We start from the raw sequence: 57671 nt of genomic DNA, 5'->3' as shown, positions 1-57671 counted from the left end.
TTGAAAGGGATTGACGTTGATTCGCTTGAAATTGAGCTATTCATTAACTGTGTGCGGGTCCAGAAAGGATCAGTCAAACAGATGATGTATTCACCTAGCACCATATTACAAGAGCTTGCTGGCTATACTACCTTGTGTGATGGGGACATTATTATGACGGGGACGCCTCAGGGCGTGGGGGAGGTTCACCCCGGCGATCTGTTTTTAGCGCGCCTAAAGTCGCATGACACCACCTTGATAGAAATAGAGTGGGTCGCGCAATAAAGCCCTTTACTTTAACCTTGGGGCAAGGATTAACCTCTTATTGATTGCTCAATAGGAGGTTTTTTATGGGATGTTGTAACCGGGCCCCCAAAGGAGGCACCAACAGCTTGGCTACGCTTATCAAAAGCACATTAGTGATTGGTTTAGTCTTGTTTATTATTGTCGCGTTGTTTGGTTAAAGCAGTTTCAGCGCTAAAAAGAGGACCATACTCACAATGGTAGTCAGTAGTACATTGTTAGTTTTCCAGGCCAATAGTGCTGCAATAATGGCAGCGACCAAGTAAGGGTTAGAGCTTAAAAGCGATAGCTCCTGTTCTGGCATAAATACGATCGGAGCCCAAATCGCGGTCAGCACAGCAGGGCTTGAATAAGTCAGCAGCCTGTGTGCTTGTGAGTTGAGCTTAAGTGGCAAACGTGGCTCTAGAAACAGATAACGACTTAGAAAAACCAACACAGTCATAGCAACAATAGAGAGCAAGATCATGCTTTTCCTCCACGCAGTGTCTCGGTGAGATAACCCGCTACCATACCTGCGACACTGGCGATCATTAGCCCTGATTCTATTTGTAGCGCATAGCACCAAACCGAAAGTATCAGTGAAACTAACACTGCCACCAAGACTGGCGAAGATTTGATGTTAGGGACAACGATGGCGATAAAGGTTGCAGCCACAGCAAACTCTAAGCCAAGTTCATTGATGGCGGGTATGTGTGTGCCTGCGATAATGCCAGCCAAAGTGGCGAGATTCCAGCATAGATAGAAACTCAAACCTGCTCCCAGTGCGTACCAGCGATCAAACTGTTTCTCGGATTGTTGGCCACAAATCGCGAACAGCTCATCGGTGAGCAAAAAGCCCAACCCCAAGCGCCATTTAAGCGGGAGTGGTTTGATTTTCTCTCGCATTGAGACGCTATAGAGTAGATGACGAGACGTAATAAAAAATATTGCCAACAGCATAGTGGCAAGTGTTGCGCCTGCTTTGAACATCCCAGTGGCCACCAGTTGGGCTGAACCTGCGAACAAAATAGCAGAGAGCGCTTGGCTTTCTAAAACCGTTAAACCGGACTCAATGGCAAAAGAACCCGCTAGCAGTCCCCAAGGAATTACGGCAATACTTAATGGCACCATGGCGATAGCACCTTGGCAAAATAGTTTACTGCGGTTTAAGCGTGAATCGGTATTGATAGTCATTGTATCCATAGACGTTTGTGATTATTGATCGTGAGTAACGCTACCTAGCTATGCGATGAGTGCTAGCCATTGTCGGTTATTGTTTTATCTTTGTCGGAGATTCGGGATAGCTTACCGCTTGTGTGATTTTTTGTACAAAATTGCGTTTTTTAACGATTTCTATATTTGCTATTAATTTGGTTAATTACACTGGATTTTCCGGTAGTGACTGTTGTGATTAAGATGGAAAGTGGCATTTTATTGATATAAAATATCGCACTTTATTGTCTAACTAAAATTATAAAATGATTGATATTGCTGTGCTGCCGATATATCTAACAGCTGTTGTTGCACTGTTATTGCTACCAGGCCCAGATATGCTGCTTATTGCCAGCTCTAGTATGAGCTACGGCAAAAAGGTGGGAATTTTCGCAAGTTTAGGTAACGCCACCTCGGGAATCATCTTGACGTTGTTGGCCGCTTTGGGCGTTTCTGCTTTGATTGCGATGAGCCCAATTGCGCTCAAAGTTCTTCATTTCCTCGGTGGCGCGTATCTACTTAAAATGGGTTGGGATTGTGTTCGCGCGAGTGCGGCAGATGCCCCCGATTTAGGCGAAGGAAGTAAAGTCGCAACCACTTTTTACCAGCGCGCCTTAGTCAGTAATTTGCTAAATCCAAAAGCCTTAGTGTTTTTTGTGATGTTCTTACCCCAGTTTGTGTCGAGCAATATTAATGCAACCTCGGGCGAGCAAATGCTCGTGTTAGGATTACTACTGAATGTGTTGGGTTTGCTGTTCAACCTTCTGCTGGTTGCTTTGGTTGGTACTATAGGTAAGCCTTTGCTAGAGAACGCGAATTTCCGTGCTTATCAACACAAATTTATGGGCTTGGTATTTGTTGTGTTAGCGATATGGATGTTAAGCTCATTGGCTAGCTAAGCATGAAGGTCAGCATCAGCTGGCCTTTTTTATATCAGAATTGACTCACGTGACCATATACTCGCGTGGCAATTTACTCATGTGACAAGGTAGTCGTTATGAATGTTCAGTTTGTCTTAAACCCTCCGAAGAATATTAAAGATGTCATTTACACTGGCCTTAAGTCTTTCAATATGAAGCATTTCCCTGACCAAGACGTCCATAGTCTAGCTTGCTATGTCGAAGATGAGCGTGGAGAATTTGTCGGTGGGTTAACGGGTGAGATATTTTCCAATACTTTATTTGTCGAGTTTTTGTGGATAGATGAATCACAGCGCAAATCCGGTGTGGGTTCGCTGTTGATGGCGCGCCTTGAAACGGAAGCGAAAGCATATGGAGTGACCGACTTGTATCTCGATACTTACACTTTTCAGGCCCCTGGCTTTTATGCCAAGTTGGGATTTAAAGAAGTGGGTCGTTACACTGGGTTCCCGACAGCTGGTATTGATAAGATATTTCTACAAAAGAACATTGCCTAAAGTAAAGGCTCAAACTGGTGGGTTTGAGCCATTATGGTCTTCGTTAACCAACGTATTATAACAGGCTGTGTTGATGCTCTGAGATGAGCATTCCCATTGATTCAGATGCCTTTTCTAATACTTGCTCAAAGCTATCAGACTGTGCAAATGCTTCAATAACTTCATAGTAACATTTGATTTTTGGCTCGGTTCCCGAAGGGCGAACAATGACCCGAGCGCCACCTGCTAGGTGGTAGATCAGAACGTCACTCGACGGCAAATCTATGCTTTCAGTATCGCCATTGGCAAAGCGTTTGGTTAAAGACTTCAGATCTTCGGTGATTTCGATTGGTTTCCCGGCGATCATCGTTGGTGGTGCTTGGCGAAGCTTGTCGCCAATCGGCGCTGCCTTTGGGTCAAGGGCGATACTGCGTTGCGCGTTGAGATACATCCCATGTTGACGATAAAGCGCCTCTAGCTGATCCCAAATGGTTTGCCCGTGGCTTTTTAACTCAGCCGTTAATTGCGCAAATGCCACCAACGCCGATAAGCCATCTTTATCCCACACCTTATTGCCAACGGTGTAGCCAAGGGCTTCTTCATAGGCAAACAGGAACGGTTGCTCATCGCTTTGCTTTTGCATCGCAACATTCGTCAGCCACTTAAAGCCCGTCAAGGTTTGGTAGTACTGAGCGCCATGCGCGGTCGCAATTTTACTCAACAGACTCGAAGAAACGATTGTGTTACCGACTAATTGTTGATTCGATTCGGCTTTCGACAGTAGGTAGTGGCCAAACAATGAACCGACCTGATCCCCCGTTAGCATTTGGTAGTCGCCATCTGACGTTCTAACTGCGACAGCAAATCGGTCTGCGTCTGGGTCGTTCGCGCAAGCTATATCGGCATTATGTTGCTTGGCGAGTGCAATCACTTTATCCATTGCCCCTTCTTCTTCAGGGTTGGGGAAGTTTACTGTTGGAAAGTTGCCGTCAGGCTCACGCTGTTCTTTTACACTGTAAACCTTGCTAAATCCCGCGTCGTTTAACAGTGTTTCAGCCATGACCGCGCCAACGCCGTGCATCGCAGTGTATGCGATAGAAACATCCTCGGGTTGATTGTGATTGTTCAACAATGGATTTTCGTTGATTGCTTGGCGATAGGTTTGGTAATAGTCCTCTTTTAACCAGACTAACAGCGCTTGTTTTTGTGCCACATCAAGTGACATTAATGGGATGGCTTTCGTTGCTGCATTATCGATTGCTTCGGCAATCCCTGCATCATGAGGAGGAATGATTTGCGCGCCGTTTTCCCAGTAAACTTTAAATCCATTATATTCAGGTGGATTGTGGCTGGCGGTTACAACGACCGCAGCGGCAGCGTTAAAATGCTTAACACCAAAGGCGACAATAGGTGTTGCTGCAACGGCGTGAGTGAGGTAAACCTTGATACCGAGTGCCGTAAGTACACTGGCGGTATCATGAGCATATTGTTTGGAGTCGTTACGGCCATCATAACCAATCACGACACCGCGACTTGCGGCATTGTTGACCTGTTCAATCAAGTAGTGGCCAAGACCGGTTGCGGTTTCTTGGATCACTAAGCGGTTCATTCGATTCGGGCCACAACCAACTTTGCCACGTAGTCCGGCGGTACCAAATTCAAGTCGCTGGCTAAAGCGCTCTTCTAACTCAGCCAATGCTTTTGCATCAATAAGGTGCTGAAGCTCTTCTCTTGTATGTGGGTCAGGATCTTTTGCTAACCAACAAGTTATGTTTTCCATCATCTTAATGTACCTGTTTATTTACTTAGGTTTATCCACCACTTAAGTCTATGTGATCTCATCAATTTCGCACGACTTTAATTGATATTGATTATCATTTAGTTGAGCGCAATCGCTAAAACCAATTGACCACCGCGGCTCTGTTATTTTGAGTAGGACTTTCTTGCACAATTTCGAAACGCCAACTAACATTCGTTAACATAAATATAACAAATTACACACTATTTGCGTTTTGACTCTATTTTCTCAAGTCGACGGGTCGCTTGATTCCTTTTTGTCTGCTGAGTAATCCTTCAGGTAGTTGTACCTTAATCACACGAGATGGCTTCGGTAGAGGAGAGATCGTTTGAAACCACTACACAGTTCAGTCAAGGTGCTGGCGATACTAGCGCTGCTTGTTGTTGCCAACGCCAGTGCTGAAGACAATGCTTACAACATGACACAGGGCGTTACAGAGATAAGCGGCCAAGTCTATGATTTGCACATGCTTATCTTCTACATCTGTTGTGCCATTGCACTGGTGGTGTTTGGTGTGATGTTCTACTCGATGTACCACCACCGCAAGTCCAAAGGGGCCGTTGCGGCCAACTTTCATGAAAGTACCAAAGTTGAAGTTATCTGGACGGTTATCCCAATCATCATTTTGATTCTGATGGCGATCCCTGCCACTCAAACCTTAGTTGCAATGGAAGATACCTCACGATCGGATCTGACGATCAAAATTACTGGTTCTCAGTGGAAGTGGCACTACAGTTATTTTGATGAGGATGTGGAATTTTTCAGCTTATTGGCGACCAGTCAGAAATCGATAGAAGGTATCGAAGAGAAAGGAGTTAATTATTTGCTTGAGGTTGATAATCCGCTGGTATTGCCGATAAACCGTAAAGTGCGCTTCCTACTCACCTCTGATGATGTTATTCACTCATGGTGGGTGCCTGATTTTGCCGTCAAGAAGGATACGATTCCTGGTTTTATTAACGAGGCGTGGACTCGTATTGATAAACCGGGCATATACCGCGGTCAGTGTGCTGAGCTATGTGGTCGCGCTCATGGCTTCATGCCGGTGGTAGTTCAGGCGATGGAAGAAGACCAATACGATGCGTGGTTAGTGGCAAAAAAAGCGGAACTCGCTCAAGCGAAACAAGAAGCCGCCGCGTCATTGACAGCGTCGCTCTCTATGGATGAGTTGATATCGATTGGTGAACAGGTTTATCAAGACCGATGTGCCGTTTGTCACCAAATCAGTGGCGCAGGAATCCCGGGGGCCTTTCCCGCGATTACTGGCAGCAAAGTGGCGACTGGAGCTGTCAATGAACATGTGGATATTATTGTTAATGGCCGCACTGGTACTGCGATGCAAGCGTTTGCTAGTCAATTAACCGATAAAGAAATCGCTGCGGTCGTTACCTACCAGCGTAACGGATTAGGAAATAATGTGGGGGATTCAGTTCAGGCCTCAGATGTAAACCAGTTTAAGGCGTCTAAGGAGGGGCTATGAAAACGTCCAAACCTGATTCTGTTGTAGAAGATAAATCTAAGCTCGCTCCCGTAACCGATGCGGAGATCTCGCGGGCAAACAGTTCGGCTGCGGTTGAAGCCGACGATCACCATCATTCACCACAAGGCATCACTCGTTGGCTTTATTCCACCAATCACAAAGACATCGGCACACTCTACTTGTGGTTCAGTTTTATTATGTTCCTAACGGGTGGGGCAATGGCGATGGTTATTCGCGCCGAACTCTTTCAACCAGGGCTACAACTTGTTGAACCGCATTTTTTCAATCAGATGACGACCATGCATGGTTTAATCATGGTCTTTGGTGCGGTCATGCCAGCGTTTACTGGCCTTGCGAACTGGATGATCCCGATGATGATTGGTGCGCCAGATATGGCGTTACCACGCATGAATAACCTCAGTTTTTGGATACTCCCTTTCGCTTTTGCCATTTTGCTCGCTTCACTATTTACCGAAGGTGGCGGCCCAGATTTTGGCTGGACTTTCTATGCACCATTGTCGACGACATACGGCCCCGATAGTACTGCGCTGTTTGTGTTCTCGGTACATATAATGGGCATCAGTTCGATCATGGGGGCAATCAACGTCATTGTCACTATCGTTAATATGCGTGCTCCGGGAATGACGTGGTTCAAAATGCCGCTGTTTGTCTGGACGTGGTTAATCACGGCATTTTTGCTTATTGCGGTAATGCCGGTTCTGGCAGGGGCCGTAACCATGGTACTGACAGATAAGTACTTTGGCACGTCATTCTTTGACGCCGCTGGGGGCGGTGACCCGGTAATGTTCCAGCACATTTTTTGGTTCTTCGGCCACCCTGAAGTCTACATTATGATCTTACCATCGTTTGGCATCATCTCAGCAATTGTACCGGCTTTCAGCGGCAAGAGACTGTTTGGCTACCACTCGATGGTTTACGCGACGTGTAGTATCGCCTTGTTGTCGTTTTTGGTTTGGGCGCACCATATGTTCACAACAGGGATGCCGGTGTTTGCCGAACTTTTTTTCATGTATTGCACCATGTTGATTGCGGTGCCGACGGGAGTCAAAGTGTTCAACTGGGTGGCAACCATGTGGCGTGGGGCTATGACGTTTGAAACGCCGATGTTGTTTGCGATTGCGTTTATCATCTTATTCACTATTGGCGGCTTTTCTGGCTTGATGCTGGCGATTGTGCCGGCTGATTTTCAATATCACGATACTTATTTTGTTGTGGCGCACTTCCACTATGTCTTGGTTTCGGGGGCGGTATTCTCGATTATGGCGGCGGCCTATTACTGGTTGCCTAAGTGGACTGGACACATGTATGACCACAAACTGAGCTTATGGCACTTCTGGTGCTCGGTCATTTCCGTCAATGTTCTATTCTTTCCGATGCATTTTCTCGGTTTGGCGGGGATGCCACGTCGTATTCCTGACTACGCGATTCAATTTGCAGACGTTAATCAAATTGTTTCACTTGGCGGCTTTGCCTTCGGTTTATCACAACTGATTTTCTTATGGTTAGTCATCAAGTGTATTCGCGGTGGTGATAAGGCGCCCGCTAAACCTTGGGAACGTGCTGAAGGGCTAGAGTGGACAGTACCAAGCCCGGCGCCTCACCACACTTTTGATACGCCACCCCAAATTGACTGAGGGTAACGATATGAGCGAAGCCACCAACGCTAACCGCAAGCTAACGTTAAAGCTGCTCGCTGCAGTGGTAGCGATGTTTGGTTTTGGTTTCGCTCTCGTACCACTCTACGACATCATGTGTGATGTACTGGGCATCAATGGTAAAACCAACAGCGAATCTGTGTTGCAACCACAAGGTATGGTGCCCGATACATCACGTAGCATTCGGGTTGAGTTTATGGCCCATAATCATAATAACGTACCTTGGTCTTTCGCACCCAAACAGATTGCGATGGACGTTCATCCTGGGCAAGTGATCCAAACCGCGTATTTAGCCCAAAATCTTTCGTCACGCGATATTGTCGGTCAGGCGGTACCATCGGTCTCACCTGGGCTTGGCGCCACATATTTTAATAAAATTGAGTGTTTTTGTTTTAACCAACAACCCTTGTCTGCGGCGGCGAAAACAGAAATGCCTTTGATCTTCTATATTGAACCCGATATTCCTCAGTCGATACATACTCTGACCTTGTCATACACCTTATACGATATCAGTGAGAGAGCGGCTGAAAATGAGTTAGCGAAAGCATCACAACCAATAAAAAGTGATGCTGTGCAAGGAGCAACGCCATGAGTTCAAAACATCAACCCTATTTTGTACCAGCACAAAGCAGTTGGCCTATCGTTGGCGCGGTTGCTCTATTTCTTATCGCGGTGGGCGCAGGCATTACGGTACAGAACATGGCCGAGGGCGGCGATGGCAGTGTGTTCGGTAAGTTGATTTTATTGTCGGGCTTTCTGTTTTTGCTGTACATGTTTGCTGGTTGGTTTAGCAACATCATCACTGAATCTATGAGTGGTCAATACTCTGCGCAGCTATCGCGTTCTTTTCGACAGGGAATGAGTTGGTTTATCTTCTCTGAGATTATGTTTTTTGGTGCCTTCTTTGGGGCTTTATTTTATGCGCGGATGATTTCTGTACCTTGGCTTGGCGGAGCGAGTAATAACGCCATGACTAACGAGGTGATCTGGCCAGCGTTTGAAGCCATGTGGCCGCTGATTATTACGCCCGATGGCGAAACAACCACGGCGATGCCTTGGCAAGGTATCCCGTTAATTAACACCATCATCCTACTGACTTCATCGATAACGCTGCACTTGGCGCATACTAGTCTTGAGAAGAATAAACGTATGGCACTGATTGTGTGGTTAGAGGTGACAATCGTATTAGCGTGTTTCTTTTTGTATTATCAAGGCGTTGAATATGTTCATGCTTATCAAGACCTTGGATTGACGCTGCAATCGGGTGTGTACGGCAATACCTTTTTCTTGCTGACGGGTTTTCACGGTATGCATGTATTGTTAGGCACCACGTTCTTAATCATCTTGTTAGCACGCGTTGCCAAAGACCATTTTGCGCCGAAGAATCATTTTGCTTTTCAAGCAGGGAGTTGGTATTGGCACTTTGTTGATGTGGTGTGGTTATGCTTATTCGTCTTTGTGTATGTACTTTGATTTAAACAAAGTCCTTTAGTAAGGGCGACCATGGGGTTCAATAAACCCGCTAAGTAAGGCCGCAATCAGCAATATGATCGCGAAGGCAGAGAGAAACACCCGGCGGCCAAGGTAAAAGCTCATTGGTTTGTCATCCGGCTCGGCGTTGTCTTCATCATCATCGCTACTTCTAACCATTTCAAACATGGCTCGGCCAAGGTTGATTAGGATGAAAAGCACTAGCAAGAGCAGTACAAGTTTGAAGACGAACACCATGATGGATTCCTTATTCGGGCAGATTTTAACATTACGTTTTGCTGTGGTTTGCCTATTAACTGTGGTTGCCTTTTCTATATTGATCAAATTAGGTTTATGGCAACTGGCACGCGCTGAAGAAAAAAATGAAATAGAGCAAAGAGTTAGTCAAAGGGAAGAACAAGGCCCAGTTTTGTTAACGTCGTTGTCATCGGATCAACGCACGATACCAACGGGGCTGAAAGTGAAACTGAGCGCAGCACCAGTAAAAGATCGTTATCTGCTGCTTGATAATCAACATTATGCTGGTCAGGTCGGGTATTTGGCTTTACAGCTTGTTGAGGCAAAAACAGGACAATGGGTATTAATTGAGCGAGGCTTTGTTGCCGCTCCGAACACAAGAACGCAACTGCCAACGGTGGAATGGTTAACAGAACCGATGGAAATTACTGGTCGGCTTTATCGCAAGTCGCTCAATCCGTTAAGCCAAGATCTGATGATGGAGCAGCGCCAGCCGAGTCGTATTCAAAACCTGAATTTTGCTCAGCTTGAAGCGCTGTGGCAGCTAACACTGGAGCCTTACGTGGTTCAACCCCTGGCTGAGGGCTGGCCCTATCCACAACCTTGGCAACCCGTTTCGATGAACGCGGAGAAACATTTTGGTTACGCCGTGCAATGGTTTTCGATGGCGACAGCTTTGGTCGTGCTGAGTATTTTGCTGTTGATACGAACATTAAAACAAGGAGCGAAAGATGATTAATCCAGTATATCGCGGACGAGTAATTTTTTTGGCTCTTGTGCTGCTATTTGCGTTACCTGCGGTGATTGCGAAAACGATTCTTAGTCAACATTGGTATCAATCGGGCGTGACCAACAAAGGTGTGCTTATTGAGCCTACTGCATCGTTTAGTTCCTTAGCGTTAAACAATCCTTATCAACACAAACAGTGGCAATTGGGTTATGTGATACCAAACCAATGTGATGAATTTTGCCAACAACAGATTTTCCTACTCGGTCAAAGTCATATCGCGCTTGGCAAATATCAGCAACGGGTTCAACCCGTATTATTGAAGTCATCACACAGTGCGGCACCTAATATCGAGCTAGGTGATTATCCAGTGGTCGAGATTGATGACGGCTTTACCCAGCTTGTCGGTCAATTTGAGTATGTCATTGTTGACCCGTTAGGTCAGTTGGTCATGCGTTATCCTAAGGTTGATTCGTCATCAGAGTTGGTGTCACAAAGCAAAGGGTTGTTGGCAGATTTACGCAAACTGCTCAAGCTATCGCGCGTCGGTTAACAGCAAGGAGTGCTGAGATGAAATTGATAACCCTAGTCAGGTTTAGTTTGATACTCACTTTTATCGTGGTGATGTTAGGGGCTTATACGCGTCTTGCTGACGCTGGTTTAGGATGTCCGGATTGGCCGGGGTGTTATGGTCATCTGACTGTGCCCAGCGAGCCCCATGAAATCGCCTTGGCGCAGTCGCTGTTTCCGTCGTTAACGGTAGAAGAGGATAAAGCTTGGCTTGAAATGATTCATCGTTATTTTGCTGGAAGTTTAGGTTTAGTCGTGTTTGCCATTAGCGTTATCGCCATCAAAACCCGCCAGTTGCCGTTATTACTTGCAGGCGCTATCAGTGTGGTGGTGGTTTTCCAAGCGCTACTTGGTATGTGGACCGTAACGATGAAACTGATGCCGATAGTGGTCATGGGACATTTGTTGGGAGGCTTTACTCTGTTTAGTTTGCTGGCTTTTTGTCACTGGCAGCTACGACAAAAAAATGCGCCTAAACAGCCTGTTAAAATGGTGTTGCATTTGCGAATGGTTGCCACTATCACGCTAGTTGTAGTTATTGCTCAGATAGCACTAGGAGGGTGGACGTCCTCTAATTATGCCGCCTTAATGTGTACCCGTTTACCTATTTGTGAAGGTGACTGGACTGCTTATCTTGATTTTGCTACTGCGTTTGATTTGATTCAGCCTCCGCGAGACAGCTATGAATTCGGCACATTGGATTATGCAGCTCGGATGACCATCCATGTTACGCATAGAATAGGCGCGCTGGTGGTGACGTTGATGGTGTTACTGCTCAGTTATCGGTTGTGGGTGACTCAGCAAGCAAGTTTACGCTCTGTTGCCTTAAGCATGTTAGCCATGTTAGTGATACAGATAAATTTAGGAATCGGCAATGTTTTGCTCAGCTTACCTCTGATTATCGCCGTCGCACACAATCTCGGCGCCGCCATGCTTTTACTGACAGTGCTCAAGGCTAATCAGCTTGTGTGGTCATTGGAAGAAGAAACGCAACCCCAATCATCTTTAATTGCCGAGGAGAACGCTCATGAGTAAGACTATCTCGATTAGCTCTGCCAGTGACAATCCCCTATGGAGAAGCTATCTAACATTGATGAAGCCTAAGGTGGTGGCATTGATGTTACTCACCGCCTTGGTTGGCATGTGTTTGGCCGTTCCGGGGACATTACCTGTCCAGCAGACGATATTAGGTTTGATTGGTATTGGCCTGATGGCTGGATCGGCGGCAGCGTTTAATCATCTTATTGATCAAAGGATCGATGCCATCATGGCGCGAACCTATCAACGTCCTCTGCCTCAGGGCAAGCTGTGCTCTAACCATGTGTTTGCTTTTGCAAGTGCCATTGGTGTCGTGGGTTTTGTCATTCTCTACTTTGGCGTCAATAGCTTGACTGCGTGGCTGACGTTGGCTAGCTTGCTTGGCTATGCAGTGGTCTACACCATGTACTTGAAACGTGCAACCCCGCAAAATATTGTTATTGCTGGCATCGCGGGCGCAATGCCGCCTCTTTTGGGCTGGACAGCGGTCAGTGGAGAGCTGCATGCCAATGCATGGCTACTGGTGATGATTATCTTTATTTGGACACCGCCTCACTTTTGGGCGTTGGCAATCCATCGTAAAGATGACTATGCCAAAGCCGATATTCCGATGCTGCCAGTTACCCATGGCGTTGACTACACTAAAACTTCAATATTACTCTATACCGTTTTACTCTCTTTAGTTTGCTTATTACCTGCGTTGGTTGGAATGGCAGGTACGCTGTATTGGGTCGGGTCGATAGTGCTTAGTCTCGGGTTTATTGCCCATGCTTGGAAACTGAAATTTAATCCACATCCCAAGTCGGCAATAGAGACCTTTAAGTTCTCTATATACCACTTGATGTTGCTGTTTCTACTGTTACTTGTCGATCATTATTGGTAATAGCAAAGCTGGAATGATTAGCGTCGAAGGTGACACATAGTGCGTTTCTCAAGTTTTTTAAAAAACAGTGAGAGTGAGAGACAAAGTGCCAGATAACAAAGCCCAACAATCAACCAAATTTCAAAGATAAGACCAGAAGAGTTGGCGATTTCAGTGCCGACAAATGTCATCTCTTGAATAGAGATCAGTGACACTATCGAGGTGTCCTTTACTAATGAAATCGCTTGGCCTGCTAATGCTGGTGTTATAGCCGCAAGAACTTGGGGGGCAATCACGTAGCGGTATTTTATCCATACCGATAGGCCGAGTGAGTCTGCCGCTTCCCATTGTCCTTTAGGGATATTGCTTAACCCAGAGCGAACTACTTCGGCGACATAAGCTGACGATAATAGCCCGACACAGACAATACCCGATAGCAGGTTTTCCCATAAATTCGCTGGGCCAAAGAGTACCGCTTGAAGCGAGTTAATCTCGCCACTGTGTTCGCGTAGCAGGGTACCAAGCCCGAGTAGTGGAATTAATTGGTTGGCGATGAAAAAATAAAAAATAAACACAAACACCAATGGAGGAATGTTACGCATTATTTGGACAAAAGCGTTGGCAGGGGCGCGAAATATTGCGATAGAAGAGTGCCGTGCAACACCGAGTAAGGTACCTAAACTCAACGCCAGTAACATTCCCCAAAGACTGAGTCTGATTGTGGAGATTAACCCTTGAAAGAAATAAGGTAGTGAGCCATCTGCGCGTTGGGTAAAGATCAGCGTCCACGCTTCACTCCATTGCCATTTGTAGTGCACTCCGACAGCGGAGCGATAGTAGAGCCAACCTACAAAAAAAATCAAGATGGTTAGTAACAGAATATCGAGACGATTCACTCGTGGTTTTGTTTTTTTGTTGGTTACTAATTTGAGCATATTCTCGTTGGCCACAACAGATCCTAAGTAAAAAGAGCCCTACTCTGACGAAATAGGGCATCACAGGGTTATTGTCCGGAGGCGGTTTTTTCCTGCCAGTCTAAGGTCGAAAACCAGTACTCATAGCGTTGAATTAACCAGCCATCTCGAGTGCGGGCTTCAATCCACTGATTAAAGAAAGCTTCTTTATCAGCCTCGCCCAAGCGCACAGCGAAGGCTTCATTTCCTTGTGATAAACGCTTATTAAAAGGAATAAATAGTTTATCGCTGTGTTTGACGGTTTCGTGTTCTGGTTTTGGGCTAGAAGCGATGACCGCATGGGCATTACCGTTGATGACTTCTTGAAATGCTTGTGAATCATCATCAAATTGAAGGATTTTGGCTTTAGGGAATGTTTCTCGTGCTACCTGTACCGTGAAAGCGCCACGACGTGCAGCAATTTTTACACGGCGAGAATCAAAGTCGCTAAACTCAGAAAAACCTTCAGCAAGCTTTTTGTTGGCGGCAACTTGAACACCAGAGTGCGAGTAAGGCTGTGTAAATAGAACACTTCGAGCACGTTCTTCGGTTACACTCATACCACCAATGATGACATCAAACTTTTGCGCTAATAGTGCTGGAATAATACCATCCCAAGCGGTAGGAACAAACTCGACTTGCCAACCTGAATCTTTCGCTAGGCGTTTTGCTACATCGATTTCAAAGCCAATTAATTCGCCTTGCTTATCCCGCATCGCCCATGGAACAAATGTAGACATGCCTACACGTAGAGTGCCGCGCTCATTAATTTTATCAAGGTTTGGCGTTTCTGACGCTAAGCTAGGTAAACTTATGGCTAAGCTAAGTAATGCGACACTCGTAGTTCTAAAACGAGTTTTGGTGCGTATTGCAGTGATGAGACATCGTATCATTGTATTTCCTTTATTGTTTTCGCCAGCTAGCGCCAAGTCGCTTCTCCATCCATGCGGAGAGTGCTGAAAGAGAAAGCGTGAGTAGCAGATAGATGCCAGCAACGCTAAACCATATTTCAAACGGCATGGCGGTTTCTGAGACGATATTGCGTCCTTGAGTGGTGAGATCAAAAATTGCCATCACACTGACAATCGATGAATTTTTGATTAATGACACCACCTCATTGGTTAGAGGAGGTAATGTACGTTGAAGTAGTTGCGGTAGGATCACATCGTAATAGGTATAAAACGAACTTAATCCTAGCGATTTCGCTGCTTCAAATTGCCCTTTGGGAATATTGTTCAAGCCGCCACGGAAAATTTCTGCTGTATATGCACCTTGAAATAACGACAGCGCTAATACCGCAGTAGCAAACCTATCTAAACCGATGATTGGGCCGAAAACGAAGTACAATAGATAAATTTGCACCAACAAAGGTGTATTGCGAATCAATTCGATATAGCCGGTAGCTATTGCGCGACCTACCCATGAATCTGAGAGGCGAAGGAGTGCTGTCATTAGTCCTATTAACAGAGTAAAGCCCATGCTGAGCGCTGATATCTTAAGGGTAATAAATAATCCGTCAATGAGCTCGGCAGGCCACCATTGTCCCTCTTCATAAAACGCGATGTAATTAGCAACGCGATGCCACTGCCATTGATAATCAATACCTTTTGCTCCGAGATCGAGTAAGAAAAAGACGCCAATTAACAGCAATAGAATCTGCCCTATAGCGGATAAGGCGGGTTTGATAATTTTGTGCATATCAGTGATTGAGTATTTGTTGAAGAAAGTGTTGTGTCCGAGGATGAGTTGGCGCCGAAAATAACTGCTCGGGCGTACTCATTTCTAAAATTTCTCCCTGATCCATAAAAATCACTCGATGCGCTACTTTTCGTGCGAAGCCCATCTCGTGAGTAACACACATCATGGTAATACCATCACGAGCCAAGTCGACCATGACGTCCAGTACTTCTTGAATGGTTTCTGGATCGAGTGCCGAGGTGGGTTCGTCAAACAGAAGTATCTCTGGTTGCATACATAGCGAGCGGGCAATGGCTACACGTTGCTGTTGCCCACCCGAGAGTTGAATTGGGTACTTGTTGGCTTGCTCAGCAATGTTGACGCGTTGTAAAAAGTGTTCAGCGCGCTGTGTTGCTTGGTGTTTTGTTAACCCGAGAGTACGTATTGGGGCGAGAGTCAGATTGTCGAGCACCGTTAAATGAGGGAACAGATTAAAATGTTGAAAGACCATGCCTACTTTTCCCGGTTGCGAGTCGAGATCGGTATCACCGAGTACCGTAATTTTACCTTGGTTGATGGACTCTAGGCCATTAACCGTTCGAATTAGTGTTGATTTTCCCGAGCCTGATGGGCCACAAATGACCAATATCTCTCCTTTGCGTACACGGAGGTTAATGGCTTTCAAAGCTTGGAATGATCCAAACCACTTGCTGACATTGGTAAAGTCGATGGCATTCATCTAATGGCCAGTGTTATTTTTAGATTGTTAATACCTTAACAATATCAGTTGCATATTGCATCTTGAGAATGGTGAAACTGAGTGAAAAATCTATTGGGTAGATCTTATTGGGTGTAAATATAAAGTTACACCTCATGTAAAATGTAAAAATGGCAAAAATATTGTCTTTTATTGCAAATAGTGGTTGCAAGCTTGGTTTTTGATAGATAAGTTACAGAGACAAGGCCAAGAAAGTGTGAGCATTTTTTCACCAATTTATTTAGGCGAAGCGCTCAGCAAAGAGAAATAGGAAGAAGTAAGCAATGTTCCAGACCGATGATGTACGAATTAATAAAGTAAAAGAATTATTACCACCAGTTGCGGTTTTAGAGAAGTTTCCGGCAACAGAATCAGCTGCTTCTACTACGTTTCGCTCACGTGAAGCGATTGCAAATATCCTCAAAGATAAAGACGACCGCCTTCTTGTGATTATCGGCCCATGTTCGATTCATGACACTGAAGCGGCGCTTGAGTATGGTAAGCGTCTTAAAGTCTTGCGTGAAGAACTGGGTGATCGTCTTGAAGTGGTTATGCGTGTGTACTTCGAGAAGCCACGTACCACTGTGGGTTGGAAAGGCCTGATTAACGACCCTTACTTGAATGACACATTTAAAATTAATGATGGTTTGCGTACAGGGCGAAAGTTACTGCTTGATCTGACCGATATGGGGATGCCGACGGCGAGTGAATTCCTTGATATGATCACGCCGCAGTATGTGGCTGATTTGATCAGTTGGGGCGCTATCGGTGCTCGTACTACTGAGTCTCAAGTTCACCGTGAACTGGCTTCTGGTATCTCTTGTCCGGTTGGTTTTAAAAATGGTACTGATGGCAATATCAAGATAGCGTCTGATGCCATTCGTTCAGCGAGTGCATCGCACCATTTCTTGTCGGTGACGAAATTTGGTCATTCCGCCATCATAGAAACGGCAGGTAATCCTGATTGTCACCTTATTTTGCGTGGTGGTAAAGAACCAAACTACAGTGCTGATCATGTTGGTGCGATTAAGCAGCAGCTTGAATCGTCTGGTCTACCACAGAAAGTAATGATTGATTTTAGCCACGCTAACAGTTCGAAACAGTATCAACGTCAGATGGTGGTTGCAGAAGATGTCGCAAACCAAATCTCGGGCGGTGAAGCCGCTATTTTCGGGGTGATGATTGAATCTCATCTTGTCGAAGGTCGTCAGGATCTTGTGGATGGTAAGGCGCCAACTTACGGCCAGTCTATTACCGATGCTTGTATTGGTTGGGACGATACTGAGAAAGTTTTACGCCAATTGGCAGACGCTGTTGAAGCGCGCCGCAAAAACAAATAACGGTCAGCTCGCCTATTTTTTACATCGAAGAGCTCCTGCGGGAGCTTTTTCCAGCATATGCTTGCCGAGTCGAAAGCGGACCAAGAGTATCGAAACCGCTTAATCAACCTTAATTACGAACCTTAAGATAGGGGCTGCAATATAGAGAAACCAATAACAGCCCCTATGTCATTAACGTCCTACATAGGCGATAATAACTTTGTCATCACCTAGTTGTCTTGAAAATACATACGCGTCTTGCCCCTTGATTTGTTGGTGCGCTCCTCCTCCAATCGCTGGGTGAGCTTGCCTGAACTGGGCTACTTTTTGCCAATGCGCTAACAGTTGTTGTCTTTGCGCATCAAGTTGCCAAATCATGTCAGAGCGAGTCCCTTGGTGGAAGTCGTCCGCATAGGGGCCGAGTTCACGTCCCACTTCATCTCCGTAGTAAATCTGCACTGCACCTGGGCTAAGTAGGAGGGCATTGGCGGCATTCCTCTGCATATCAAAAGAGTTGAAACGATTAAAGAACAGCTCGGTATCATGAGAAGACATGTAGCTCACAGGCGTATAATCGGGCGTTGATTGAATTGAATCGGCATAGTTTTGGTAAATATCCTGCATATAACTAAAACAGGCCGCACCTTTGTCGAGTTTCTTTTGCATGTCGAAGTTGATTAACGCGTCAAAACCTTGGTCGGCATACGGAGAGCGATAGGCCGAGTGACCCCATACTTCTCCCATCATCCAGAATGGTTGACCTTGTGAGCTATTTTTACTGCGCCACTGTTCAAGGTTATCACTGGCCGCTTGCTTAAGCTTTAGCCATACATCGCCCTCAACGTGTTTGACAGTATCAACTCGAAAACCATCAATTCCAAAGCGTTTTACCCAGTCTGCTTGCCATTCAACCAGATAGTCTGCGACGGTATAGTTACTGCGCGTTTTTACTCGGGTATCAGGATTGTCGAGTAACCATTGAGGTGGCGTTACATATTGCTCAGACTCGGTCTGAAAGTCCGGCAGACCCGCTAGGTTCATTGTCGTGTCGCTGCTACCTGGTTGAGGGTAGTGAGGTAAACTGGCGCGAACCCAATCAGGTCCCCACCAGTTGACCCAAGTTTCGCTTTGATAGTCAATGGCCTTGTTAAAACTGTGCCAGTTTTCGCCTGGTTTTGGTGTCCACTGTGACCATTGCTGCGGCATTTCTTTTCTATTCACCACTTGCAGGTTATCCATCTGAAGATCGGCAAGTGTCGCGTAGCCAGCGTGGTTGAGCACCGCATCTAGGAGTATTTTTATCCCGCGCTTGTGCGCCTCTGTCACTAAAGTGCGTAAGTCTTGTTCATCGCCAAAGTTTTGGTCAATTTTGGTAAAGTCGCGCGTCCAATAACCATGGTAGGAATAAAACGGGAAGCTGCCACTTTCACCTCCGCCAACAAAGCCATGAACCTGTTCAACGATCGGTGACAACCAAATGGCATCAGTGCCGAGGCTCTGGATGTAATCGAGTTTAGCGATCACGCCTTTTAGATCGCCACCATGAAAGGTGCCCACTTGTTGTTGGTGATCTTTTTGTCTGCCATAGCTTAAATCATTGCTGGTATCGCCATTGTTGAAACGATCAACCATGACAAAGTAAATATTGGCGTTGTGATAAGTGAATTCGGGTTTATTTTGACCTGAAATGACAGGTTCTAACAACACCAGACCACCACTCTCTTTTGCAGGCAATAGCACAACTTGATCGTTATGCACAGTGACGACCTGACCGCTTAATGCATCTTTAAGCTGCTGTCCTTCGTTGAATGAGCCACCTAAATGAAGGGTCACTTCACCACCCGAATAGGTTTCACATTGTACGTTAGGGATCGGGCGTACAAAGGTTTGTTTACTCTCTTTAGCTTCTCGAGCCACAGTTAGGGTATTGCTTTGCTGATCAAAAGCGAAGGAGTAATCACCTTTAAAGCGAATGTTGACAGAAAATTGTGTCTCTTTACCGCAATTCAGTGCTAGAGGCCGACGAAATTTGACTTTTTGCTCGTTGATATCGTCACATTTTCCCTCAATGCCTGAAAGCGTTATTTGATACGTCGCTTTGCTCAGTGGCAAAACGATAGGTTTACCGCTCTGAAGAGGAAAATCGCGGCTAGTGGTCGTGGTGGAAATGGTCAAGTTTGGGCTGGCCAACGCTGTGGCGCTACAAGCTGTTGCAAGCAGGGCTAGCGAATAAGTCGAGATGTTCTTCACGTTACGTCCTTGATGTCGTTGTTTTTATACTCGACTACCTTACCTAACTCGTTATTCCACCACATCATTCTTAATTTCTACGCCTTAGAATCTGATGCATTTCACACTCTGCCAACCAAAGGATGAGAGAGCGAAGAAAGGCGACTTGTAAGGCATAGCCACAGCAAAAATCAGGTTAATAAATTCTCACTTTTGAGAATTTCACACATATATTTTCTTTATATTTCGGGGTGGATCAGTTGCCAAGCCCTTAGCTGCTTAGTTGATTAGTATATTAGCCTATTCTTAATGCTATTATTATCGTTATTAGGGGCTGCTTTTGTGAACAACGTTTGCTACTTTTGGCCGATAAAATAAGAGTGAAACAGAATATTTCTATCCCTTATCGTCGTGAATAGGGGAGCTTGCCGGGGAACACTTATGGACGTAGATGTAGTGCGCCAAACCACTGTAGTCAAAGAAGTTATTGGTGACGTTGTCGTTGTTACTCCTGAAGGGGGGTCACACCAGGCGGTCGTTGGGGAACGACTGAATGCGGGTAATATTGTCATCGTTGCTGCTCAATCGAACTTGTTGCTTGATGCCGTAGGAGCAGAAATAACGTTTGATGCCAATGCCGTTGCTGTCGAAGGTGATTATGGATCTTGGGTAAGCTCACCTGTTGCAGGAGAAGTCAGCATTGATGTTTCGCAGTTGGGAAACAATGCTATCGGTCCCGACGAGTTAGCCGCCATTCAAGAAGCAATTTTAGCAGGGGCTGACCCGACCCAAATACTCGAGGCAACAGCTGCAGGCGCGGGTGGATCGAGCTCAGCAAACGCAGGCTTTGTGACCATTGATTACAATGGCGCGGAAAGTCTAGCCAGTACCTTCTTTGAAACGTCGGGCTTTGAGGTTAGTGTTGATCAAGACAATGATGATCAAACCAGGCCGCTTGTGTTCGCCTCGGGTGGTGAAAATATTAGCGATTCACTCATTGAAGGTTCATTGTCTGCTGGAAGTTACCCTCAATCGGTGACTACCACTGTAACTATTTTCGCCGGCGATCTTCCACTCGACTCTAATTCATTCATTCCTGAACCAGTTTCTCTTGCGGTTTTGATCAGTGAGCTCAACACGGATATTACCTCGAACGGTCAAGCGGTTTCGTTTAGTTACAATGGCGTTGATAACGCCATTGTTGGTGCATTAAACGGCGAAGAAGTTGTGCGAATTGACATCGAGGCCTCCAATCTAGGCAAAGATGTTAGTTTAGCGCTGACCACGACAATTTCTCAGCCGATTGATCATACATCGTCGGTCGGTGGCGGTTTGGTCTCTTTTAGTGGTGATCAGATCAATGTCTCGTTTGACATCATTGGCAGTGATCGCGGTGGTAACGCGATTCAAACGCCAATCGATGTTCAGGTAAGCATTGGTGATGGGGCCGATCCAGTTTTTTCTAACATCGATTCAGCCAATGTCTATGAGGCTGGCTTAGCAGATGGCTCTCAGGATGGAGCGACCGACACTGAATTTGTCGGTACGCTAACGGGCGCGTTAGGCAGTGATACCGTCACAGAGCTGCGTATTGATGTTGAGGCTTTCAATCGTTCACAGCAAACCTCAGCAGTTACTGCGCAAGGTCAAACGATCGTTTTAGAGCCTGTTGCAGGTGAACCCGGCGTCTATCTTGGTTACATCACCTTAGCTGGCGTTAGAGTTGATGTGCTGAAAGTCTCTATTGGTAACGTCACGACCACAGACACAGAGTTTCGCTCTGGCTATAAATTCGAGTTACTTGAGGAAATCGACCATGGCTCGCAAGGTATGGATTCTATTGTCATATCATTGCCCGTGTTTGCGATTGATGCAGATAACGACCAATCTACACGTTCCGATCTTGTCGTCAACGTTGGCGACGATATTCAGGTGGTCGTCGATGGCAGCTTAAGCGTGACTGAGCCGACCATAGGGGAAGCCACTCAAAGCAATCAGATTGACGTGATCACCCAAGCGGGCGCGGATCATGGCGTGGTGACCTCATTTAGCTTTGATGGCAAAAACTACCCGTTGGTTGAGGGTCAAAGTGACTACGTGGTGAGCGACGGTAAAGTGGTGATCAGCGCGGACGGCAAGCTGTCGTTTATCCCTGATAGCAATCTTGATCATTCAGCGAATGACACCATCAGCCATACCCTAGTTGTAACCGTGACGGATAAAGACGGCGATACGCTGCGCAGTCAGGTCGAGTTGACCATCACCGATGGACAAGATCCCATCATTACCGCGATTACTCAAGGTCAGGTTTATGAAGCGGGCTTAAATGACGGCTCGAAAGTGGGCGCAACGAATACCACGGCCAGTGGTACGATTAGTGTTGCTACCGGCAGTGATGTGGTGAGCGCGCTTAACATTGATGTGGCTGAGTTTAACGGTCGCGATGCGGCAGACGGTGTGTTCTCGGCCGGTCAGCGTGTGGTCCTCGAAGAGACGGCCTCAGGGACCTATCGCGGTTACATTACGCTGCAAGGCGCGCAGATTGATGTGCTCAGCGTGACTTTAGACCAAGCGAACTTAGGTCAATACCAAGTGACGCTGCTCGAAGAAGTCGACCATGCGCAGCAAGGTATGGACTCGTTAGCGATCAGCATTCCCGTGTTTGCGGTTGATAAAGATAACGATGCGTCTATTAATCATAATCTCGTGATCAACATCGGCGATGATGCTGCTCAAGTTACAGGCTTCGACCCAAGTAGCCGTTTTACGGTACAAGAGGACGATACGCAAGCGGGCTCTTCGCCAGCGGCTGCGACAGCATCGGGTCGCTTAACCACGATTGAAGGTGCAGATTCCGTTGTGCGATACCAATTGGTGAATTTACATAACAGTGAAGATGGCCTTAAATCAGGCGGTCATGAGGTTACGATTTCACTAATATCCGGTAGCGCAGGGGAAACTAGCTATCAAGGCGTAGCTAACGGCGAAGTCATATTCACACTTACGCTCGGAGATAATGGCAGCTATACCTATACTCAGATTAAAGCCTTGGATCATGCCGAGGGTTCAGACTCGTTGACGATTCCTTTTGCGGTCGCCGCTGTTGACCGTGACGGTGATGTTTCGCCATCTCATCTGCTGCCAATCGAGGTTATTGATGATAAGCCTAGTCTTGCGGGCACAACGGGTGAACGACGAGTTGATGAAGATGATCTAACGTCTATTGGCTCAGACCAAAGTCAAGCTACCCAAATCTCGGGCCATTTTGTTGTGACTGAAGGGGCTGATGGTGTTGCTGATTATCAGTTGGTGAACGCAAGTCAAACCTTAAACGGACTAGTCTCTGGCGGTGAAAATCTAGAGTGGGCTCCTGCGACCAATAATGGCACCGTATTTACCTATACCGCGCAGACAGTCTCGGGCGAGCCTGTGTTTATGATTAAGTTTGATACATCGGATAATCGCTATACTTTCGAGCTTCTTAAACCGCTTCAACACCCCGATGGCCAAGGGGAAAACTCGCTTGATATTAACTTCTCGATTAAAGCCATCGATTTTGACGGTGACGAGAGTGAAATCATCACCCTAGCGATTAACGTGGTCGACGATGTACCTACTTTAAGTGGACAGTCGATAACGCGCGTCGAGGGAGAGGGACTGAGTGGATCTCTGGTCAATATGTTTGGCGATGACACCGATAAAGGTGCCGACCACGCAGCGCTAACCAGAATTGAAGGTACGACAGACAGTGACGGTGCCGAGATTGTTTTTAGAGATGGCCATAGTTACGTTAATTCAATTGATTTGACGGCAGGGACTCAAGATATTGCCGTGTATCAGCAAACGACGAACAGCAATGGTCAGGTTGCAGATCGCCACTTAGGTTGGTTAAGAGTCGACAGTGACGGCGAGATAATGTTTGCCGCCAATCCGTCGCTGCAGCATCAAGGGAATGAAATTAATTTTACCGTCAATGTTACGGCAACCGATGGCGATTTAGATACCTCGGTGGCACCACTGGCGATCACCATTACCGACCAAGACGCCAGTCCGGTTGCGATGAAAGTCACCACATTTGAAGATGCCGGTCGTGATAGCAGCATCAAATACGCCGACGGTGACGAACCTACGCGAGACAATGCACACGATAATCAAGCGGGTATGCCAGATGCGCCAGCACAAGTCTCGCTACAAGTTAACCTACATGATCAAGACAACGGCGAATCGATTGGCGCGCTAACGATTAAAGCGGGCAATCACCATGGCAGTTTCTTCTATCTTGAAAATGGCGAGTTACATAAATTAACGGTCGATCCTGCAACGGGCGATATCGTCTTGGATAAGTCGCACCTGCAACAGAGTTTTAGTCAAAGTGGTAGCGATACTATAGCGACGATTAACAATCTCTATTTTGTGCCAGACCGTAACTATTCGACAGAGCATGCTGGTATCGTCATTAACTACCAAATGCAAATCGATAACAATGGAATCGCCGACCATACCCTTGACTCGAATTTCCATATAGCAGTAGAAAGTGTCGCCGATATTGCGACTTGGAATGATGCTAAGAGTACCTACTATTACCAAGTCGATGAAGACGGCAGCAACGTTCAAGTTGAACTCGCTGCGGCAACCCAAGATACGAGTCGCCCGGAAACGATTAGCTATGAACTACAAGTAACGCAAGGTGAAGGTCATTTTGAGCTACTCGACGCTCAAGGAAAAGTCATTACCCCCACAGACGGTGTTTATACGCTCTCGGCGCAAGAGGTTAACTCGATTCAAGTAAACCCAAGTGATAACTACTCAGGGCAGATTCGCTTCGAAGCAACCGCAGTCAGCACTGAAACTCGTAATCCTTACGTCGATGGGACGACAGACAAAACCACTGCGCGCTCTGAAGTTAAAGAGTTAATTATCGATGTGCCGCCACAAGCCGATGCTGGCAGCTTCAGTGTTAATCGTATTCAGATTAATGAAGATAATATCGCTGATCCAGATTACACCGGGCAAGATGCCAACCACCAACCTTTCACTCTCAGCGAAGTGATTGGCATGAAGCCGTCGTCAGATAGTGACGGCTCAGAAACGTTGTATGTGCGCATTTCGGATATAACTGAGGCAGCAACGCTGGTTTGGACGGGGAGTGGTGTCAGTCAAATTACGTCTGTGACAGTCAATGGCGTAACCTATCAAGAGATCCCTTACGATCAATTGGCGAATGTCGAAGTGGTTCCTGATTTGCATAGCAATAAGGACTTTACCTTTGCTGTGACAGGGGTGATCAAAGATAGCGCAACTCTGTCTGACAATAGTATACATGTTGATGAAAACGTGTTGGGCACGAAAACGGTTAACGTCGAAGTGATCGGTGTGGCGGATATCCCTGAGCATCATATCGGTGGCTCAAACTGGAGCGATTTTGTTGATGACAATATCTCTGGTGTTGAAACCACCATCGATGAGAATAGCTTTGCGACAATAGATTTCTCGGTAATTTCTGGCGAGCATGCACAGCGGCCTATAGATGGTTCAGAAACCATTACGGTACTGCTATCTAACATTCCTGCGGGTGTGGTCATTGAAGATGGCAGTGGTGACACGGTTAATCTGAATTTTACCGGTTACGATGCCAACGGCCAGCCTATCTATGAAGCTAATATCACCAATCTCAATATCTCATCGGGGATTGTGATCCGTCCTATTGCCTCTTCGACGGAAAATATCCATATCAAAGAGACCGTTGTTGTCACTGAAAATGATGGCCATACACTGACTTTTGATAGAGAGATCCGAGTGAAGGTTGAGCCCGTCATTGATACACCACTGCATTATACCAATCAGTCCGTGGGTGACGAAGATTCAGTAATTAATATCGCTTGGCATCCCAAAGTGGGCAGTGATTACACCGACTCGGATGAACACTTTGCCTCGATCCAGATCAGCGGTATTCCCGATGGTGCAACGGTATATGTTGGTGGCAGTCTGGTCAGTGTTAACGGTGGTGTCATTGAGATTTCACCCAATACAGGTCAGTCATTGGCAGCATTTACACAAGCCGCGTTACAAGATGGCTTCATCCAAATTGTGCCGCCAAAAGACTCAAGTACCGACTTCAATTTAACAACCACGGTGCAAATTGAAGAGCTCGACCACGAATACACCAGCGATAACATCCAAGGTGAAGGTGGGCGTGTTAGCGCCACCATTAGCGGTGATATTCACGTCGAAGTGCGTCCTGTGGTTGAGCCAACAGATGCGCGTAATAAACTGATCGTAGCAAATGAAGCGGGATCTGAGGTCGGTGATGCGGCGCATAAAGTCGTTGCCAATTCCGATGGCACGATTGTTTTCACCACAAATGAAGCCAAAGCGGCGTTATCGGGTGAGTATGTGATTAGGTATCAAGAGACTGATGCTCTTGACTCTCAGTATGAATCTGAGGAATTAGTCACACAGCTGGTGGTCCAGTTCGACGATACGCGTCAAGAAATCATGGATCAGCTTTTCATCGAGGGCGCTGTGTATGAAGGTAATGGTCGCTGGGTGATTACCAACGAAGATGCCTTTAGTATCAAAGCGCCGAATGGATTAGATTTTACCCCTGCCGATGCAGGTAATCCGAAAGTATTCAGTGATATTGGTTTAACTATTTTCGCGCAAGTCGTTGATAAGGGTGATGATGGCACTAAGCAGAGTGTCGTGGAGCAGCGCGAGACAAAAGTGGTGTTATCGTTCCCTGAGCATGCGGACGGTAATGACTATCAAGCGGGTGTTGTCGACCTTATCGACAACAGCGTCATCACAGGTGTGGAAGATACAACTATCGACCTTGGTCAGCAGCTAAAGCCTATTATTACCGTCACATCCCATGACAATCATGAGGATACCGTGACGATTGTGATTGATAGTCAGGTGACGGTGGGTGGCGAGACTTTCGCAATTGGCATTGAGGGCTCTAATTCTCATGTTGATTTTACCAATGGCAAGTACGTCTTCCAGGCGACACTGACTGACGGCGGACTCATTACAGGGCTTGATGATCTCACGCTTATTCCGCCAACAGACTATTCGGGGGACTTTCGGTTACCTCTGACTGTTATTACTACCGACAAAACGTCAGGTGATGAAAGCGCTATCAATGAGTCAGTGATCATCAACGTTGACCCGATCGCAGATGTAGCCTCTGGTGTCAATTCACAACCTGAGATCACGTTGGAGGTCAAAGGGTCACTCGACGATTCGCTCAACCCGATTGATCAAGATGGTGCGGTAGGTGCTGATCCGATTGGTTATGAAGATAGTTACATTCAACTCGATCTGAGTTACGTTTTGGCCGATAAAGTCACGGGTGACGAAGGTGGCCGCGAGGTGCTTTCATCGATCACTTTAACACTAGCCGAACCCATCAACGGTGAGTTTTTCGACCAATCCGGTAAGAGCTTGGGGCCTAGCCTTGAGTTTAACAAAGAGATGATTGATAACCACGCACTCGATAACATCTTGTTTAAACCCAAAGCCAACTACCCCACGGAAAATGACGATAACAAAATCACCATTAACGTGACGGGTACGGTCACCGATACCGCAACATTCAATGAAACGGTCAGCGAAACGACCTCTACAGACTCAGATAACTTTTCAACCAGTGTTAGCTTTGAAGTCACGCCTGTGATTGATGAGGTTGTTGTCACGGGACCTGGCTCTGATCCAAGTCAGGTAATCGAAATTACGGGCGATGAAGACCAAGCGATTTCCCTTGGTAACTTTGGCGCTGTGTCGATCGCCTTGACCGATACTGATGGTTCCGAGTCGTTTGTATCGATTAAGTTTACTGAGGTGCCTGATGGATTCTTGCTAACCGCCGATCCCGCTAGCGGTTACACAGTCAAAAACAATGGTGGCGGTGAGTGGAGTGTTAAGCTTCCTTCGGGAACAAGCGATTCATTGGACTTAAGTGCTATCTCTGTTCAACCGCCGAAGCACTTCAGTGGTACCGCTGAGTTTGGCGTAACGGTCTTTAGCCAAGAGTCATTATTAGGTGTACCGACGGCGGCGAAAGATTTGCCTAAGTTTTCTCTGACGGTGAATCCGGTTGGCGACGTAGTTGATACGGATGCAACTGATTCAGTCTCTGGATCTGAAGGCACTAACATTGATATTGCAATCAACGCCTCAGTGATTGATAAGGCGATGTCTGCCTCGGGTAGTGGAACTTATAGTGAAAATGCGCCAGAAACGCTGCGGGTAGAAGTGAGTAATGTGGCGCAAGACGCGCAGATTTTCTATCCAGATGGGACAACGCTGGCAAATTATGATCCCGTTACGAAGGTTTGGACGTTAGATATTCCGGCTCAGCAGCTCGATAAAATTGTATTTAACTCAGGTGAACACAACAGTGATACTGCCAGTGTGATGGGTATCAACCTCCCTATTCATATTGCGGTTCAAGCGGTGGATAAGGATACCAGTGGCAATGAATATCTGGGGCCTAAGTCAGAGTTTGATGTTGATTTGATGATTGACCCAGTCAACGATCAACCGACCTTCGTGAACGTTATTAGCCTTGAAACGACAGAAGATGTGGTCGGGGGATTAGCGATTGACCAATTTTCGATTGCCGATGTCGATGCAACTTATGATGATCCTAACGCCATCTACACTCTAACGCTGAATGTCGATAAAGGCGTGTTGGAATTTGTCAGTGACCCGAGCGTTGACTTCTCGCTCGCTACAGATGGTCGCTTAATCATCACAGGTAAACTTGAGGATATCAATGCAGTGATTGCCGCTGGTAAAGTGAAGTTTAACCCTGATACGGACAGTAATGATCTTAATTCAGGTGGCGCGGTGACAGTCACCGCAAGCGTTGATGATGGTGGGAGTTATGGCGCGATCATCGCCGGAGATGCCAGTACGTCATCCACAAATCAAACTAACTTCTTGATTCATGTGAAAGAAGTTAACGATGCTCCAGAGCCGAAAGACTTAGATTTGGGCACTATGCTTGAGGAAGGAAGTCGCATTATTACTGCTCAAGAGTTGCTTGATGCCACCAGTGACAAAGAAGGTGACAGGATCAGTGTTGAGAGTTTGATGTTAGCCGAGGGGCAAGGAAAGTTAACCCTCAATCCTGATGGTGTCTCTTGGACTTTTGTTCCGGCACAAGATTACAACGGTGAGGTTAAGTTTACCTATGTAGTCAAAGATGATGGCATGACAAATGGTCAGTCTGACCATCAATCTGCTAGCGCAGAGATCACTTTGCTTGTTGAAGGGGTGAACGATCAGCCAGTGCTTGATATCGATGATATTATGGTCGGCATTAATGAAGCGCCAGCGCAGCTGATTAGCGGTATTAACGTAAGTGATGTTGATTATGTCGATGGACATGCGAACGACTTGATGACCGTCACCTTGAGTGTTGATTACGGTCATCTATCCATTTCGATACCTTCGGCTTCGAGTGTGATGGTGACTGGCGCGAACAGTAGCTCAATGACGTTAACAGGGACACTCTCAGACTTAAATACTCTACTCGATAACCCCACGCAGCCAAATGGCGTTTATCTCGACGCGAGCCGTGCACCGAGTAATAGCATTGATTTGCACGTTACCGCAAAAGATAGTGGTAACCCATCAGGGATTGCCTTAGAAGCTGATGCTAAGCTCTATACCATCGCGTTGACGCCAGTGGCTAATGCACCAACGTTGATGCTAGATTACAAGTGGAGTCATATGCAAAATATGACAGTAAGCCAGAATGCCAGTGCGAGCGGAATCGCCGTTCTTGGGTTGATGGCAGCACTGACTGATACGACCGAAGCGTTAACACTTGAAGTGTCAGGTGTTCCGGCAGGGGCGAGCTTAGACAGTCGAGATGGCAGCGTAAGTTTTGACAATGGAGTGTGGTATTTATCGCCCGATGCTATCGATACGCTCAGCGTGAAAGATGCGGCAGTTGGCGAGCATACCTTGACGTTCAAAGCGATCTCATCAGAGTTAGACGATAGCGGCGCAGTGCTTGATAGAACAGAATCGAGCAATCACATCGCTATTCATCTCAGTGTGGTTAATGATGCCACAGTGATCGATAAGTCTGCTTCAATCGAGGGTGTGCACCTTGATGGTAGTGGTGTTAATGGCACTTTAACCGGAGGAAGCGCAAGCGACTACTTGGTTGGTGGTGCAGGCCATGATCAGCTCATCGGGGGCGATGGTGACGACACGCTGGAAGGCGGTTTAGGGTCTGATATTTTAGTTGGTGGCACGGGTATGGATACTTTTGTTTGGCATCAAATTGATAATGGTTCGACGGATACCATCAAAGATTTCAGTGTCAGTGAGGGGGACAAAATCGACTTACGTGACGTGTTACCTGAGCTCAAATCAGTATCCGTCAATATGGATAAGCTACTTGAGCACCTTGATGTCAAAGTGGATGAAGATAATGTTGAGTTGCTTGTTCATCCTGATGGTTCAGGAATGCAAGAGCAGTCTATCGTGGTAGAAAATTTAGCCCATCAGCTTGATAGTGGCTTTAGCGGGATGTCGCAACATGACATGCTCTCTGCATTGCTCGATCATGTGATGATACACGACAACAACTAACGGTTTCTGTCCTCGAGTAACCAGTAACGCCCCTAATGCTAAGTTAGGGGCGTTTTGTCTTGCCTATGATTTAACGCAGCAGATAGGCGCCCTGCTACGTAAGGTCGAGGCACAATTACAGTGGTTTAACTGGTAGCTCACCGGCGTGTTGCGGATCTAACCGGATGGTTTGAGTTGGGAAGGCGATCTCAGCATCATGTTGTTTGATAATGTCATAAATTTTTAGCAACACATCCTGTTTTACCTTGTGGTAGCGAATCCAATTGACGGTCTTGGTAAAGGTGTACACCATTAAAGTCAGCGAGGAAGGGCCAAAGCCATTGAAGTTGACGATTAAGGTCTGTTTCGCATCAATATCAGGGTGATTGGTCAGCATCGTCTTGATATCTGAAACAATGACGTCAACTTTGCCACCATCTTTATAACGAATGCCGATATTTTCGTTAATACGTCGGTTTTGCATACGTGATGGGTTTTCAACCACAATATTACTGAATATTGAGTTGGGGACATAAAGCGGTCTTTTATCGAAAGTACGAATAATGGTCATACGCCAACCGATGCGCTCCACTGTCCCCTCTATTTGGCGATCAGGAGAGCGGATCCAATCGCCAACTTTAAACGGGCGATCAAAGTAGATCATCATCCCACCAAAGAAATTAGACAGTAAGTCTTTGGCCGCTAAACCGACCACCAGACCACCTACACCGCCGAAAGTAAGCAGGCCAGAAAGGCTCAAACCGAAGGTTTGCATTACCGTTAAAGTGGTAATCACTATGAAGAATAAACGCGCTATTTTACTTACTGCTTGTACGGTGGTTTCGTCGCGCTTTCTTTGCTCTAAAATGTACTCTTCAATATTGTTGATTAGGCGAATGGCTATCCAGAGGAAAATGCCAATCAGTAAAATTTCTTTTAAGGTACCCAACCAGTTGAGTTTGGAAATGGTGTAATCTTGCAGCAAAAACCCAATTGAAATGGTAGCAGGCCAGCACCAAATTAGGGTGCTAACGGGGGTTTTAATTGCAGCAAGCACAAGATCATCCCATTGGAAGCTGGTTTTTCCAACTAACATTTGCAACTGATTGTAGGCCAGTCGCCAGGCTATCCATGCTAGAAAACTTGCGAGAGTGATCAGTAATACATTGGTATCCCAGCTTTGGATTAGTGAAGCGAGGAGTGACGGAAGGTTTTCAACGAACGCAGTCATTATTATTATCTAGACCCAAACAAAGATAGTTTGGGTCAGTATACGGCTTAGCGTGATATCAAACTAGTGGCTTGACCGTCATTTAGTTATCACTAAAGTGATTAGAGAGCGCAGAACGGCGGTTTTTAGCTGAGCCCTCACCGCTCATATCAATCGTCTCTTCAAACCCTTGCTTAATAAAGCGCTGAGTTGGACTATTAGGTTGTATGCGGCGTAGTTGTGGAGAGCTAAAGGTACCAGCAATTTGATATATCGCGGCTCCTTGGCCTGTTTTAATTAAGATCTGTTCACCATCAAATTCAAATTGCGTTGCAACGAGTCTATCGTTCCTAAATACGCCTTGTTTGTTTAAGGTTAGGACTTCTGTTTTATAAGGGGGAGCGCCGATCTCAATCCAGCTTCCATAGACGTGCTTCGGATCAACATAGTCTTGGTAACTAAAGTAAATCAAGCCACCAAAACCCAGAGTGAGAATGGTAAAGACTACCACAGCGAGTGTTTTGAACATCGAGCCTTTGGTCATAATAGTGTGTGCTCATCCCTTCGAAAATGAAACATCAAGAAAAGGAAATATTAAATAGCAGACTGTTAGCTTGGAAGAGATCGCTTTTTAACGCAATTTTGATGAAAAAAACTTTGAACCTGACCCCAGATTAAAAATTTGCTCATTTAGTTAATTATAAAGTCTAGCTTATTAATTTGCTTACTGCGCGATACTTCCTTCTGATCTTCAAGTGACACAATCGACCACCTACCTGTCACTCCAAGTGGTTTGGGTATATGTGATTTTGTATTGTAATTGTTATCTGTGTTAATGGATAAGTTTGCTCATTATAGATTTCGGTTTTTACGAACTATGGTTCAGTTTTAATCAAAGCTATGTACAACAGAGTTGACTATACTTTACTTAAGTCAGTCTATCCGAGAGGAGGTGGTAATGGCTATCGTTCCCAAACACAATGACTCCAATAATCGGTATGACCCGAATCAGGATTTGACAGCCGATCAATTGCATCGCTTTGGTAAGGCGGCACAAAAAGCGCAGAAGCGTCGTGAAGAGCATGATGAAAAAGCGACGATCGCTTCTACGGCTAGAGCGGCGAGACGCGCAGCGTTGAGGCCAGTTATCCAACCCAAAAAAGACAAGCCTAATACAGTTCGCTATGCGGTTTGGATGATTGTCTTTATGGCCATTTCTCTTTGGATCATGTACATGACCCGCTAGTCTTTTTTATGGAAGTGACACTAGCCAATGGTTTTGGGCGTTTAAATCCGAGGTGATCATTTCGATAAAATCGATATTGGTTTTTACCAGAGTGTTTTGCGACATACATGGCTTTATCTGCGCAGCGTGTTAGCTCGGCAAGGGTTTCGGCGTCTTCAGGGTAGAGCGCTACGCCCGTACTTATCGTCAGTTGATTGATCCTCTCTGTAACTTGATACTCACTAGTAAATAAGCCACTGATACGTTGTAATATGTTTTCCAGATCTTCGATGTTTTTCACATCGTACAATAGCAGCACAAATTCATCTCCAGCGAAACGAGCAATAGAGTAGTCATGCTCATCGGTTGAGCGATCTTTATTCCTGATGTTGTTTTTGAGTCGGCTGGCAAAGTGCTTTAATACTCGATCACCAACATCATGGCCATAGTTATCGTTGATCAATTTGAAGTTATCAATATCTAAGAACACGAGCGCAGTGAGTGATTGACTGTTTTGACGCTCTTCAAGCTTATCTATTGCCCACCTCTCAAAGCTCCAACGATTGGCGAGCCCAGTCAGTTGGTCGATATAGGCGAGATCTTCGATCCCTTCTTTATACAGTATTTGTACGAAGGCTAACATTCTAGCGTAGTAGAAGGCGTAGATGTTGCACAAGATAGACAGGGCAGACAGGCTGAGTAGAAAGCGTATTTCAGGCGTATCCATAGCTAGCGTCGCCCACTTAGCTGATATCAGGAAATAAGAGGTGGAGACACAAAACAGTGAGCTAAAGGCCAACCCTACTTTAAATGGATTCACGAAAATGAGTACGCAAGCAATAGGGTAGAGCCACAACAGACGCTGTGTAATATTGTCACCATTAATGAGAAACAGCATGGCGTGAAATATCAGGATCGTGCTGAGAATGATATTTGAATAAATAGGTTGTTTGGCGCTTAGCAGATAAATGATGTTTAGCACTAAGATGACTGAAGAGAACAGATTAAGTTGAGCGAGAAAGTAATCTTGTTGGAGAAAGCGAACCACACTGTAAAGCGTGAGGTAAAAAACACCGATCATAGAGCAAAGCATGACAATATTACGCTTACGCGTTGCCTTTATGTCAGCCATTTCTTTGATTTTCTGCCCTGCAAGTCGTGGCATACTGATAGTTTCCTCGATACTAAACTCCTAAAGCAAAGTCTAGATGAAAAAAGAAAGCCTGAATCAAAAAAAAAGAAATAGAGGCACTGTATTTATACATCTAATTATGCGTCTTAATGCTTATTTATTTTTATAATGGCAGATAAAATCTTTATTGATAATTGGTTAACATTCTGTATTTTAAAAAGAAAAGTACTAGCATTGGTTTGTTGTCTGCGGTGATAAGCTTGTAATTTCGGGCGATAAGCTATGAATAAGAAGACGCTTATAAATAAATGTTCTAATTGTTTAGCATTCGTTAAATTATTGTGGCTTAGCTCTTTACGCTGAATAAGAGATCACTCAATGTGATTTGATAGGAATAAGGCCATAAGGCAAATCAGAAAATACACTAGGATCGCTTTCTATAGTAGGGGCGTGATTGACTGACTTCCAATCAAGTAACATGATCGCCAATACGTTGCGATGTTCGCCATATTTAAGATCAAAATCACCAGAAACTGAAGGAATCATGCCTTTATCTTTATCAATAGCGCGTTGAATTACCTGACGGGTTTGTTCAACCACAGGGTCTTGATCTAAACCTGCGAGTAGAAAGCTAATCCCTACTTCAGCAATCACATCTTCTTTTGCTCGCAGTAGTATAGTGTCGATATTGTTGCGTAAATAATCATAAATCCACTGGTATTGTTTTTCATCAACGGGATGCTGATAGTACGCAGAGTCGGCGAAGATAATGTGGGTTAAACCGTAGATCTTATTGCCGTACTGCTGGGCACTTAAGCTTTTATCTTTATCATCGGGGTACGCGTATCTAAACGCTTCAATAAAAGGCTCTACAACATCTTGCTCATCCAGTTGGCGCAGCCAAAAGACTTGGTTTGCCAGTTGCGCGGCCCAAGCTTTAATCATCTCTTGATCTGTCGCGTATCGAGCAAAGTCATATCGACGAATCACTTCACGTAATTTTTTATCTTGTTGATGCTTTAGGCCGTACTCGTTAGCACGAGCCATCGAACCTAGTAGGTCTACACCCAGATAAAGGTATTCAGGCGTGTGCTTGGTGGCGGCGTATCGACGCTGACTTCGCTCATCATTGTCGTTTGCGTAACTTGCTAGGCGTCTATTTGTATAGAGAAGTATTTGTTCTGGTGTATTCACCTCTGCAGCGAAGCGGTTGAGTCGACTGGCAACCCGCGCCATGTCGGTCCAAACTGCCGCTGAGTATTTAGGGTCAAGGGTTTGGCGATACATGCGTAAACCATAATGGCCTTCTTTAAACGCTGGCAATGTATACAGTTGGCGCTCGTAGGTATTACGAATCAGATCCGCAGAAGCTGCGAAGTTGTCAGTTTGAGTCGCGGCAGACACAGAGCAGCTAACAACAATACCCAACAATAACCGAACAAGCATTCGACGCATAGTAATGACCTTCGACTATAATTAACAATAAATGCATTATTGTAACTGTTATTTGTACTCTGAATGTGAGCAAGGTGTCAGCGATGGGTGAATATTGTTTGATTACATCTATTCAACAAGTTACTCTTTTATATTAACAAATTTGTCGATTAGACGGTGAATTTATTATTGAATTAATGTATTTTCATACAATAACTATAAATCTTAATACTTATTTTGGCGTGGTTAGGTGAAGTGGTTTCATCAACAAAGATTGCACGTGTTGTACGATATGTGGGGGAAGAATGGCCTATCGTCTTGGCAAGCATTACTTGATTAAGAGCTTGTTTTTGATTTCATTCGTTTTTTCTATAGGCTTGGTTGAATCTCTTGACCGAAGCCAAAAGTCCTTTCTACGTGACAGTTTATTGGCAAAAGCGAAAGAAGAGCTTTCTATCGTGCGTTCGCAATTAGAAACAGCAATCGTATCTGATGTTTATGTTGCCAATAGTCTTTCTGCTTTAGTGGCGTCAGATACTGATTTCGAATTTTCTGGATGGGCGCTGATTGCTTCAACGGTTTTACGCAAAAGCCGTCATGTTGAGCTAATTGGATTAGCACCTAATGACGTCATTGAGCATATTTATCCACTCCAAGGTAATGAAAAGGCCCTCGGGCTTGATTATCGAACCATCCCCGAGCAATGGCGTAGCATCAAAAAAGCCCAGCAGATCCAAGAGATCTTTATTGCAGGGCCGGTTGACCTTGTTCAAGGCGGGCGAGCTTTGATTGCTCGATTGCCAATTTTTGCCGATCCTCCTTACAATACAAGGTATTGGGGGGTGTGCAGCCTGGCGATATCACTACAGTCGCTGTTTACTGATACCGGTATCGCCTCGTTTGAGTTCCGTCATAACCTAGCGATACGTGGTACAGATAGTAAAGGGATGGATGGTGAGCTTTTTTACGGCTTACAATCGACGTTTGATAATGCGTTTGCGATTGAATCTGTCCATTTTCCTTATGGCAGTTGGGTTGTTGCCGCATCAGCAAAGCAAGATTTACTATCGAATAGTGCTTGGTATCGTGTGCATGTGGTACGTTTAATTGGTTACCCAATGATTGTTTTGTTAATCGCAGCATTTGCAATGACTTATCGATTGTTCTTAACCGCTAGTAAACGTTCATTGCAAGATGAACTGACTCGTCTGCCCAACCGACGTTACTTTATGTTCACCCTCAGTGAGCATTTTGATGCGATAAAAAAAGGCTCTGGCGCCGAGTCTTTTGCGATATTAAATATAGACTTGGATGAGTTTAAAACTATCAACGATACCTATGGTCATTCGGCTGGTGACAAAGTGCTGATTGCAACCGCAGAGCGATTAAGAAGCGTATTGCGTACCTCTGATGTTGTTGCCCGCTTGGGAGGTGATGAGTTCTTAATATTATTGCCGAGAATCGAAAAGGTCGAAGATATTGATATTATTAACCTCGCCCTACAAAAAGCGATTTGCCAAACGCCTGTGATTTATGAACATCATCTAATCAATCTTAAGGTCAGTGTGGGTTATGCGGTCTATCAAGATGATTTTACTGATATTGATGAAATGCTGAAGTTAGCAGATAAGCGTATGTATCAAGAAAAGTACTATCATAAACACAAAATTACCCCAGATTAATGCCCTGTCGCAGCAGGTTCGGAAAACTCATGCTATAGAAATGATAGATAACATTTTTTAGGTGATAGCGTATGAAAGACCTGACTCAATGGTTGGCTGAATATGGCGAAAGTCATCAAAATCCACTTAATCAAACCATCCATAAGGTCGCGGTGCCTGGGATTTTTTTATCGGTGGTGGGCCTTATCTGGTCAATTCCAGCGCTTCAACTCTATGGTTTTACCCTAAACTGGGTGTGGGTTACTGCAATACCTGTGATGGTATTTTATTATCGTTTATCGCTGAGCGTGTTCTTAATGATGCTTGGTTTTACGCTTGCTTGTATCTCGCTAATTTGGTCGCTAGAACAGCTTCAGGTATCAGTATTGTTAGTTTGTTTGCTTCTGTTTTCTGTGTTGTGGTTGCTTCAATTTATTGGCCATAAAATCGAAGGTAGGAAACCATCATTTTTTGCTGATGTGCAATTTTTGCTTATTGGTCCTGTCTGGGTATTTCGTAAACGTTAGTCTTAAGTTCAGCGCTACCTGACTCATAGTCTTTTGGTGTGGGCTGATTCACACTTCCTCTTTTTATTGTTAAATGTTGTCATAACACATTAAATAAATGTGATTCATGTCTCTGCAAACGCTTGCTTGTTACCGGTAACATTGCTCCTGAAGTTACCGGTAACATAAGAATTATACCCGGTAGCCTATCTAAGAGTCACTCTGACTTGATTGGATAACTGAAACAAAACAAGGATACCCCTACTATGAAAGCAATGACCAAAACTCTGCTTGCTGCCTCTATCACTGGTCTCTTTTCCGTCTCTGCCTTAGCAGCTGACTTCAATCTAAAAATTCAATCTTCTGATCCGTCGGGAGATTTGAACTATAAAGTTCAACAAAATTGGGCAGAGCGCGTCGAGACAATGTCTAACGGACGTATCGAGATTGACTTGCTGCCTGTCGGTTCGGTAGTCAAGCATACTGAAACGTTAGGTGCCATCAAAATGGGTATCCTTGATGGTCAAGTGACAGCCACGGGTTACTTTTCGGGGAAAGATCCAGCGTTTGGCTTGATTGGCAATATGGTTGGTGCTTGGTCTGATACTACCCAACTACTGCAATATATGAACTATGGCGGTGGTAATGAGCTCATGACCGAACTTTATGCGCCTTACGGTGTGAAGTTTGTTGGCGCGTCGACTACGGGTGTTGAGTCCTTTATCTCGAAAAAACCAATTGATGGTGTCGATGATCTGAAAGGTCTTAAACTGCGCGCCCCTGAAGGGTTGGTGCAGCAAGTTTTTGCAGCGGCGGGCGCAACCCCAGTAAACCTGCCTGGTTCAGAAGTTTTTACTGGCTTAAGTAAAGGTGTCATCGATGCTGCAGATTACACGGTGTTTTCAACCAACCAAAAAGCAGGCATGAATGACATCGCAACTCACCCAGTACAGCCAGGCTTTCACTCTTTGCCCTTGATTGATATCTCTATATCACAGAAGAAGTGGGACAAAATGCCAGCTGATCTGCAGACTATTTTGCAAACCTCGGTACGTGATTTCTCTTACGACATGACTACGCAGCTAAAAATGGCGGACATGGCCGCAGTAAAAGAAGCGCAAGCTAATCCAGAGATCACGATTCACAATTGGTCGGACGTAGAGCGTAAGAAATTCCGTGAAATCGCGAAAACACAATGGAAGGTATTTGCTGAGCGTTCTTCAAATGCACAAAAAGTGTATGACTCTGTCACTCGCTTCCTAGAAACCAACGGCCTACTGTAATTTCTTACGCCCTTGTCTCGCTTCTCGTAGGAGGGTTATGCCCTCCTAATTTTTGGGATTTTTTATGAATGATAACACGCCTCACTCCACCCGAGAGCCCGAAGAACAGCCAAGAAATGTTCTTGATCGTGCGATTATTAAAATCAGTAACCTACTCAGCTGGTTCTTTATTTTTACGGTGCTGATTTCATTTTATGAAGTGGTGATGCGCTACGCATTTGATGCTCCTACCACTTGGGTTCACGAGACCGCCTCGTTTATTGGTGGTTCGCTATTCATTGTTGGTGGTATTTACGCGTTTGCAGCCAATAGGCATGTCCGAGTGGTGTTGATATACGACGCTGTCTCCCATCAGACGCGCAAATACCTCAATATGGTTCATCATATTGTCGGTTTGGCTTTTGCTGGCATGTTGGCCTATGCCTCTTATTCTCTTGCTAAAGAAGCTTGGTTTACGCCATGGGGCGAACTCAGGCTCGAAACCTCGGGTTCTGTGCTCAACGCACCATACCCAGCTTTGCTCAAAGGACTGATTTTTGTCGTCCTATGTATTCTCGTTGTCCAATATGTATTGCACCTAATCCAAGAGATTGCTGGGCTAAGGGATAATGACGATGTTTGATTTATCTTCAATCGGCCTAGCATGGGGCAGTATCCTAATGCTGGTAATGATGATCGCTTTGTTGCTAACAGGGATGCAGCTCGCTTTTGTGACCGGTTTTGTTGCGATCTTTTTTACCCTGTTTTGGTTTGGCCCTGATGCCGTGCCCCTGATTGCTAGTCGTACTTACAGTTTTGCCTCTGGTTATGTCTTTTTAGCGGTGCCGATGTTTGTCTTGATGGCCGCGCTGCTCGATCGCTCAGGCATTGCCAAAGATCTGTTTGATGCAATGAAATCCGTCGGGCGTAAAGTCCGTGGTGGTGTAGCCGTACAGACTCTTTTGGTGGCGGTATTGTTGGCATCAATGTCAGGGGTTATTGGGGGAGAAACCGTACTGCTTGGTATTTTAGCCTTGCCGCAAATGCTGAGATTGGGTTACGACCGAAAGTTGGCGATTGGTACCACGTGTGCAGGCGGCGCACTGGGAACGATGTTACCGCCAAGTATTGTACTTATTATCTATGGCATGACCGCGAGCGTTTCGATTGGTGATTTGTTCAAAGCCTCGTTTCTTCCGGCGTTTATTCTCGCAGGCTTCTACATCGCTTATGTGCTTATTCGTTGTAAGTTAAACCCTGCGTTGGCACCGATTCCAAGTGACAGTGACGAAGAAGACGAACCTCAAGTCAGTTACTTCAAGGCGTTGTTCTTCCCGTTGCTCTCAGTCGCCGTGGTACTAGGCAGTATTTATACTGGTATCGCCTCTGTCACCGAAGCCTCTGCATTGGGCGTCGTTGGTATCATGATTTCTGCGATTATCCGCGGAGAAATGAGTCTCAACATGCTTAAAGAGAGTGCTATCGCAACGATGCGAACGTGCGGAATGATCATGTGGATTGGTATTGGTGCGAGTGCACTGGTGGGCATTTATAACTTGATGGGCGGCATCGATTTTGTCGAGGAAGTTATTTTAAGTCTAAGTGGTGGCAGTGCGATGGGTACTTTGCTGATCATGATGGTGATTTTGCTTGTGCTCGGCATGTTCCTTGACTGGGTCGGCGTGGCACTTCTTACGATGCCAATCTTTGTCCCTATTATTACTGGCCTTGGATTTGACCCGGTTTGGTTTGGTGTTGTTTTCTGCCTTAACATGCAGGTCTCTTTTCTCTCGCCACCCTTTGGCCCAGCCGCTTTCTATCTTAAATCAGTGGCTCCAAAAGATATCAGCTTGGGAGAAATCTTTACGTCGCTCTTACCATTCATCGCTTTGCAGGTGTTGGTCTTGAGCCTAGTGATTATCTTCCCAGATCTAGCGATGTGGTGGAAGTAAGAGCTTCCAAACAAAATGAAACGTTATTTAGTTGGAATTCACAGCCTTCGCATCAGCCACAAGGCTAAGGATAGTATTGTCCAATGAAAGCAAAAAAAATAGTAGTGATGGGTGTATCAGGCTGTGGTAAAAGCTTGATCGGCAGCGAAATTGCAAAAGCCCTAGCGTTACCTTTTTACGATGGTGATGACTACCATCCCGAGGCTAATGTCGAGAAAATGCGTCAGGGTATGCCGCTGACCGATGAGGATCGTAGTGGGTGGTTACAAACGCTCAATCGTATTTATACCGATAACGACGCGGCAGTGATCGCTTGTTCTGCGCTCAAACCCGAATATCGTCAGGTGCTTCGTCACAATAACCCCGAGTTGGTGATTGTTTATCTTAAAGGCGACTTCGATACCATTTGGGCTCGTCATCAAAAGCGCGCCAATCATTATTTTAACGGTGAGTCGATGCTACGCAGCCAGTTCGAGGCTCTTGTTGAGCCGAGTTGTGATGAAGCACTGCATATCGATATTTCACTGCCGATTGAAGGTGTGCTTCAGCAAGCACTCCAAGCGATTAAGGAGCGTCAAGGATGAGTCAGTCCAATATTGCGATGATAGGCTTAGGTGTTATGGGCAAAAGCTTGGCGCTGAACCTGATTGACCATGGGTTTGATGTCTCGGGTTTTGATGTCAATCCGGTTCATCGTGACAAAGCCATTGCAGAAGCTGCGTTGGTGAGCCAAAAAGACCATAAAGGACGGTTTATCGCCTTAACGTCTTTGAGCGATTTATTGGCAAGCCTTGAGACACCGAGGGTGATCGCCTTATCGGTTCCTGCTGGGGAAATTGTTGATAACGTCATTGATGATTTACTAAACGCCGGTTTAGCCAAGCAAGATATTGTCATCGATACTGGCAATAGCTTATGGACAGATAGTGAACGTCGAGAGCAGCAATATCAGGGTAAATTGCGTTTTTTCAGTACCGCAGTGTCTGGAGGTGAAGTTGGCGCTCGAACTGGGCCGTCACTGATGGCTAGCGGCGAGCAATCAGCTTGGCAATATATTAAGCCTATGTGGTTAGCCATTGCGGCGAAAGTCGATAGTAATGGGCTTGCTGTGGGGCCGTTTGAAAGCGGTGAAGCATGCGCGGCCTATTTGGGGCCTGCTGGCGCAGGTCATTACGTCAAAATGGTGCATAACGGGATTGAATACGCCGATATGCAGTTGATATGTGAGGCGTATCATTTCATGGCGCAGGCGCTGAGACTAAGTGCTGCTGAGATTGGGCAGATATTCGGCCAGTGGAATCAAGGTGTGCTGAATAGCTACTTAATGGAAATTAGTGCTGAAATATTGCAAACAAGCGATCCCATTACCAATAAGCCATTGGTTGAGGTTGTGCTTGATAAAGCAGGGCAGAAGGGAACCGGGCTTTGGACGGCCGTTAATGCGCTTCAAGCCGGTGTACCCGCACCGACCATCGCGCAGGCCGTGTTTGCCCGCGCGCAAAGTGGCCAAAAAGCATTACGTTTGCAAGCGGAAAAACAGTTGAACACGCCACTCAAGCAAGTCAACTTCTCTGACGTTGATGCCATTTTGACACAACTGCATGATGCGCTGTTTTGTGCCAAAGTGACAGTCTATGCGCAAGGCTTTGATCTACTTAAAACCACCTCATGTACTGAACATTGGGCATTGGACTACGCCAACATCGCCAAGATCTGGCGAGCAGGTTGTATAATTCGAGCGCACTTCTTACAAGATATCACCAAGGCGTATCAAAATGACCCGGAGTTAGATAACTTACTGCTAGCACAAGACTTTGCCACTCAAATAGAGGCTAAATCTTCCGGCTGGCGCTCAACGGTAGCCAATGCGGCGATGTCGGGAGTGCCAATGCCAGCAATAAGTTCGGCGCTGAGCTATTTTGATTCATTACGCTGTGGTGTTCTACCGGCGAATTTGCTTCAAGCGCAACGAGACTACTTTGGGGCTCATGGCTATTCTCGGCTTGATGATGCCGAATCGAATCGTTATCACCTAACCTGGAGTGAAAACGAAAAACGTCAAATTTTACAATAAAATCAGCGCTCACCGACATGTGAGCGCTTTTTTGTTATCTAAACCAATAAAAGTTATTCTCGATGCAGGTACTATGTTACCAGTAACACAACATATCGATGATAAGAAAACCGTCATGGCCAACAAGAAAAAAAGACCGACATTACAGGATATAGCCGATAGAGTCGGTGTGACAAAAATGACTGTAAGTCGTTGTTTACGCGATTCTTCGCAAGTATCGGATGCATTGAAAGAAAAAATTAACCAAGCCGTTGAAGACCTCGGTTACATCCCGAATCGCGCCCCTGATATCCTTTCGAACGCCAAGTCAAATGCGATTGGTGTATTGGTCCCGTCTCTAACTAACCAAGTTTTTGCCGAAGTGATTCGAGGTATAGAGTCAGTGACGACGCCTGCAGGCTATCAAACTATGATTGCTCACTACAGCTACAGCACCGAGCTAGAGGAGCAAAGTATCGCTTCACTGCTCTCTTACAATGTTGACGCAATTATTTTGTCTGAGAACATTCATACTCAGAAAGCACGTAAAATGCTCAAAACGGCGTCTATCCCTGTGATTGAGATTATGGATAGTTACTCACCTCGTATTGAACAAGCGGTGGGCTTTGATAATGGCCAAGCATCACTTGATATGACCAAAGCTCTTCAAGCGAAAGGACGCAAGCGAGTCGCATACTTTGCTGCGCGTATGGATGAACGTACTCGGCTTAAATTACAAGGCTATCGGCGTGCGGTTGAGCAAGTTGGGCAGTTGCCGATCAGTTTACAAACTGAAGAAGCATCATCATTTACCTTGGGAGCGAAGCTTTTAGGTCAGTTGCTTGAGTTGCACCCAGATGTGGATGGGATTGTTTGTACTAATGATGATTTAGCGATTGGGGCATTGTATGAGTGTCAGCGACGTGGAATCAAGGTGCCGGAACAAATGGCCATTGCAGGGTTCCACGGTCACGATATTAGCCAAGCAATGATACCGAGATTAGCGACGGTCGTTACACCTCGTGAAGAAATCGGTCGTGTAGCAGCCAGTCAATTAATTGAGCGGTTAAAGGGCGCTGATAGTTGGCAAGACAGTATTGATCTTGGTTATCAGATCGAGTGTGGAGAGAGTATTTAAATTGCAATATGCAATGGCGAATATTTGCATTTTGCATTGAATTGCAACATGAAAAAGTATTATGCGCCTAGTTTTTGTGAAATGGACGGTTTTTTGTGCAAAATAGACGCTATACAGTGCTTTGAAAGTTGGCACGCTAAATGCTTAATATTAGTTGACCCTTATTAAGCCGAGGGTCACCTAGCCAACTGACGTTGTTAGTGAACCTATTTTGTTCACAAATATATATAGCCAATCACGATTGTTGTGATTGGCTTTTTTTCTATTAAGCGCCCGCGTCTTGGCAGCCGTTATAGCAACTAGGTTTTCTTGGGCATACTGCACCTCTTGAACAAATCACTCTGGCATCAGACTGAATACCTCGCTCTATCCAATTAATATTGAGAATTTTTGCGACGGTGGTGAATTCTTTCTGCATATGACGAGGAATAGGCGCACTGCCCCCATTGCCGACACACAGCGCTTTTAACTCTTCAGCTAATTCCAGTGAGTTTCCACCCTGAGCATCGATCGCTGGGTTTAAATCTATCCCGGCACACAGGACACGATTGTTTCCGGCAGGATCGGTCATGTTAACGGATTCACAGCAGTATATTCTTGGCTCATCACCCACATTAAGAATGGATATCTGGGCGGAGCTTCCCTGTTGTGGCTCAGAAAGACGACGAAAAACGGCCCAGTGCTGACAAGGATCATTCACTTTGCGCATATTCCCCCAAGGAAGCGGAATGCCATTACCACGGTAGACGGCTTTGAGTTTGTTCTGCCCATACGCATCAAAATAATGCCAGTGTGGGTAAGGGGATACGACGGTCATGCGACGCATAGCGACAGAAGGCGACACTCCAGCCTTTTGGTGCACATCAATTTCATAGCCACTGCGGTCAAGCAATTGCCTAAACGGGACTTTAGGGCAGAGTAGGGCTCCGGCGAAAAAACTCGACTCAAAATCACGCCACGCTTGCAAAATATCTTGTGAGTTTAGCTCTGATGTTGGCGTTGCTTGATCGTATTCTTCCCAGCTATTGGCATGGCCGACGGAAAGCACACTCTTTAACCCTTCTTTACTGTGCAATACGCAGTGACCTATATAGACAGATAAATCGTATTTGAGCCGAGTAGGGTAGTGCTTAAGGACTTCATTGAGAAATATTGTACCGGGTGGCTCAAAAAATGAGGTAACCACTTGTTTGGCGCTAACACCAAGTTCATCAACCACATCTTTCGGTGGACGTGAAATCCAACGTATCGTTAATCCCAAACTACGCGCGATATCCATGAGATCTTCTGCTGAGAGATTGAGTCGTTTCAGCCCGACTTCTTCGGCCGCGCGCTCAAGATCGGGAAAGTGATTTTGATTGCTCTCTTGGTGAGCGCGGATCAACAGATGAGCAAATTGGCGGCCAGTAATACCCGTTTGCGATAACATCTCGGGAATGGCGATTTGTAAGATGTCATTAGAAAACAAGAAACTCGGCTCTAGAGCCATGCCGCTGATGCCACCGCGGTTGCCTTTATCTGGGGTGATGTCAGCTTGCTCTGGTTCATCATCTAAAAACCAAGACGGATCCTTTTGGAAAACTTCAGCGATGACTTCCAACATATCAATACTAGGCACTCGTTTTCCGCGCTCGATCATCGAGAGGTAGGAGACCGAAGGTGCATATTCTGGGCTGACTCTAATGCAACGCGCAGAGAGATCCTCCATGGTTAAATGGTTGCGTTTCCTAAGATTTCGTATCTTAGTCCCTAAAAAATGAGATTGACGAATTAAGCTTTTTGACACGGCCATTTTGTAAAATTCACACTGTAAAATTTTTGTTGTGAAATTGTAGTCAAAAATTCACTAGTATACAAAGTAAGCAAAGTCACAAATTAGCAAAACAGTTAAATGCCAATTTGGAATATTTGCTCTAGGACTTAAAAGTTGTGCAATATCCGCGAGGGAAACGCTATGAACATGCTGACATTCGATAAGACTGAAATCCAAAAACAAAATAAGCCATTTATCGCTGAAGCAGTCTTCGCGGTAGAAACAAGCCAAGCGATGGAAAAACAAGTAAAAGCTAAACAGTTGCTTGATCGCCTGTTTCCGTTAGAGAACGGCTCGCACAAAGAAGTTACCGCTTACGTTATCGACTACCGCCACGTGATGGCATATTTCAAAGATGGTAGCCACAGTGGCTTAAAGCATCCAAAGCACTTTGTGGCTTACACGGGTGAAAAGGAAGATCCAGAATCTATCTTGTTCCGTGATGGTACAGGTAGCCATGTTGAGGTGACATTTGGCTATCACAAAGGGACAGGTTGTATTGAGTTAATTGACATTGAAGACATTCAATTGGAAACATGCACCACATTCCCGCAAGAGATGGCCGAAATGGCAGCAATGCGCCACTGGATCAGCCTAGTGAAAGGGGATGCGCATGGCAAACCGAGAGCATGTAAAGAAGAGAAAGAATACACGGCTAAAAATGGTGAGGATTATCCACTGGGATGCTGCTACACCGTTGGGCAATAAGCTAAGGCAAATAAAAAAGGATACCGCGAGGCATCCTTTTTTATTGTTTGAATATTTAGAAATGCAGTTGAATCACTGACGTAATCACGGCCCCTGGGCGACGAATACCTTCAATTTCAACCTTGATTTCGCGCTCTATTTCTAAGCCTTTACGAATTGGAGTAACTTTAGCTAAGGTGCTGACTGCACGTATTTTATCACCGGGTTTAACGGGATACGGAAAGCGCACCTGGTTTAAACCAATATTGACGACCATCTTAGCCGTAGGAAATAAGTTATTGTCTGGATCTACGCTGTCAGTCAACTTAGGCAACAATGCTAGCGTTAAAAAACCGTGTGCAATCGTCGTTTTAAAAGGAGACTCAGTTTCAGCACGCTCTGGATCGGTATGGATCCACTGCATGTCTTCAGTAACTTGACCAAACTGGTTAATACGTTCTTGAGAAATACTCAACCAATCGCCAGTATGAATCACTTGGCCGATTTGTTGTTGCAACTCTAGATAGACTTTTTTCGCTTCTGGCTTGAGTTCAAATGGTTTTGGCTGCGTAGCTTTGGGTTGATCAACTGGGAGTTGTATCTCGTCGTTGACTGCAGGTGCATTGAAATCACGTAGACGTGTAAACAAGTGGCGGTTATGAGCCTTGTTGACAATTTCTCCCCAGTATTCGCGTACAGTAGGGGTCATCCACTGCATAAATTCTGAATGCTGTTTAGAGTTTGTATCACCACGATGTTTAAATAAGTCTGCGACTTTCATAAAACCTCAGTTCTAAGCAAAATTACTCGGTTAATACGCCAATTTTGATACAGTTCACACTGTTGTGCAATTGTTTTCGAGCGTACAAGTGTTAACTGAACACTGTTTTATTTAATTAAATCATACAATTAAAAATAAAACACTATTTTATTGAATGCATAGAGCTAAAGTTGTTTGTGGATCTTTTTTAACAATGATTTAAACAAGAAGGGAACGGCCATGTCAATAACTGCTTATAATCTAAACACTTAAACTAGGTTGTATGAATTTATGCTTTACAACTCTAAGGGTTGAACCTAATATACCTACCGCACCGGAGAGATGGCTGAGTGGTTGAAAGCACCGGTCTTGAAAACCGGCGTACGTTAATAGCGTACCTAGGGTTCAAATCCCTATCTCTCCGCCACTTATTCTTATAAAAAAGCCTTTAATAATAAAAGGCTTTTTTCGTATCTGAAGCATAGAAAAGTCACCTAACACAGATAGGTGATACATATGTATTTGATAAAACTGGCTTCTGGCGTGTACTACACACGTATTGCCCCCCTGTTTTTCTACAAAACTCCCATGACTATCCGAAGGAAGTTCGCTTCTCTTTGCTCACCAAAACGCGCCGTGAAGCGATTAAACGCAACACTCGTTTAACCAGTGCTATCTGTTTCCTCTTCGACAGAGCACTCAATCAGTACATGCCATACAAAACGTTCAAAGCCATTATCGGAAATCGTCGGTCATGCTCATTCCAACATTACCTATGGTCGCTATGGTAAGAATACTGACTTGCAGAAGCTTCATGAAGCGGTGAATGCTTCCCCAACTATAGAGGTGAAGTATTCGTAAACTAGCAAGCTTTGAGCTTAAAGCGATTCTAGAAGCCATTGAACATGCTGATTTTACAAATAACTATGACTTTTTCAATCTGTTAACTTGCGGGATATCAATAGAACAAATTAGAGGAGTATAGACTCAGCTCAGCTTTGCAGCGTGACTCTTCTAAAACGATCTTCGATTATCCCTTCTTTCTTGAGCAAATTTACTCGAATGTTGAATCCTTCGACTCAGTGAAGGAGACTCTTGGATACGAATAAGTTGATACCCAAGCAATAGAGCGAGAAGATAAGCTTATATACACGTGATCATTAAAGATGCTTGATTTCTCATATAAGAAGCCGAAAAGTATACCGCACAAATTTAATCCAGAGATGCAGCAAGCCTTTATCGAAGATTACAACGAGACGCCAAGAAACAGCGAAGAGCCCGAGTTGTTCATGGATGCCGTTCATCCTACGCAGTCAACAAATCTCAGTTATGGCTGGATACGAAGAGGCCAAAACAACGTTATTGAGACAACAGGCCGTCGAACTCGCCTTAATATTATCGGTGCGTTGCCACTTCAAAATATTGGTGCAACGGTGACAGAAACGTATGACACGATAAACAGTGAGAGCATCGTTCATTTCTTCTGGAAGCTCAAAAAGGAGCATTATCCGTTGGAGCAAAAAGTTCACCTAGTTCTTGATGGCGCAGCCTATCACCAGTCAGAATTGGTGAAAAGTGCGGCAAAAGTGCTCAATATCGAGCTTCATTATTTACCGCCTTACAGTCCAAATTTAAATCCAATCGAGTGGCTTTGGAAAGTGATGAATGAGCATGTACGGAATAATATTTACTTCTCCTCCAAGTAAGCATTTACTTCAGCCATCAAAGAATTTTTCGATGTAACATTACCAGAAGTTGTAGGTTCACTCGTATCCAGAATTACGGATAACTTTCAGATTTTGAAACCTGCATCTTCAAGTTGAATGGGTATTATATCTCTTGAAAGTAAAAATAAGATTATTCTTATATATTTATTTTTTAATATATAGTTAAATAGATATCGCACTAAGGGTGTGAGTTTAAATTTACCACGTGATGGTTATATAACATTTTACATTATTGGATGATACGGAATTTAATTATTTCAATATTCCACTACACCTGGAATCTGGAGCTCTGTTGGCTTCGCCAGTTAAGTTCAGCGTATAGCTATAATCTTGTCTTAGCTCATTTAATGTTCTAGGAAGATTGAGTATGAAAGTAATTTATATTTCTGTATTCAAATAAGTCTATGTTATTGGAAATACATAGCTTACATCTAATAACTATCCCCTATAGAATTAAGGAGTATAACTAATGAAAAGAATATTAAGTAAAGTAGCCATAGCTACTGTAATTACAGGTGTAAGTATTTCAGTTTTGGCTGATAGTGCAGGTGGTGCTACTAGCCCTACTAGTGGCAAAGCTTCCGCCTCTTTTCAGTGGCTCGGAGCAGTGCCAGTGAAACCAATTTCCGGTAAATTTGAAATATATAATAAAGGCACTGTTGATTTTAATAATGCTTCATTATCGTTTCAAGAAAGTGAATCGGAACCTGGTAAATATGAAATAAGTGGTTCATCAGTTGTCTCCTTCGGGGTACGCGACGTTGATTCAAAGAAGGATGCTGCCTCATTTGACTACGAAGTACAAAGAGTACGTTACAGTGCTGGCGGATTCGCTCGTCCTGTCAATAGAACAAATCCTGAGTTCGTTGTTAAGGCGGAAGATACGGTATTGGTCGAGGGAACTCCAGTGTCACATAAAGTAGGAAAAGCAGTAAACTTGACAGTAGCGACACCAAACCCTACTGATGTTGTGAGGCAAGGCTCAGATGTCATTGTCACTAATGCCATCATTATTTCAAATGCTAAAATTTAGTACCCACGGCGAGCCTGTTTGGCTCGTCTCTTCTTTTTATTACAATTAGTCTGGTGAGTAATGAGAATAATAATAATAATAATATTATCTACTGGCTTATTGTTTTTTTCTTTTGGAGCATTCAGCGGCATTAGAAAAGATATTAACATCAGTGTATATATAACTAAAAAAAGCACCTCTAAAGAAGTTCAAATTTTAGGTGGTGATATAAAATATCAAGCCAATTATGATAGGAAGGCGCAACGATTCTCTCATTTATCAGTTCCATTTTCTATCCGCAGCCCTTTATCTGTTTCTGATTCATATGACCTAACTTTGACTGAATCTATACACTATTGCTCTGGCTCAGAAATAATGGTGCAAACGTATCTTGATGATGATTTTTTTAAAAAAAAAGATGTAAAGAAAAATCTGATATTTAATCATTCTGATGATACATATAAATGGCGAAAGCATATATTAGGATTTTCTTTTCCTCAGATAAAGCAAGGTGATAGTGAAATGCAGTGTTACGGCCTAGTTGGTCTTATGGTGGAGTTGACATTGTGAAATTTGTATTTGTTATCATTATCTTTATTAGCACTCAGACCCATGCGAGTAAAGCCTATTATCCTGAAGAGTTTTCAGATTTTTTCGATATTACTTTGAAAAATATAGATGTTGGAATTGCTGGTGAGCGAGAAGCTGTGCAGTTACCAGCTCTTGTTAACTTTGATACATTCAAACTTGAAGCAGGCAGTCGTGGAGAAGAAGCTCTATCGCATTATTTACATGAAAAAGGCCTGAAAGTTAAGTCAGTTAATGAAATATTATTGTCGGCAGAGCAAGGTATTCATACTGATGCCGCATGTATTAGCCGCATGGATAAATGTGTATTAAGTGTTGAAAATGGCGAACTACGTTATGTATTTGATTTTGATCGTGCAAAATTAATCATATTTGTTCCTCCACAGCACTTAAAAGACATTTCGACCGATGCTGAATACGAATCAGCGTTTAATCTGTCTCATAATGCGATGATTAATTGGTCACGTTTATATGTAACGAGCCATGGACATAGTGATGAATCGCTATCTTGGTCGAATGAGAGTCTGCTAGGTTTACCTATTGGCGCTATATTACTTGATACCCAATATTCTAGTTCAACTGATGATTTTACTATCTATAAAGCTATTTATGATTCTACAATTTCTGGCTACCGTTTTAAAGCAGGGAGCAGTCAATCTGCATTATCTTTTAATACCACTGATTACCTTAATTCAGGCACATCGTTATCGATGTATGGCGTATTTTTAGGTTCTAGTGCTAATTTACTCAAAGGAAAGTCAACCGAACGGCAACGTATATATTTTTATGCGCCACAAAGTGGGCAACTTGAAATATATCGTAATGATAGGCTGATTTTTACTCGAGTTGTAAGTGAGGGACGTCACCATATTAGCTACTCAGATCTACCGAGTGGAGTTTATGATATTCGCCTAGAACTTAAAGTCGCAGGAGAAGTGGTGGTCAGTGAAGATCGACTGATCGTTAACAATCAGATATTTTCTTTACCTGTAGGAGAGTGGGACTATGTGATTGGTGGTGGACGATTTAAAAATGATGATCGTGGCGATGAGTCTTATACTTCAGCAGCATTTTTTAGAGCAATGGTTAACTATCGAATTAGTGAGAATTTAATGCTAGGGGGGGTGAGTACTTTTCATAATAATGAACAGCAACTACAACTAGGGGGGCAATATTATTTTAATGACTTCTTGGGATTAACTTATAACGCTGAGATTTTTACAGGAGGATCAGCTTATCACTATGCATTTCTTAGTGCTGGACCTATCTATATAGATTACCGTAATTTTTATAATAATAGCGTTTATAGTGATAGTTTAGCAAACTATATGTATGGGCCATCAGGATTTTCTGATGTAGGTGTTGGGTTGGCAGGTAATTTATCAAATAAAAGTAGTGGTTATCTTTCTTATCAATTATATCAACGACAAGACTTAGATGGCACTAGGCATTATATTTCTGGTGGTATTTCTACACCAATACTTGGCGGTGATTTGATGCTTTCATCGGGTTATACCATTGAACCCGATGGGGGCGAAGAAATGCGAATTGACTTGAATTTGAGCTGGCAATTAGGCAGTAATTGGTCTGCACACGTTAGACTTGCCACTGATGAAAATGGATTTTCTAATAATTCGAATTACTTGAAAATTAATGGTCATACTGACAGATGGTCTGCCAGTGCATCACTAGGTACTATGGTGTCGAAAGATTACCTTGGCAATCATAATTTTACTCAAGATGTTTCAGGAACATTAAACGGCCATAATGACAATTTTAATGTATATGCCTATGCCCAAACAGGTAGTAAAGGTCCGAGAACTTTTTCGGCTACTTTATCAGGAACGCAAATGGTCTCAAGTAGTGGGATAGACTTTAGTTATGAAAAGGCAAGATCATTTGCCAAAATTACCACTGAAATTGATGATGTAAATAGTGAAGAGTCTATAAATAGATCGGTTCAATATAGTGTTATTCGTGATGGTGATTATCAAAGGCGTGGCTATATTCAGAAAAAAAATACGTTGATTAAAGTTAATGAGTACAGCCAACTGTCACTAAAAGTAGACGATGCAGGATATAACGTTGCTCTAGAAGGGGATAGCTTGGATGTCTTTGTCCATCCTGGTTCATTATATGAGCTGAACACTCATGTGATTCCTGTCAGAACACGGCTTGTTGTACTTGATGATATTTTTGGTGATCCCATCACTCAAGCACAATGCATCGGTGCTGGTTGTGTAAGCGTCGAACCTCTATCAAGTGATGGCGTTTTTCGGGTCCGTTATAAAGATAGTACTCCTTATCAGATCGTTTCACGTAAAGGTCTATGTCTTACTGAGGCGCTTCCCATGATTGGAGCAAGTAAAGGGTTTTGTATGCCAGGCATTGATGGTAGCTATGTATCATTTTCTTGGAAGAAATCTGAGTTATTACTTGATAATGCTTTAGATAATCAAATTTTAGTTTATTTGGGACGTTTTAATATTGATGCAGAGCTTGGATTTATGACTGATAGATTGAATGCTTTAGAACTGAAATATAAAGCAGTCTATTTGGATAAATTTGCCTATATCTATCTAGCGGATAATCACTTTTTCAACTCACAACAGCGAGCTTTCTTGGAGGAACTGGATGCCCATGTGATGCTTCAAGATGAGTCATTTGATCTGTTAACTTTTACCTCTATGTGGAGTGAAAATCATGGACATTTATAAGCTAATTAGCCTACTGATTTGTATACTTTGTTTGAGTACCCCTGCCCAAGCTATTCAAATTAGCTCATTAGCAGAGATAGCGAATGAACAAGGTGAGGCGGTCTTTACAGTGAAAAATACTGAGTTAGATAGAGTATTTCTTAATGTTGTAATGTATAAGTTGAGCGTTAAAAACGGGAAAATTGAAAAAACGGAATATACCCGAGAAAATTTGCAACAATGGAAGATCAATGTTTATCCTGCGCGGACTATAATTGAGCCTGGATTTGAAAAAGATTTTCGCGTGACTTTGGTTGCACAACCAAATCAACAGCGGAAAGAAGATGAACTCTATCAGTTAGCTTTTATCCCTACCCCATATTTTAAGGATGGTGACGATCATGCCAATCATGCTGTACAAATGGCTGTAGGCTTTGCCAGTCTATTTATTGTTCCTGGGCAAGATATCCAGCCGAAAATCAAAGCAGATTATGACGGGAAGAGTGTACAGTTAATCAATATTGGGCCTAACGCAGCGCGTGCCGAAATAAATTTCTGCACCGATCGAATGCCGTCTACTAATCGTCGAGACTGTCGACGCAATGTATATATTCTTTCTGGTCGAGAGTTGACGATACCTAAACCTGATTCTGTTCCAAGCGATAGCCACCGTGCCAAAGTTGAGGTTAAGTCGTTAAGAGGCTCACATAGTCAAATTTTGCATCTAGAGACTAAACCAACATGATGCGACGTCTGATAATAATGATTTCTGCTACCTTTTTTTGGTCGGTGTCAGCTTCGGCAATGACGTTTAAGGCATACATAAAGAGGAATGAAATTCAATGGAAAGATGTGGTTGAAGTTGATAACAATACATTTACGCCTTCTTTCTGGTACGTGGAGAGTGGATTGAAACCGACCCGTGAATGGATACCTGGCGGTCTTACTGCCACGAGCCCCTCCGAAGTGCGCCTAACATCAGGTAACGAGAGTGTTGTTCTACCATTAACAGTAAGTGGTTTTGAATACAATATTGGTTCTACGAATGCGGTTTTAGGTAGAACGCAGAGTGGACTATTATGTTCTGGCAATTACACAGCTGGTATTGTTAAGGTGATAGGTCAGGCAGGTTGTTTACATCCTCATGCTTTGATTACCACCAATGCGTATAATCCTTATAGTTTTATACGTCCATTAATTAAGATAGAAACAGAAAAGCTGTCAAAAATTTTCGAAGGCAAGCCGGCTGGTTATTATGTTGGTAGTATCGCTGTGGGTAGTTTTTATGACTATTATTTACCGTCATCATTGCGTACTCGGTATCATGCAAATTATCAGATCCGTTTTGAGTTTAACTTTCAACCAGCATTTGTTTTTTCAGTAGATATAACTGGTGAGTCGGAGTTAAAACCTCATTATTCCCCAAAAGCTGATTATGTATCTGGTGAAAGTGTATTTAATGGACGGGCAAGTGGGTGGTTTAGTGATGGTTTAATGATGACACTGAATCGTTCGCGTATTAACTATGAAATGAAAGGCCCTCAATTAACAAAGATACCCTATAGTATCGAATGTCTTGAATGTGATACACCGCTACTTGTTAGTAAAGGTTTAGTCAAGAATTATACTGCAACTGTACAGGGTAATCGAACAGAGGAAATCCCATTTCGTTTAAAAGTAAGTTTTACTGATATTGATTTATCAACTCTTGAGAATGGTCAATATAATGATACGTTTTACTTGATTTTTGAGCCTAAAATTTAAGGCGATCTATTATCTGGATAATATATGGCTTTAAAAATTATTATACCTATTCTTAGTATGGATTAAATTTAAACCCTATTGACTTCGTTAACAAACTTATTGAGTTTAATAGTGTTTTTATTCGTAACGCAAGAGGTATAAAATACAGGATAAGACAATGAGAAGAATATCACATCATGCAAGAACCTGGATGTTTTTACTATTATTAATATTATACGGCTGTGGCCAAGATGATAATAAAAATACTCATCCCTCCTTGCCTACAGCACAAGCCACACCTGTTGTTGCTAAAGATGGTTTTAAAGAGGTAACTCCGTCAGTCGCAAGCTATATTAATTTAAGCCAGTATGTGAAAGGCGGGAGTGGTTCTAACTTGCGTTTAGAAAATGTTGCTTTAAGTAATATCGATTCATACTGTGGTACACCCAGTGTCGATGGTCTAGGATTTCACACCACGGTTTCTTCTTCAGGGTTATGTGAATACCGATACACGGTTACTAATGGTGATAATGAAGCTGATGGTAAATTTGTCTTAATGTCAGCTGGAATTTTAGACGTTATTTTACCGCAAATACCACTGGCTATTGAAGTCGGGCAAATGAAGAAAGTAAACCTTAAAGAAGCTCTTAGTGATAAGTTTCCTATTGATACCATTCTTAATTCAGAAGTCATTCTATTAGGTAATGGAAATGCTATCGTAGATCAAACAACTCACTCGATCAGTTATACTGCGACAGCTACAGGGTTATCTCGAGTTTTGTATCGTTTAGAGGATCAGAAAAATACTGTCTATATCGGTTTTATCGATATTGCGGTTTCAAGTGCATTGAATCAAGCGCCGATAGCAAAAAAGTTTAAACTCAATAATAAGGTGCCTGCGGGTGTCACCGTTCAAATCGATGTTGGACCTCACGTAGAGGATCCAGATCAAGATCAAACATTACAACTAGTTGAAGTTCATAGTTATAACGCAGACGTTGCTTCGCTCAATCCAGAAGATCTTAGTAATACGAGTTTTACCTTTAAAGCAAATAATTCAGGGGTTTATTATGTTGCATACGTCATCTCCGATCAGTATGGCGGCTACGCAGTCTCACTGGTTGAAATTGAAGTCAAAGATGATCTAGGAATATGGCAAGGGATCCCCCTTCAAGGGCATTATTACTTTCCTGCAATAAAAGAAACCGAAGCGATAGAAAAGAAAATTGATTATTCAGGCGTTGTTACCGATGATGATTATACTCCTTCAGTTAAGCTAGCACAGCTTACCATCAATCAACTTAATGACTACTGCTCAACACTTAATTCTCGTATTTTAGAATGGAAAGATTGGCAAAAACTGATTAGCTCAACAGACATAAAAGTGAATCATAATTGGCCGACCAAGTATCCATATGTCATAAAAGACAAGGATTCTAAAGGCTATGTTCGTGTTTGGAAATCTGAATACAGTGAAAAAGCAGACTTGTCGGGTAAGTACAGCACGCTATGTGTTACCGATGTCGCATTATCTTATTTATCTAGTGAGTCAAAAACAGAAGCAGAAGCTGATGGAATGGATAAGGCTATCGTTGCCGTTCAAATTAGCAAACCGCTGAAAGGAGAAATAGTATCAGCGACGCTGAATGCAGACAGCAGTGCTAGCCTAGATGCACGAACGATTGAAACAGATTCTAATGGAGTTGTCCGCTTTAAGCTAACTAATATAAAGTCAGAAACCGTGACCCTTACAGCAGATTATAATGGTAAGACGGTAGCGATAAAAATACGCTTTACAGGTAGTATTGCCACTGCCGAGCTTACTTTTTTAACGACAACGGATAATCAACCCTATACGGGCGTTAATGAGGTTACCGCAATCCTCAAAGATAGCTTTGGTAACGGTATAAAGGGATATTCTGTAACAATGTATCCAATTACTGGCGGAACAAGCATAAGCATAGATATGGATGAAGAGACAGACAGCAATGGAATACAAAAAGCGAGGATAAGCTGGAAAGGGAGTGCCCCCAGTACTGACAGCAAGATTACTCTGCTCGCTTACTATACTCGTCCAGATTCACAGACGTTGTCTAAGACCAGCCAAGTGACATTTAAGGTGAGCGCTTTAGGCTCTGGGTTTACTGACATTTGTGGTGGTGCTATAAATGATAGGAATGAAACTAATGCAGCTGGTAAATGCTTAAAAATTGCCTCTATACAGCATGGCGGTGAGATCAATAAACAAACGAAATGGTTCACCAGTTCACCTTCAGTAGCACTTTTAGATTCACTTGGTTATAAGATCTATGATAGAAATGTTACCACCAATGCCAATGCCAGAGTATATCAGGATGCATACTTCAACAAAGAATTGGGTGCATCAATGGGCCTCTTTAGTAGTTTTTATAAAGTCAAGGATCAGCCAGGAAATTTTCATGAGCGCTGGTGTGCTCATATGGCGGAGGAAGGCTTTGCCGGAAGAAGTAATTGGCACCCTCCAAGTTCATCTGAACTCAACTTCTTAATAAAATATATGAGATCAATCGGAACAGGTTATACTCGCTTTGGATGGCCTCGAGGTTGGTATTTAACACCTGAAATTCAATCTTACAACAGCTATAAGTTTTCTGTTTCGCTTGATAGTGGCGCCAAGCATGCATTTTCGGGTTGGGAAGGTGGACATGCCTCTTGTGTTTCAGATTTATAGCGTTTTAGTGTGATGGTCTAATGGCTCCTTAGGGCTGTCTCTCATACAAAAATCCCTGAGCTATGCTCAGGGATTTTTTTTGAACTTAT

General features: G+C 44.2%; 44 protein-coding genes, 1 tRNA gene and 1 pseudogene (1 of these 46 running past the window's edge). 31 read left to right on the top strand and 15 right to left on the bottom strand.

Annotation, left to right across the window (positions count from 1 at the left end; genetic code table 11):
• A protein-coding gene (locus tag CDZ87_RS00240) for a fumarylacetoacetate hydrolase family protein (protein WP_100751637.1) crosses the window boundary here: on the top strand, positions 1–264 show its final stretch. The gene continues 351 nt to the left of window position 1, outside the view; the window shows 264 of its 615 coding nt (coding positions 352–615); its start codon lies off the left edge, out of view; its stop codon occupies positions 262–264.
• Between the two features lie 175 nt (positions 265–439).
• Here the strand turns inward: CDZ87_RS00240 and CDZ87_RS00235 are convergent, their stop codons facing one another.
• Positions 440–748, bottom strand: coding sequence for an AzlD domain-containing protein (locus tag CDZ87_RS00235; RefSeq protein ID WP_100751636.1), 309 nt, complete (start codon positions 746–748; stop codon positions 440–442).
• Complete coding sequence (locus tag CDZ87_RS00230; RefSeq protein ID WP_038173540.1) at positions 745–1464, bottom strand: AzlC family ABC transporter permease; 720 nt, start codon at positions 1462–1464, stop codon at positions 745–747. The genes CDZ87_RS00235 and CDZ87_RS00230 overlap by 4 nt, the downstream gene beginning before the upstream one ends.
• A 275-nt stretch (positions 1465–1739) precedes the next feature.
• On the opposite strand from CDZ87_RS00230, the gene CDZ87_RS00225 reads away from it, so the two are divergent.
• Both CDZ87_RS00225 and CDZ87_RS00220 read left to right on the top strand, forming a co-directional pair.
• On the top strand, positions 1740–2372 hold the full coding sequence (locus CDZ87_RS00225; RefSeq protein ID WP_100751635.1) for a LysE family translocator: 633 nt from the start codon (positions 1740–1742) through the stop codon (positions 2370–2372).
• Positions 2373–2470: 98 nt separating this feature from the next.
• Positions 2471–2890: a GNAT family N-acetyltransferase gene (locus CDZ87_RS00220; RefSeq protein ID WP_100751634.1), complete on the top strand. Its 420-nt coding sequence runs from the start codon at positions 2471–2473 to the stop codon at positions 2888–2890.
• 55 nt (positions 2891–2945) lie between these two features.
• Here the strand turns inward: CDZ87_RS00220 and CDZ87_RS00215 are convergent, their stop codons facing one another.
• Complete coding sequence (locus CDZ87_RS00215; protein ID WP_100751633.1) at positions 2946–4652, bottom strand: phospho-sugar mutase; 1707 nt, start codon at positions 4650–4652, stop codon at positions 2946–2948.
• A gap of 370 nt (positions 4653–5022) precedes the next feature.
• Between CDZ87_RS00215 and coxB the strand changes: the two genes are divergently transcribed.
• Genes coxB through CDZ87_RS00195 form a run of 4 tightly spaced genes read left to right on the top strand, consistent with a single transcriptional unit; the run spans position 5023 to position 9296 of the window.
• The gene (gene coxB, locus CDZ87_RS00210) at positions 5023–6147 is read left to right on the top strand and encodes a cytochrome c oxidase subunit II (RefSeq protein WP_479688299.1); all 1125 of its coding nucleotides are present in this window, start codon (positions 5023–5025) and stop codon (positions 6145–6147) included.
• Entirely contained in the window at positions 6144–7802 is a 1659-nt protein-coding gene (ctaD, locus tag CDZ87_RS00205) for a cytochrome c oxidase subunit I (RefSeq protein WP_100751631.1), read from the top strand. The genes coxB and ctaD overlap by 4 nt, the downstream gene beginning before the upstream one ends.
• A gap of 10 nt (positions 7803–7812) precedes the next feature.
• Positions 7813–8415 (top strand): cytochrome c oxidase assembly protein, encoded by a 603-nt coding sequence (locus CDZ87_RS00200; RefSeq protein ID WP_100751630.1) that lies wholly within the window; start codon positions 7813–7815, stop codon positions 8413–8415.
• Positions 8412–9296, top strand: a complete 885-nt coding sequence (locus CDZ87_RS00195; protein WP_100751629.1) for a cytochrome c oxidase subunit 3 — start codon at positions 8412–8414, stop codon at positions 9294–9296. Before CDZ87_RS00200 ends, CDZ87_RS00195 begins: the two co-directional genes overlap by 4 nt.
• A 15-nt stretch (positions 9297–9311) precedes the next feature.
• Here CDZ87_RS00195 and CDZ87_RS00190 read toward each other — a convergent pair whose 3' ends face one another.
• Positions 9312–9551: a DUF2909 family protein gene (locus tag CDZ87_RS00190; RefSeq protein ID WP_100751628.1), complete on the bottom strand. Its 240-nt coding sequence runs from the start codon at positions 9549–9551 to the stop codon at positions 9312–9314.
• Here CDZ87_RS00190 and CDZ87_RS00185 point away from each other — a divergent pair.
• The 4 genes from CDZ87_RS00185 to cyoE are packed head-to-tail and all read left to right on the top strand — an operon-like array spanning position 9550 to position 12769.
• Complete coding sequence (locus CDZ87_RS00185) at positions 9550–10290, top strand: SURF1 family protein (RefSeq protein WP_100751627.1); 741 nt, start codon at positions 9550–9552, stop codon at positions 10288–10290. The two genes, CDZ87_RS00190 and CDZ87_RS00185, sit on opposite strands and share 2 nt — an antisense overlap.
• On the top strand, positions 10283–10831 hold the full coding sequence (locus CDZ87_RS00180) for a hypothetical protein (protein ID WP_100751626.1): 549 nt from the start codon (positions 10283–10285) through the stop codon (positions 10829–10831). The genes CDZ87_RS00185 and CDZ87_RS00180 overlap by 8 nt, the downstream gene beginning before the upstream one ends.
• 17 nt (positions 10832–10848) lie before the next feature.
• A complete protein-coding gene (locus CDZ87_RS00175) occupies positions 10849–11883 on the top strand; it encodes a COX15/CtaA family protein (RefSeq protein ID WP_100751625.1) in 1035 nt (344 codons plus the stop codon).
• Positions 11876–12769, top strand: a complete 894-nt coding sequence (gene cyoE, locus CDZ87_RS00170; RefSeq protein ID WP_100751624.1) for a heme o synthase — start codon at positions 11876–11878, stop codon at positions 12767–12769. Before CDZ87_RS00175 ends, cyoE begins: the two co-directional genes overlap by 8 nt.
• 17 nt (positions 12770–12786) lie before the next feature.
• On the opposite strand, the gene CDZ87_RS00165 is transcribed toward cyoE, so the two are convergent.
• The 4 genes from CDZ87_RS00165 to CDZ87_RS00150 form a co-directional block, all read right to left on the bottom strand.
• The gene (locus CDZ87_RS00165; protein ID WP_100751845.1) at positions 12787–13683 is read right to left on the bottom strand and encodes an amino acid ABC transporter permease; all 897 of its coding nucleotides are present in this window, start codon (positions 13681–13683) and stop codon (positions 12787–12789) included.
• Positions 13684–13751: 68 nt separating this feature from the next.
• Positions 13752–14594 carry a transporter substrate-binding domain-containing protein gene (locus CDZ87_RS00160; RefSeq protein ID WP_100751623.1) on the bottom strand — a complete coding sequence of 281 codons (843 nt, stop codon included), beginning with the start codon at positions 14592–14594 and terminating at the stop codon, positions 13752–13754.
• Positions 14595–14604: 10 nt separating this feature from the next.
• A complete protein-coding gene (locus tag CDZ87_RS00155; protein ID WP_100751622.1) occupies positions 14605–15399 on the bottom strand; it encodes an amino acid ABC transporter permease in 795 nt (264 codons plus the stop codon).
• A gap of 1 nt (position 15400) precedes the next feature.
• Positions 15401–16117, bottom strand: coding sequence for an amino acid ABC transporter ATP-binding protein (locus CDZ87_RS00150; protein ID WP_100751621.1), 717 nt, complete (start codon positions 16115–16117; stop codon positions 15401–15403).
• Between the two features lie 302 nt (positions 16118–16419).
• On the opposite strand from CDZ87_RS00150, the gene aroG reads away from it, so the two are divergent.
• Positions 16420–17475 (top strand): 3-deoxy-7-phosphoheptulonate synthase AroG, encoded by a 1056-nt coding sequence (aroG, locus tag CDZ87_RS00145; RefSeq protein ID WP_100751620.1) that lies wholly within the window; start codon positions 16420–16422, stop codon positions 17473–17475.
• 171 nt (positions 17476–17646) lie between these two features.
• Here aroG and CDZ87_RS00140 read toward each other — a convergent pair whose 3' ends face one another.
• Complete coding sequence (locus tag CDZ87_RS00140; RefSeq protein ID WP_100751844.1) at positions 17647–19695, bottom strand: alpha-amylase; 2049 nt, start codon at positions 19693–19695, stop codon at positions 17647–17649.
• A 429-nt stretch (positions 19696–20124) separates the two neighbouring features.
• Between CDZ87_RS00140 and CDZ87_RS00135 the strand changes: the two genes are divergently transcribed.
• Complete coding sequence (locus tag CDZ87_RS00135; protein ID WP_100751619.1) at positions 20125–30294, top strand: retention module-containing protein; 10170 nt, start codon at positions 20125–20127, stop codon at positions 30292–30294.
• Positions 30295–30409: 115 nt separating this feature from the next.
• On the opposite strand, the gene CDZ87_RS00130 is transcribed toward CDZ87_RS00135, so the two are convergent.
• Together CDZ87_RS00130 and CDZ87_RS00125 are read right to left on the bottom strand one after the other, a co-directional pair.
• Positions 30410–31504, bottom strand: a complete 1095-nt coding sequence (locus tag CDZ87_RS00130; protein WP_100751618.1) for a mechanosensitive ion channel family protein — start codon at positions 31502–31504, stop codon at positions 30410–30412.
• An 82-nt stretch (positions 31505–31586) separates the two neighbouring features.
• Positions 31587–32027: a DUF2850 domain-containing protein gene (locus CDZ87_RS00125; RefSeq protein WP_100751617.1), complete on the bottom strand. Its 441-nt coding sequence runs from the start codon at positions 32025–32027 to the stop codon at positions 31587–31589.
• A gap of 414 nt (positions 32028–32441) precedes the next feature.
• Here CDZ87_RS00125 and CDZ87_RS00120 point away from each other — a divergent pair, with 414 nt between their 5' ends.
• On the top strand, positions 32442–32729 hold the full coding sequence (locus CDZ87_RS00120; protein ID WP_100751616.1) for a hypothetical protein: 288 nt from the start codon (positions 32442–32444) through the stop codon (positions 32727–32729).
• Here CDZ87_RS00120 and CDZ87_RS00115 read toward each other — a convergent pair.
• The gene (locus CDZ87_RS00115) at positions 32710–33873 is read right to left on the bottom strand and encodes a GGDEF domain-containing protein (protein WP_100751615.1); all 1164 of its coding nucleotides are present in this window, start codon (positions 33871–33873) and stop codon (positions 32710–32712) included. The two genes, CDZ87_RS00120 and CDZ87_RS00115, sit on opposite strands and share 20 nt — an antisense overlap.
• A gap of 342 nt (positions 33874–34215) precedes the next feature.
• Entirely contained in the window at positions 34216–35295 is a 1080-nt protein-coding gene (locus tag CDZ87_RS00110; protein ID WP_100751614.1) for a DUF3541 domain-containing protein, read from the bottom strand.
• A gap of 284 nt (positions 35296–35579) precedes the next feature.
• On the opposite strand from CDZ87_RS00110, the gene CDZ87_RS00105 reads away from it, so the two are divergent.
• The 8 genes from CDZ87_RS00105 (at position 35580) to gntR (ending at position 43846) form a co-directional block, all read left to right on the top strand.
• Positions 35580–36956, top strand: coding sequence for a diguanylate cyclase (locus CDZ87_RS00105; RefSeq protein WP_100751613.1), 1377 nt, complete (start codon positions 35580–35582; stop codon positions 36954–36956).
• 71 nt (positions 36957–37027) lie between these two features.
• Positions 37028–37462: an Mpo1 family 2-hydroxy fatty acid dioxygenase gene (locus CDZ87_RS00100; RefSeq protein ID WP_100751612.1), complete on the top strand. Its 435-nt coding sequence runs from the start codon at positions 37028–37030 to the stop codon at positions 37460–37462.
• 245 nt (positions 37463–37707) lie between these two features.
• The gene (locus CDZ87_RS00095) at positions 37708–38724 is read left to right on the top strand and encodes a TRAP transporter substrate-binding protein (protein ID WP_100751611.1); all 1017 of its coding nucleotides are present in this window, start codon (positions 37708–37710) and stop codon (positions 38722–38724) included.
• 64 nt (positions 38725–38788) lie between these two features.
• Positions 38789–39346, top strand: coding sequence for a TRAP transporter small permease subunit (locus CDZ87_RS00090; RefSeq protein WP_100751610.1), 558 nt, complete (start codon positions 38789–38791; stop codon positions 39344–39346).
• A complete protein-coding gene (locus CDZ87_RS00085; RefSeq protein WP_038177535.1) occupies positions 39339–40655 on the top strand; it encodes a TRAP transporter large permease in 1317 nt (438 codons plus the stop codon). Before CDZ87_RS00090 ends, CDZ87_RS00085 begins: the two co-directional genes overlap by 8 nt.
• An 83-nt stretch (positions 40656–40738) precedes the next feature.
• Positions 40739–41239, top strand: coding sequence for a gluconokinase (locus CDZ87_RS00080; RefSeq protein WP_100751609.1), 501 nt, complete (start codon positions 40739–40741; stop codon positions 41237–41239).
• On the top strand, positions 41236–42729 hold the full coding sequence (gndA, locus tag CDZ87_RS00075) for an NADP-dependent phosphogluconate dehydrogenase (RefSeq protein ID WP_100751608.1): 1494 nt from the start codon (positions 41236–41238) through the stop codon (positions 42727–42729). Before CDZ87_RS00080 ends, gndA begins: the two co-directional genes overlap by 4 nt.
• 115 nt (positions 42730–42844) lie before the next feature.
• Positions 42845–43846, top strand: a complete 1002-nt coding sequence (gene gntR, locus CDZ87_RS00070; protein WP_100751843.1) for a gluconate operon transcriptional repressor GntR — start codon at positions 42845–42847, stop codon at positions 43844–43846.
• Between the two features lie 265 nt (positions 43847–44111).
• Here gntR and CDZ87_RS00065 read toward each other — a convergent pair whose 3' ends face one another.
• Positions 44112–45638: a DUF3612 domain-containing protein gene (locus tag CDZ87_RS00065; protein ID WP_100751607.1), complete on the bottom strand. Its 1527-nt coding sequence runs from the start codon at positions 45636–45638 to the stop codon at positions 44112–44114.
• 162 nt (positions 45639–45800) lie between these two features.
• Between CDZ87_RS00065 and CDZ87_RS00060 the strand changes: the two genes are divergently transcribed.
• On the top strand, positions 45801–46367 hold the full coding sequence (locus CDZ87_RS00060) for an aldolase/citrate lyase/malate synthase family protein (RefSeq protein WP_100751606.1): 567 nt from the start codon (positions 45801–45803) through the stop codon (positions 46365–46367).
• Positions 46368–46422: 55 nt separating this feature from the next.
• On the opposite strand, the gene CDZ87_RS00055 is transcribed toward CDZ87_RS00060, so the two are convergent.
• Positions 46423–47127: a MaoC family dehydratase gene (locus CDZ87_RS00055; RefSeq protein WP_100751605.1), complete on the bottom strand. Its 705-nt coding sequence runs from the start codon at positions 47125–47127 to the stop codon at positions 46423–46425.
• A gap of 315 nt (positions 47128–47442) precedes the next feature.
• Between CDZ87_RS00055 and CDZ87_RS00050 the strand changes: the two genes are divergently transcribed.
• From CDZ87_RS00050 to CDZ87_RS00005, 8 genes and pseudogenes are all read left to right on the top strand, one after another.
• Positions 47443–47533, top strand: a tRNA-Ser gene (locus CDZ87_RS00050).
• 733 nt (positions 47534–48266) lie between these two features.
• Positions 48267–48929, top strand: a pseudogene (locus tag CDZ87_RS00035) (IS630 family transposase); the annotation flags it as partial.
• Between the two features lie 373 nt (positions 48930–49302).
• Positions 49303–49866, top strand: coding sequence for a hypothetical protein (locus CDZ87_RS00030; protein ID WP_100751604.1), 564 nt, complete (start codon positions 49303–49305; stop codon positions 49864–49866).
• Between the two features lie 60 nt (positions 49867–49926).
• Complete coding sequence (locus CDZ87_RS00025; RefSeq protein WP_100751603.1) at positions 49927–50415, top strand: hypothetical protein; 489 nt, start codon at positions 49927–49929, stop codon at positions 50413–50415.
• Positions 50412–53150 (top strand): TcfC E-set like domain-containing protein, encoded by a 2739-nt coding sequence (locus tag CDZ87_RS00020; RefSeq protein ID WP_100751602.1) that lies wholly within the window; start codon positions 50412–50414, stop codon positions 53148–53150. Before CDZ87_RS00025 ends, CDZ87_RS00020 begins: the two co-directional genes overlap by 4 nt.
• On the top strand, positions 53137–53874 hold the full coding sequence (locus tag CDZ87_RS00015) for a hypothetical protein (RefSeq protein WP_100751601.1): 738 nt from the start codon (positions 53137–53139) through the stop codon (positions 53872–53874). The genes CDZ87_RS00020 and CDZ87_RS00015 overlap by 14 nt, the downstream gene beginning before the upstream one ends.
• Positions 53871–54893 carry a hypothetical protein gene (locus tag CDZ87_RS00010; protein ID WP_157806438.1) on the top strand — a complete coding sequence of 341 codons (1023 nt, stop codon included), beginning with the start codon at positions 53871–53873 and terminating at the stop codon, positions 54891–54893. Before CDZ87_RS00015 ends, CDZ87_RS00010 begins: the two co-directional genes overlap by 4 nt.
• Positions 54894–55050: 157 nt before the next feature.
• A complete protein-coding gene (locus CDZ87_RS00005; RefSeq protein WP_157806437.1) occupies positions 55051–57582 on the top strand; it encodes an Ig-like domain-containing protein in 2532 nt (843 codons plus the stop codon).
• The last annotated feature ends 89 nt before the right edge of the window (positions 57583–57671 follow it).

Source organism: Vibrio salilacus, from assembly GCF_002811245.1.
Classification (GTDB): domain Bacteria; phylum Pseudomonadota; class Gammaproteobacteria; order Enterobacterales; family Vibrionaceae; genus Vibrio; species Vibrio salilacus.
Note: the sequence above shows the minus strand (reverse complement) of the source record. Positions and strands in the feature narration are given on the sequence as shown.

Coding starts and splice junctions, on each gene's coding strand:
- CDZ87_RS00235 (WP_100751636.1), bottom strand. CDS start 748: ATGATCTTGCTCTCTATTGTTGCTATGACTGTGTTGGTTTTTCTAAGT.
- CDZ87_RS00230 (WP_038173540.1), bottom strand. CDS start 1,464: ATGGATACAATGACTATCAATACCGATTCACGCTTAAACCGCAGTAAA.
- CDZ87_RS00225 (WP_100751635.1), top strand. CDS start 1,740: ATGATTGATATTGCTGTGCTGCCGATATATCTAACAGCTGTTGTTGCA.
- CDZ87_RS00220 (WP_100751634.1), top strand. CDS start 2,471: ATGAATGTTCAGTTTGTCTTAAACCCTCCGAAGAATATTAAAGATGTC.
- CDZ87_RS00215 (WP_100751633.1), bottom strand. CDS start 4,652: ATGATGGAAAACATAACTTGTTGGTTAGCAAAAGATCCTGACCCACAT.
- ctaD (WP_100751631.1), top strand. CDS start 6,144: ATGAAAACGTCCAAACCTGATTCTGTTGTAGAAGATAAATCTAAGCTC.
- CDZ87_RS00200 (WP_100751630.1), top strand. CDS start 7,813: ATGAGCGAAGCCACCAACGCTAACCGCAAGCTAACGTTAAAGCTGCTC.
- CDZ87_RS00195 (WP_100751629.1), top strand. CDS start 8,412: ATGAGTTCAAAACATCAACCCTATTTTGTACCAGCACAAAGCAGTTGG.
- CDZ87_RS00185 (WP_100751627.1), top strand. CDS start 9,550: ATGATGGATTCCTTATTCGGGCAGATTTTAACATTACGTTTTGCTGTG.
- CDZ87_RS00190 (WP_100751628.1), bottom strand. CDS start 9,551: ATGGTGTTCGTCTTCAAACTTGTACTGCTCTTGCTAGTGCTTTTCATC.
- CDZ87_RS00180 (WP_100751626.1), top strand. CDS start 10,283: ATGATTAATCCAGTATATCGCGGACGAGTAATTTTTTTGGCTCTTGTG.
- CDZ87_RS00175 (WP_100751625.1), top strand. CDS start 10,849: ATGAAATTGATAACCCTAGTCAGGTTTAGTTTGATACTCACTTTTATC.
- cyoE (WP_100751624.1), top strand. CDS start 11,876: ATGAGTAAGACTATCTCGATTAGCTCTGCCAGTGACAATCCCCTATGG.
- CDZ87_RS00165 (WP_100751845.1), bottom strand. CDS start 13,683: ATGCTCAAATTAGTAACCAACAAAAAAACAAAACCACGAGTGAATCGT.
- CDZ87_RS00160 (WP_100751623.1), bottom strand. CDS start 14,594: ATGATACGATGTCTCATCACTGCAATACGCACCAAAACTCGTTTTAGA.
- CDZ87_RS00155 (WP_100751622.1), bottom strand. CDS start 15,399: ATGCACAAAATTATCAAACCCGCCTTATCCGCTATAGGGCAGATTCTA.
- CDZ87_RS00150 (WP_100751621.1), bottom strand. CDS start 16,117: ATGAATGCCATCGACTTTACCAATGTCAGCAAGTGGTTTGGATCATTC.
- aroG (WP_100751620.1), top strand. CDS start 16,420: ATGTTCCAGACCGATGATGTACGAATTAATAAAGTAAAAGAATTATTA.
- CDZ87_RS00135 (WP_100751619.1), top strand. CDS start 20,125: ATGGACGTAGATGTAGTGCGCCAAACCACTGTAGTCAAAGAAGTTATT.
- CDZ87_RS00130 (WP_100751618.1), bottom strand. CDS start 31,504: ATGACTGCGTTCGTTGAAAACCTTCCGTCACTCCTCGCTTCACTAATC.
- CDZ87_RS00125 (WP_100751617.1), bottom strand. CDS start 32,027: ATGACCAAAGGCTCGATGTTCAAAACACTCGCTGTGGTAGTCTTTACC.
- CDZ87_RS00120 (WP_100751616.1), top strand. CDS start 32,442: ATGGCTATCGTTCCCAAACACAATGACTCCAATAATCGGTATGACCCG.
- CDZ87_RS00115 (WP_100751615.1), bottom strand. CDS start 33,873: ATGCCACGACTTGCAGGGCAGAAAATCAAAGAAATGGCTGACATAAAG.
- CDZ87_RS00110 (WP_100751614.1), bottom strand. CDS start 35,295: ATGCGTCGAATGCTTGTTCGGTTATTGTTGGGTATTGTTGTTAGCTGC.
- CDZ87_RS00105 (WP_100751613.1), top strand. CDS start 35,580: ATGGCCTATCGTCTTGGCAAGCATTACTTGATTAAGAGCTTGTTTTTG.
- CDZ87_RS00100 (WP_100751612.1), top strand. CDS start 37,028: ATGAAAGACCTGACTCAATGGTTGGCTGAATATGGCGAAAGTCATCAA.
- CDZ87_RS00095 (WP_100751611.1), top strand. CDS start 37,708: ATGAAAGCAATGACCAAAACTCTGCTTGCTGCCTCTATCACTGGTCTC.
- CDZ87_RS00090 (WP_100751610.1), top strand. CDS start 38,789: ATGAATGATAACACGCCTCACTCCACCCGAGAGCCCGAAGAACAGCCA.
- CDZ87_RS00085 (WP_038177535.1), top strand. CDS start 39,339: ATGTTTGATTTATCTTCAATCGGCCTAGCATGGGGCAGTATCCTAATG.
- CDZ87_RS00080 (WP_100751609.1), top strand. CDS start 40,739: ATGAAAGCAAAAAAAATAGTAGTGATGGGTGTATCAGGCTGTGGTAAA.
- gndA (WP_100751608.1), top strand. CDS start 41,236: ATGAGTCAGTCCAATATTGCGATGATAGGCTTAGGTGTTATGGGCAAA.
- gntR (WP_100751843.1), top strand. CDS start 42,845: ATGGCCAACAAGAAAAAAAGACCGACATTACAGGATATAGCCGATAGA.
- CDZ87_RS00065 (WP_100751607.1), bottom strand. CDS start 45,638: ATGGCCGTGTCAAAAAGCTTAATTCGTCAATCTCATTTTTTAGGGACT.
- CDZ87_RS00060 (WP_100751606.1), top strand. CDS start 45,801: ATGAACATGCTGACATTCGATAAGACTGAAATCCAAAAACAAAATAAG.
- CDZ87_RS00055 (WP_100751605.1), bottom strand. CDS start 47,127: ATGAAAGTCGCAGACTTATTTAAACATCGTGGTGATACAAACTCTAAA.
- CDZ87_RS00030 (WP_100751604.1), top strand. CDS start 49,303: ATGAAAAGAATATTAAGTAAAGTAGCCATAGCTACTGTAATTACAGGT.
- CDZ87_RS00025 (WP_100751603.1), top strand. CDS start 49,927: ATGAGAATAATAATAATAATAATATTATCTACTGGCTTATTGTTTTTT.
- CDZ87_RS00015 (WP_100751601.1), top strand. CDS start 53,137: ATGGACATTTATAAGCTAATTAGCCTACTGATTTGTATACTTTGTTTG.
- CDZ87_RS00010 (WP_157806438.1), top strand. CDS start 53,871: ATGATGCGACGTCTGATAATAATGATTTCTGCTACCTTTTTTTGGTCG.
- CDZ87_RS00005 (WP_157806437.1), top strand. CDS start 55,051: ATGAGAAGAATATCACATCATGCAAGAACCTGGATGTTTTTACTATTA.